Here is a 57,671-nt window from a genome sequence, read left to right on the forward strand (position 1 = left end):
GTCCGGTCGGCGGGCTGGCGGATAAAGGCAAAGCGCATCTGACCACCACCTGGGGTCTGGTGTTGCTGCTGCTTTCCTGGGTCGCTATCTGGTACGGACATACGTCCGCTATCGCGCTGATAATCGGGATTCTGGTGCTCGACCTGATGGTGCAAGGCGTACATATCACCAACCAGACGGTGATATACCGCGTACAGCCGGATGCTCGTAACCGCCTTACCGCAGGCTATATGACCAGCTACTTTATCGGCGGTGCGGCGGGATCGCTGCTGTCGGCCTCTGCCTGGCAGCACGCCGGCTGGCTGGGCGTGTGCCTCGCGGGCAGCCTGATGGCTGTCGCTAACCTGTTAGTCTGGTGGTGGGGTTATCATCGTCAGGAAGCGGAATAGCGGCGCCGCTGCCGGGTATACGTATCCGGCAGCGTTATGTCATAGACTAACCACATAAATTACGGACAATAATTCATTTACTTTATTTGTCACTATCGTTACTATATCGACTGTAACTAATGAGGTAATGCCCTGATGGATAGTTCGTTTACGCCCATTGAACAAATGCTGAAATTCCGCGCCAGCCGCAGCGAAGAGTTCCCTTTCCAGGAGATCCTTCTCACTCGCCTTTGCATGCACATGCAGGGCAAGCTGCTGGACAACCGTAATAAAATGCTGAAAGCTCAGGGGATCAACGAGACGTTGTTTATGGCGCTAATCACGCTGGAGTCTCAAGAAAATCACAGTATTCAGCCTTCTGAACTCAGCTGCGCGCTGGGTTCATCGCGCACCAACGCCACGCGTATCGCCGATGAACTGGAAAAACGCGGCTGGATTGAACGTCGTGAAAGCGACAATGACCGCCGTTGTCTGCACCTGCAGTTGACCGAAAAAGGTCATGAGTTCCTGCGCGAGGTGCTGCCTCCTCAGCATCACTGTCTGCATCAGCTTTGGTCTTCATTGAGCCTGGCTGAAAAAGACCAGCTCGAACATATCACCCGCAAGCTTCTCACCCGTCTGGATCAGATGGAAGAAGACGGTTCCGTACTGGATGCCCTGCGCTGATATCACCGCGTTAAAAAAGTAGATGAAAGGCCAGCAGATAACTTCTGCTGGCCTTTCTGGTAGGAAAAACAGGTCGGCTAAGCCGAAACAAATAATAAGAATGTGGAGAATCACATGAGCGCAAATGCGGAGACTCAAGCCCCGCAGCAACCCGCCAACAAGAAAGGCAAACGTAAACGCGCCCTCATCTTGTTGACCTTGCTCTTTGTTATTATTGCCGTGGCCTATGGGTGCTACTGGTTTTTGGTGTTGCGTCATTTTGAAGAAACCGATGACGCTTACGTGGCAGGTAACCAGGTTCAAATCATGGCGCAGGTATCTGGCAGCGTGACCAAAGTCTGGGCTGATAACACCGACTATATTAAGCAGGGCGACGTGCTGGTCACCCTCGATCAGACCGATGCTCAGCAGGCCTTTGAGAAAGCGCAGACTCAGCTTGCCTCAAGCGTCCGCCAGATGCGTCAGCTGATGATCAACAACAAGCAGCTGCAGGCGAATATTGATATTCGCAAAACCACGCTGGCTCAGGCGCAAACCGACCTTAACCGTCGTATTCCGCTGGGCAACGCCAACCTGATTGGCCGCGAAGAGCTGCAGCATGCCAAAGATGCCGTCACCAGCGCGCAGGCCGCTCTGGACGTGGCAGTGCAACAGTACAACGCGAACCAGGCGATGATCCTCGGCACTAAGCTTGAAGATCAGCCTACGGTTCGTCAGGCGGCGACCGAAGTGCGTAACGCATGGCTTGCCCTGCAGCGTACCAAAATCGTCAGCCCGATGAGCGGCTACGTTTCTCGTCGTTCCGTGCAGCCGGGTGCGCAAATTAGCCCAACCACGCCGCTGATGGCCGTTGTGCCAGCCAGCAACCTGTGGGTTGACGCGAACTTCAAAGAGACCCAGCTTGCGCATATGCGTATTGGCCAGCCGGTCACCGTCGTCAGCGATATTTACGGCGATGATGTGAAATACACCGGTAAAGTGGTGGGTCTGGATATGGGTACCGGTAGCGCCTTCTCCCTGCTGCCGGCGCAGAACGCCACCGGTAACTGGATCAAAGTGGTACAGCGTCTGCCGGTGCGTATCGAGCTGGATGAAAAACAGCTGGAACAGCACCCGCTGCGTATTGGTCTGTCTACGCTGGTGAAAGTCGACACCTCCAATCGCGACGGTCAGATGCTGGCTAACCAGATCCGCAACAGCCCGGTTTACGAGAGTAACGCGCGTGAAATCAGCCTCGACCCGGTTAATAAGCTGATCAACGACATCGTCCAGGCCAACGCCAACTAATGCTGGGGTGCGCGTAATGCAACAGCAAAAACCGCTGGAAGGCGCGCAGCTGGTCATTATGACCATTGCGCTGTCGCTGGCCACCTTCATGCAGGTGCTGGACTCCACCATCGCCAACGTAGCGATTCCGACCATCGCCGGTAACCTTGGCTCATCGCTGAGCCAGGGGACCTGGGTCATCACCTCGTTTGGGGTGGCGAACGCCATCTCCATTCCGATTACCGGCTGGCTGGCAAAACGCGTCGGTGAGGTGAAGCTGTTCCTGTGGTCAACCATTGCCTTTGTCATCGCGTCATGGGCGTGTGGGGTATCCAACAGCCTGGGCATGCTGATCTTCTTCCGCGTGATTCAGGGGGTTGTTGCCGGGCCGCTTATCCCGCTGTCGCAAAGCCTGTTGCTCAACAACTACCCGCCGGCCAAGCGCGCCGTCGCGCTGGCGCTGTGGTCAATGACGGTGATTGTGGCGCCAATCTGCGGGCCAATTCTGGGCGGCTATATCAGCGATAACTATCACTGGGGCTGGATCTTCTTCATCAACGTGCCCATCGGTGCCCTGGTGGTGCTGTTAAGCCTCCAGAGCCTGCGTGGCCGTGAAACGAAGACTGAGCAACGGCGTATCGATGGTATTGGTCTGGCGCTGCTGGTGCTGGGTATTGGTAGCCTGCAGATTATGCTCGACCAGGGGAAAGAGCTCGACTGGTTCAACTCAACCGAAATCATCGTGCTGACGGTAGTGGCGGTGGTATCGCTGAGCTTCCTGATTGTCTGGGAGCTGACCGACGATAACCCGATAGTCGATCTGTCGTTGTTTAAGTCGCGAAACTTTACCATCGGCTGTCTGTGTATCAGCCTTGCCTACATGCTCTACTTCGGCGCCATTGTTCTGTTGCCGCAGCTATTGCAGGAGGTCTACGGGTACACCGCAACCTGGGCAGGTCTGGCGTCCGCGCCGGTCGGGGTGATTCCGGTACTGCTGTCACCGATCATCGGTCGCTTTGCTCACAAGCTGGATATGCGCCGTCTGGTCACCTTCAGCTTTATTATGTATGCCGTCTGTTTCTACTGGCGCGCTTATACCTTCGAACCGGGGATGGACTTCGGCGCATCGGCCTGGCCGCAGTTTATTCAGGGCTTCGCCGTGGCGTGCTTCTTCATGCCGTTGACCACCATCACGCTCTCCGGGCTACCGCCTGAGCGTCTGGCGGCCGCCTCGAGCTTGTCGAACTTTACCCGTACGCTGGCAGGTTCTATTGGCACCTCAATCACTACCACGCTGTGGACCAACCGCGAGGCGTTGCACCATGCGCAGCTCACAGAGTCTGTGACGCCGTTTAACCCGAACGCCCAGCAGATGTACGATCAGCTGCAGGGTATGGGCATGACGCAACAACAGGCTTCCGGCTGGATAGCCCAGCAGATCACCAACCAGGGGCTGATTGTCTCCGCCAACGAAATCTTCTGGATTTCGGCCGGGATATTCCTCGTCCTGTTGGGATTAGTATGGTTCGCCAGACCGCCGTTTGGCGCGGGAGGCGGAGGCGGAGGCGCCCACTGATGAAAAAAGCCAGCTCGGTTGAGCTGGTTTTTTTTTGGCCTGAGTGACCTGCTCTGGAAAATCGCCGGATGGCGGCGTTGCCTTATCCGGCCTACATGGAGGCCATCGCCGCACGATCGGTAGGCCTGATAAGCGTAGCGCCACCAGGCAAGTCCGGCGCAAATTGCCGGACGAGATATTTAGGACGACGCCGGGTAAGCGACGCAGCGAAACTCCAGCCAGTCGATCGCCAGCCCCGGTTTAATCACCTCGCTCTGCACCTGGTAATACCCCGGCATCAACTGGATGCGGCACAGCTTCTGAGACACCGTCTGCCCCATCGTGCCGCGGGTCTGTACGGTGGCGACAAACTTACCGTTGAACAACAGATTGGCCGCCGTCTGCGCCAGCGGCATTGCCGGAGAGTTAACGCTTACTAACAGGTCATAAACCCCTTCACGCTCGATATGGATAGCCAACCTATCGCTATAGCGCAGCCGTGATTCCGGCGCGATATTGATGACATCCTCGATGTACAGCGACGCGTCGGCCGCCATCGTTGGCACATTCGCCTTCGGCACCTCACCGCGCTTTACCACCTGGGTATGCAGCATAAATGACAGAATATTGCGCGCGCAGCGCTGCAGTTCGCCCAATGTTAGCGATCCCTCAGCCAGCGCGGACAGCGTGTTGTCGTTCCCGGCATTAATTTCCGCGCCGTTGTTGTTGATAACCATATAGAGATCGTTCTGCGCGCGGATCATCGCCGCGGTATTATTGACCGTCGCTTCACCACCGCCGATTGCATCGTTCATTTTGGCCCACCAGTCGGTCATCACGATGCCGTTAAAGCCCCAGTCATCGCGCAGTATCGTGGTGTTCAGACAGTAGTTTGATGCCGACCAGTGGCCGTTAACCGGGTTATAGGCCGTCATCACCGCCATCGCGCCGCCCTGCTTCACCGCGTACTCAAATCCCTTGAGATAGATTTCACGCAGCGCTCGTGCGGAGACCACCGCATCGGCCTGAGCCCGCGCATGCTCCTGGCTATTGCAGGCAAAATGCTTCAGCGTGGCTATCCCGCCGCCGCTGCGTATTCCTCTGACCATCGCCGCGGCCATCATGCCGGTCACCAGTGGGTCTTCGGAAAAGTATTCAAAGTTACGCCCGTTGAGCGGGTGACGATGAATATTCATCCCCGGCCCCAGCAGCAGATCTATCTGGTTTTGCTGTAGCTCCTTACCTTCCATCACGTACAGACGCTCCACCAGCACTGGGTCCCAGGTGCAGGCTAGCAGCGTACCGCTGGGCATCAGCGTGGCGTGGGCGCCGTTGTCCATGCGGATACCCGACGGGCCATCCGCCGTGGCCGCCAGCGGGATCCCCTTTTCCAGCAGGCTATCGCCAGTGCCACCAAACGCGGAGGCGACGCCCGGCGTCACCTTATGGCTGCACATCCCCTCGCCGCGCACCAGGCACGCCAGCTCCTCTTCGCTTAGCTGAGCAATAAACGCCTCTATGCTGGCACGGCCGTCAACCACATCAACCAGCTTAAGGCCTTTATCGCCGGTGATGGCGAGCGCTGGCGGAAGGCGGTCATGAATGCGCTCACGCAGAGAGATTTTGCGCCGGGGCACCTCTTCCCACTCCGCCTGCCAGACACCGGGCTGCGTACGTTTCCCCGGGCGCAGTCGTGAAAAAGAGACCGTCGGCGCCAGCGCCTGTTCGTGACAGGAGAGCACTCGCAGCAGCGGCTGGGTATAGCCCTCTTCACCCTGCACGCGAACCGGCTGCAGCTGATTCACACAGTTGCCTCCCCAGAAGCGATACAAGCCCGGCTCCAGCACCCAACAGTGAGGATTGCCGGTCGCGCCGCTGTCGTCCCAGGACGCCAGCCGCTCCAGCGGCACGGTCAGGGTCAGCGTTTCGCACTCTCCCGGCTGCAACAGTCGGGTTTTGGTAAAAGCTACCAGCGCGCGCGTCGGTTTGCCCAGCGTTCCCTGCGGCGCTTCAAGATAGATTTGCACCACTTCGCTGCCCGCAAAACGTTCTCCAACGTTATCGACCTTCACCGTTATCTGGAAAAACAGTGGGTTATCTGCCATACGCTCGGCGTGCAGCGAATGAATAGCAAATCGGGTATAGGAAAGCCCAAAACCAAAAGGATAAAGCACTTGCTGCGGGCAGAAGGTTTCAAAGTAGCGGTAGCCGACGTAGATATCTTCCTGATAGATATTCTGCTCGCTATTGCCCCAGCAGGCAGAAGAAGGATAGTCATCCAGCGAATGGGCGATGGTATCCGTCAGCTTACCGGAGGGGGTCACCTCGCCGCAGAGCAGAGCGGCAACGGCCCTACCGCCGTCCGGGCCTCCGTGCCAGGCGTACAGAATAGCCCCAAGATGCGGGCGTAGTAACGGGTCTTCCGCCCACGACATATCCATGATGGAGGAGACGTTCAGCACCACAATAACGTTGCTGAAGTAGCGGCATACCGTGCGCAGCATGGCATACTCCAGCTCGGTTAAGCGGTAGCCTCCCGGCACGTCGGCGTTATCTTTATCTTCACCGGCGGTACGCCCAATCACCACCACCGCTTTATTCGAGACCCGTTTCGCCTGGGCCACGACATCATCATCAAGCGGCATCTCCTGTTGATGCCAGGGCTCCTGCGCCCACCCGCCGCCGCCGTTATCGAACGGGTGCGTCATCACCCACTGCTCATAGCGCTGTGCCAGCAGGCCGTTGACCCGAGCGCCGCAGCGCTCGCGCATCGCCTCCAGCAGGTTGCAGGTGGCGACCACGTTGACCGCGCCACCTGACCCGGTACCGCTGCGGTAGTAGTTGATTTGCGTGCGGCCAAAAATGGCGACGCGGTCCAGGCTATCCAGAGGCAACGTCTCTGGCCTGTTTTTGAGCAGCACGGCACCCTGTGCCGCCACGTTCATTGAGAATTCGGCAAACCCCTCCAGGGGCTTGCCTGGCAGACGCTGATGCATACGGATGGATTCCTTGATTGCCATTACGCTTCTGAATGCGCAAAGGTGCCGTTTTTCAGATCATCAACAACGTGGTTCATCCGGTTTTCATTCAGGCGATAGAACTTAATGGAGAACGCCGTCAGCACATAAAAGAGTGCGGGAACCAGCGTGAATAACAGCATTACACCCTGTGCCGCAGAATCCGATTGTGAAGTGACGCCAGATTCATAATGGAAATAAGCCAATACCCAACCCAGAATGGCCCCACCGACGGCAACCCCCAGCTTAATAACAAATATATTGGCCGCCACATTCATACCGGTAATTCTACGGCGCGTTTTCCATTCGCCGTAATTATTAGAATCGGTGATCATTGACCATTGCAGCGCCCCATTTCCGCCCTGAATAATAGAAATGATGATATGAATAACGAATATGACGATCCACATTTGCGGTGGTACGAAGAAACAGATAACGCCAAATCCAGCGGTGATTAAATTCACCCAGAATGAGAGTTTCACTTTACAAAAACGGGTGCCAAACGGTTTAGCCAGCACCGAACCCGCCATCGAGGCAAACATCCCGCCCAGCATAAACAGCGTGATGATATCCGCCCCTTTATTGAGCACGGTATTGATGTAGTAGACCACCGCGCCGCCGCGCAGTACCACCGCAACCAGCATCATAAAGTTGTACACCGAGAGGATCAGCCACTGATCGTTTTTGAACAGGATCTTCAGGTCACGGGCTATATTGAGGTTCTCTTCTTTAATCGGCTGCACGCGCTCTTTGGTGGTAAAGAAGCAGACGATAAACATCAGGCAGCCAATCACGCCAAACAACGCCATCGACACCTGAATACCGGTGGCGCGGTCGCCAGGATAGAGGAAATCCGCCAGCGGCAGGATAAACGCCGTGCCCAGCGCGCCGCCGATAGGGGTAATGGCAAAACGCCAGGACTGCAGCGACAGGCTTTCGCGCGGGTCGGAGGTTAGCGCCGCCCCTAATGAGCAATACGGGATGTTAATGGCGGTATACATCAACGTCATAAATATATAGGCCGCCACCGCGTAGGCCACCTTGCCGGTGTCAGAAAACGAAGGGATGGAGTAGACCAGCACGCAGCTCACGGCGAACGGAACGCAAATCGCCAGTAGCCACGGACGAAAACGCCCCCAGCGCGTCGCGGTGGCGTCAGCAATCGCCCCCATAATCGGGTCAGTGATGGCATCTAACAGTCGCACCAGCAGGAACATGGTCCCCATTACCGCCGGCGGCAGACCATAAATATCAGTATAAAAATAAGCAAGAATGGCGACCGAAGAGTCGAACACAATATGGCTGGCTGCATCCCCAAGGCTATAGCCAATCTTCTCTTTGATAGAAATTCTATCCCCTCTAGACATATAAACTCCCGTTTTTGGTTTTATGTTATGAAACCGGTTTCTGCGGGAGTTATTTTTTACAGTTATCAGGTCGGGATCTATTATGTTTTTCAGCTATCCCGTTATGTTTTTCGCTTTATGTGATCGCGAAACGGATCGAATAAATGGGGAAAAGGTTTTTTGTTTTGTGGCTCACAAATTAAAAAACGTCACACTTATTTTAAATATGAATTATTTTGTTGCAGAGAAATCACAAATATAACAATGACAGATAATAAAAAACCCGGAGCGTTCCGGGTTTTATCAGCCTGCTGAATGCACAAACTAGATGTGCAATTCTTTCAGCGTCTCTTTTGGCAGCGCCAGCTCATCATTGCTGTTAATGCGTACACCACGATCGATAATGTGGCGCGCAATCTCCTGCGCTTCGCTGAGAGAGTGCATCTCATAAGTTCCGCACTGGTAAACGTTCAGCTCAGGGATCTGATTTTGATCCTGCACTTTCAGTACGTCTGCCATTGCCGCTTTCCAGGCATCGGCTACGCGCTGCTCGTCCGGCGTACCAATCAGGCTCATGTAGAAACCGGTGCGGCAACCCATTGGCGAGATATCGATAATCTCAACGCCGTTACCGTTCAGATGGTCACGCATAAAGCCAGCAAACAGGTGCTCCAGAGTGTGGATCCCTCTTTCTGGCATCACTTCCTTGTTCGGAATGCAAAAACGCAGGTCAAAAACCGTGATCGCGTCGCCGTGCGGGGTGTTCATTTTCTTCGCCACGCGAACGGCAGGGGCTTCCATACGGGTATGATCGACTGTGAAGCTATCTAACAACGGCATTTCGTAACCTCCGATATCACCTTTATGCTCACGCGTGTTGCACTTTTTTCTATCCACAACTTCATATAACCACATGAATAGATTCAACTTTATGCAATTCACCGCGCTCCGCTTCAGGATAATGTGATTTTTTTAAAAATAAACTGAACTCTTTGTTCCTATGCCAGTCTTAGTATATGAAAGACGCGCATTTGTTATCATCATCCCTGATTCAGAGATGTATATTTTGGCCACAGTGATGTGGCCTTTTTCTTTTGTATCAGGCGTGTCTCGCCAGCAGAGCTTCAAACGGTTCGTTATCCGCCTCTTCAATCTGCTGCTGACGTGCTCGGGAAGCATCACGCTCCTTCGCAAAATCCTCTTCGCTCAGAATCTCCAGCGGCTCCTCGCGCAGCATCGTACGATACTGTTCGGCCAGCGCCTTGCCCGTACCGCCAATACCTTCATCAAGCATAGAACGCAGAATACGCGCCGAGAAGGTTAAATCTGGATTATCAAAACCGGCGACCAGCTCATCGCATACCTTCTGGTATGCCGTTCCGCCGTTGATACCGTCCAGCGTCTGCGCCACGCGCTTAAGATCGTGGAACAGATCTTTACCCACTTTCGCCAGCGGGAACTGCGCTGTTTCGCAGCCAATGCCCAGCGTCAGGCCCGGCTTACGCCCTTCCAGGATCACGCGGTTCCAGTTGGTGCGCGTACACAGCAACTCGTCGCTGCTCATCTCTGGCGCATCCGCCAGCACGCACCAGACCATAAACAGGTCAAGGAAGCGAATCTGCTGCTCGTCGACGCCAATTGGCGAGAACGGGTTAATATCGAGCGAACGTACTTCAATGTACTCGATACCACCGCGCAGCAGCGCATCAGAAGGCGTTTCGCCGTCGCGCGTGACGCGCTTAGGACGAATTGGCGCGTACAGCTCGTTTTCAATCTGCAGAATGTTGCTGTTGATCTGCAGGTGCTTACCGTCCTTCTCAAGGCCGATACGGGCATACTCTTCCGACGGAGTTTTAATCGCGCGCTTCAATCCTGCCACATACTCGTGCAGTTCGTTAAACGTAATTCCGAGATTGCTTTGCGATTTATTGGTATAGCCAAGGTCGCTAAGGCGCAGAGAGGTGGCGTACGGCAGGTAGTACATGCCGCATTCCGTTTTCTCAAACGGCAGCGTGGTCGGTTTGCCCTGCAGGAAGGAAGAGCAGATTGCCGGCGACGCCCCGAACAGATACGGAATCACCCAGCCAAAACGGTAGTAGTTGCGAATCAGACGGAAATAACCGGCTGAAATCGCTTCTTTATCGTCTGTACCGCACTTCGCCTGCCAGAATGCCATTGGCAGCGAGAAGTTGTAGTGTACGCCAGAGATGGTCTGCATCAGCGCGCCGTAGCGGTTCTTCAGACCTTCTCGGTACAGCGTTTTCAGGCGGCCGATATTTGACGTGCCGTACTGCGCCAGCTCAATCTCCTGGCCCGGCGCAATGTAGCAAGGCATGCTCAGCGGCCACATGCGTTCGTCGCCCAGTTGACGTGCGGTGTAGCGATGCACATCACGCAGGAGCGTCAGCATATGGTCAATGTCGCCGTCAACCGGAGTAATAAACTCCAGCAGGGCTTCGGCAAAGTCCGTGGTGATCCATTTGTGGGTCAGGGTTGCGCCAAGCGCTTCCGGGTGACCGGTTGTTGCCAGAGAACCATCTGCATTAACACGCAGCGTTTCGCGCTCAAGTCCGCGGTGGATCCCCTGAAGAGCCTGAGGATGTTTTTCCAGCCAGGACAGCGCCTGTGATACGTCCGGGATCAAATTGACCTCCCGCCTGTCGAATTCATTTTATTAAGCATAATTGTCATCGTGGAGATGCGATATTCCACCTGCCATCCAATTAGTGCCACCACGTCATGCCCTGAAGCGTCAGCGCCGCGACTGCGACGTAACGTAACGCTTTCCCCAGGCATAAAAAAAAGAGTACTGGTCCCCAGGAAATACGCATCCACCCTGCCAACAGGCACAGCAAATCGCCGATAACCGGCATCCAGCTCAGCAGCAGCGTCGCCGCGCCGTAGCGTCGGAGCCAGCCCACTGCCTTTTCCTGCCACCGCGATGTTTTGCGTAATGGAAAAAAACGACCAAGAATAACGTTAGTAGCCCCGCCAAGGCTATTACCCATTGTTGCTATTACTACCAGAAGCCAGGGCTTACTCGAGCCAGAAAGCAGCAGCGCGACCAGCACGGCTTCGGAGTTACCTGGCAGCAGCGTTGCACTAAGGAAGCTGCTTGCAAACAGCGACCCCAGCGCCAGAAATTCACTCACAGCAGACGTACGTCAACGGCGTCCATTCCCGCCGCAGCAGCGGCCTGAAGCCCAAAATCGGCATCTTCAAACACCACGCAGCGTTCAGGCGGCGCGCCGATCAATTCGGCGCACAGTAAGAACGTATCTGGCGCAGGCTTATGCTGTTTAACATGATCGGCGGCGACAACGGCCGCAAAATAGTGACGCAGTCCCAGATGCGCAAGCAGCGCTTCAGCTACGGCGCTTTCGCTACCGGTGCCGACTGCCATCGGACGACGACCGTGCCACTCCTTCACCACCTCAATAAGCGGCAATGGTGTGACCGAGTCCAGCAGCATTGATTTTACCGCAGCTGTTTTTTCACGAGCGAGAAGATGGGGATCTAAATCGGCCTGATGGCTTTCAATTATCGCCTGGGCAATACGCCAGGTCGGTGAGCCATTGAGGGCAACCATCGCCTGTTCGTCGAACTGCATTCCATATCGTCCCAGCACATCACGCCACGCTTTGCGATGCGTAGGTTCCGTATCAAGGATGGTGCCATCCATATCAAAAAACAATCCAGCATAGCGTTCGTACATTGTCTTCTCACCCTTCGCCAACGTGACGTTACTTTATCGTAAAAGGGGCAGATTGTCGCTGCTAGCCGCAGAGACGGCAAAGGCACCGATAAGGTGCCTTTTTGAAGGTTGCTGACTGAGGGGTTATTTAATCTGCATGTCGTTTTCAACAACCCGCACGCCCTGTACCTGGCGCGTCACTTCTACCGCACGTTTCGCATCGGCCGCCGATGACACAAAACCACTCAGCTGCACGCGACCTTTAAAGGTCTGTACGTTAATTTCGCTGGATTTAATCTGCTTGTCGCTAAACAGCGCGGTTTTGACTTTAGTCGTCACGACCGTATCGTCAATATAACCACCGGTACTTTCCTTGGTTGAAGAACCCGCACAGCCAGACAGCGAGATAGCTACCAAAAGCGCTGCACAAGACGCAGCCATTGCTTTGAACCATTTCATGGATTTCTCTCCTTGCACTCAGGTCACCAGAATAAGGGTGTAACAGAGATAAATTATAGTGGAAAGAATGGGTTGCCAATCAGAAAAGTGTGAAGAAGATTTTTTGAGTAAAAGAGAAAGATTAACTGGGGGAAAAATTTGAGAGAATGGATACTTCGAGATAATGGTGCATCCGGGAGGATTACTCGGCTGCGCCTCGCCCTTCGGGTCGTTGCTAAAGCAACGCTATCCTCCCTGGTGCTTGCGATTAACGCGCAGACCTTGAAACAACAGTTTGGCTGTTATCTCGGAGAATATGGTGCATCCGGGAGGATTCGAACCTCCGACCGCTCGGTTCGTAGCCGAGTACTCTATCCAGCTGAGCTACGGATGCATCGGAAAAGCTAATTATCGTGCAAAACAAAGAATGGTGCATCCGGGAGGATTCGAACCTCCGACCGCTCGGTTCGTAGCCGAGTACTCTATCCAGCTGAGCTACGGATGCATCGGAAAAATTGCTTTACTGCCGATATTGATACCGCTATAAAGCGACATCAAGTAAGAGATGGTGCATCCGGGAGGATTCGAACCTCCGACCGCTCGGTTCGTAGCCGAGTACTCTATCCAGCTGAGCTACGGATGCATCGGGAAACTTACTTTACTGCAGATTGATATCGCTGCTAAGGCGTTATCGATTTTCTGTAACAGCGCTAATGCGTTATCTCAGAGAAGATGGTGCATCCGGGAGGATTCGAACCTCCGACCGCTCGGTTCGTAGCCGAGTACTCTATCCAGCTGAGCTACGGATGCAAATGGCGGTGAGGCGGGGATTCGAACCCCGGATGCAGCTTTTGACCGCATACTCCCTTAGCAGGGGAGCGCCTTCAGCCTCTCGGCCACCTCACCAACAACACCTCTTGCGAGTGCTTCGAAGAACTTGTTTCTGCTCATCGTCGCTGTGTGGCGCACATATTACTTTCTGGGACTTATAAGTCAAACAATTTTCCGCAGATTTTTTTCGTTTGCACATTTCACACGCAATAAGCTGTTAAAAAAGACAGAATGCACGTTTTATCAACAGATAAATTGCGTTTTTGCCGGTATAGCAGCAAAAAAGAAAATGGGCGCAGAGGGGCTGGGTCGAGGAAAAAAGGGGGAAAAACGAGAGCTAAACGAAGAAAACTGCGGGAGGTGCGTCTCACCCGCGGGGTGAGACGCGAGAACTTAGTAACTGGACTGCTGGGATTTTTCAGCCTGGATACGCTGGTAGATCTCTTCACGGTGAACAGAGACTTCTTTAGGGGCATTTACGCCGATGCGCACCTGGTTACCCTTCACCCCTAAAACTGTCACAGTGACCTCATCTCCAATCATGAGGGTCTCACCAACTCGACGAGTCAGAATCAGCATTCTTTGCTCCTTGAAAGATTAAAAGAGTCGGGTCTCTCTGTATCCCGGCATTCTCCATCATATAACGCCAAAAGGTCAGCAATGACAAACACCTTCGTGTAAGCGGTCACGGCATCACACTCTGTTAAATGTAAGTTTAGCCGATCTACATGACTTCAACCTGACTTTATCGTTATCAGTACCGCATATGCAAGGTGCCTTAACATTTAACGTTAAGGCACCCGCATGCGTTTATTGTTATTACAGTTTAGCGCTGACCCAGCCTTTCACACTGGACAGTGCAGCAGGGAGCGCAGCCGCGTCGGTACCACCAGCTTGCGCCATATCCGGACGACCGCCCCCTTTGCCGCCCACCTGCTGAGCGACCATGCCAACCAGCTCCCCTGCTTTCACACGGTCGGTCACATCCTTAGACACGCCTGCAATCAGAGAAACCTTACCTTCTGCTACTGTCGCCAGTACGATAACCGCAGAACCCAGCTGGTTCTTCAGATCGTCGACCATAGTACGCAGCATCTTCGGCTCAACGCCGGCGAGCTCGCTCACCAGCAGGTTAACGCCGTTAATAGTCTCAGCTTTGCTGGAAAGGTTTGCGCTTTCCTGTGCTGCGGCCTGCTCTTTCAGCTGCTGCAGCTCTTTTTCCAGCTGACGCGTACGTTCAATAACGGTACGCACTTTTTCGGTGACGTTGTGGCTATCACCTTTCAGCAGCTGCGCAATATCGCTCAGGCGATCGCTTTCAGCGTGCAGCGTGGCAATTGCACCTTCACCCGTTACGGCTTCGATACGACGAACACCTGCCGCGGTGCCGGATTCAGACACAATGCGGAACAGACCGATATCGCCGGTACGAGAAGCGTGGGTACCGCCGCACAGCTCGGTAGAGAAGTCGCCCATGCTCAGAACGCGAACGTGGTCGTCATATTTCTCACCGAACAGCGCCATCGCGCCCTTCGCTTTCGCCGCTTCGAGATCCATGATGTTGGTTTCGATTGGCAGGTTGCGACGAATCTGGGCGTTGACCAGATCTTCAACCGCACGAATCTCTTCCGGCTTCATGGCTTCGAAATGAGAGAAGTCGAAACGCAGAACCTTGTCATTCACCAGCGAGCCTTTCTGCGCAACGTGCGTGCCCAGAACCTGGCGCAGCGCGGCGTGCATCAGGTGCGTTGCAGAGTGGTTCAGACGGATGCGTGCACGGCGTGCCACATCTACGTCAGCCTGCACGCCATCGCCCACTTTCAGCGCGCCGGTAGCCAGCTTGCCAAGGTGACCAATTGCCTGGCCGTATTTCTGGGTGTCGCTGACCGCAAAGCTAAAGCCTGCGCCTTTCAGTTCGCCCTTATCGCCAACCTGACCGCCGGATTCTGCATAGAACGGAGTCTGGTCAAGCACCACAACCGCTTCCTGACCGGCAGCAATAGCGTCTACCGCTTTGCCGTCAACGAATAGCGCAGTCACTTTGCCGTTCAGTTCCAGGTGGTCATAGCCTTTAAATTCTGAAGCTCCATCAACGCGAATCATCGCGTTGTAGTCCGCGCCAAAACCGCTGGACTCACGCGCACGGCGGCGCTGCTCTTCCATCGCGGCTTCGAAGCCAGCTTCGTCAACCTTGATGTTGCGCTCACGGCAAACGTCCGCCGTCAGGTCAACCGGGAAGCCGTAGGTGTCGTACAGACGGAAAGCGGTTTCGCCGTCCAGCGTGTCGCCAGTCAGTTTTGCCAGCTCTTCGTCGAGCAGCGCCAGACCGCGCTCCAGGGTACGAGCAAACTGCTCTTCTTCGGTTTTCAGTACCTGCTCGACCTGCGCCTGCTGACGTTTCAGCTCTTCGCCTGCGGAACCCATCACGTCTACCAGCGGGCCAACCAGCTTGTAGAAGAAGGTGTCTTTCGCACCCAGCATGTTGCCATGACGCACTGCGCGACGAATGATGCGACGCAGCACGTAGCCGCGGCTTTCGTTAGACGGCATCACGCCATCGGCAATCAGGAACGCACAAGAACGAATGTGGTCCGCGATAACGCGCAGAGACTTGTTGCTCAGATCGGTAGCACCGGTCGCTTTCGCCACCGCGTCGATCAGTTTACGGAACAGGTCGATGTCATAGTTGGAGTTCACGTGCTGCAGAACAGCGGTGATACGCTCCAGACCCATACCGGTGTCCACGGACGGCTTCGGCAGCGGTTCCATGGTGCCGTCAGCCTGACGGTTGAACTGCATGAAGACGATGTTCCAGATCTCAATGTAACGGTCGCCGTCTTCTTCTGCGGAACCAGGAGGGCCACCCCAGATGTGGTCGCCGTGGTCATAGAAGATTTCGGTGCACGGGCCGCAAGGACCGGTGTCGCCCATCTGCCAGAAGTTATCCGATGCGTACGGCGCACCTTTGTTGTCGCCGATACGGATGATGCGCTCACGCGGGATACCCACTTCTTTTTCCCAGATTTCGTAAGCTTCGTCATCGGTTTCATAGACGGTGACCCACAGACGCTCTTTCGGCAGGGCGAACCAGTTTTCACCGGTCAGCAGTTCCCACGCGTATTGAATAGCGTCGTGCTTGAAGTAGTCGCCGAAGCTGAAGTTACCCAGCATTTCGAAGAAGGTGTGGTGACGTGCGGTGTAACCGACGTTTTCCAGGTCATTGTGTTTACCGCCCGCACGCACGCAACGCTGCGCGGTGGTCGCGCGAGAATAATTACGCTTGTCGAGACCGAGGAACACATCTTTGAACTGGTTCATCCCGGCATTGGTAAACAGCAAAGTAGGGTCGTTATTCGGCACCAGAGAGCTGCTGGCAACTATCTGGTGGCCTTTACTATGGAAAAAGTCGAGAAACGCCTGACGGATCTCAGCGGTGCTCTTGCTCATAATTATCCTGACATCAAGCTACACTTCATCCTTCAAACCGCCGAGGCAACGGCTGTTTTCGCTCCCAATCACGCACTGAAGTACGAGTCTGAGGCCTTTCTTGCCCATCGCTCTGATGCGGCTTGAATGATTTTGTGTATTAAGGAATATTCGTCACCGACGCGGATTGCTTTAAAAACAACCCGCCTCCGGACGGAAAAAGTGGGAATAAGATAAGTTTTCTTTACTGGGAAGTAAAATCCCCAGTGCGGTCAATCAGCAAAATTTCGCCATATTTCCTGGATATCTTCCATCAGGTAGCCGCGATAGAGCAAAAATCGCTGGATTTTGACCTTTTCGGCAAAGGCGGTCGGCAGCGGTTCACCGTATTTTCTCACCGCCTGGTCGCGCGCGAGTTCTGCCCAGTCAATGTCGCATTCGCGCATAGCCTGCTCGATGGCTTCACGCGCAATCCCCTTCTGCCCTAGCTCCTGACGAATGCGCGCCGGGCCATATCCTTTGCGGCTACGCCCGGCCATAAACTGCTGTACGAAACGACTATCGTCGAGGTAGCGGTTTTCAAAACACCAGGCCACCACCTTTTCGACCTCTTCCGGCGGGGCGTCGATAGGTTCTGGGCCATTTTTCCCCATCACCGGGGCGGTGAGCTTACGCCGCAGCTCCTGTTCACTGTGGTCGCGCATCGCCAGAATGCGAATGGCGCGATCCAGCAGACGGGCATAGGCGGAACGGCGTGGTGAGTTTTCGGTCATGATTTTTTACCGTCGTGATAAATGCAAAAAGGGCTGCATAAGCAGCCCTTCAAATGTGCACATTCAAGTAGCCCGGACAAGGCGCGATAGCACCGACTCCGGAGGACTCTGAGCGCATTCCCGGCGTCGTTTCACTCGGCCGGGCTACATAATTAGAAGTCTTCGTTGGTTTCTTCAACGCTGTTGTTGTCAACGGCGAAGTCCGGCGTAGAGTCCTGGTTGTTGAGCAGCAGTTCACGCACCTTCTTCTCAATTTCTTTCGCTGCAGCCGGGTTTTCTTTCAGCCAGGAGATAGCGTTCGCTTTACCCTGACCAATTTTGTCGCCGTTGTAGCTGTACCAGGCACCCGCTTTTTCAATCAGCTTCTCTTTCACGCCGAGGTCGACCAATTCGCCGAAGAAGTTGATGCCTTCGCCGTAGAGGATCTGGAATTCAGCCTGTTTAAACGGTGCAGCAATTTTGTTCTTCACAACCTTCACGCGGGTTTCGCTGCCCACCACGTTGTCACCCTCTTTCACCGCGCCGATACGACGGATATCAAGACGTACGGAAGCGTAGAACTTCAGCGCGTTACCACCGGTAGTGGTTTCTGGGTTACCAAACATCACGCCGATTTTCATACGGATCTGGTTGATGAAGATCAGCAGCGTGTTGGACTGCTTCAGGTTACCGGCCAGCTTACGCATCGCCTGGCTCATCATACGTGCCGCGAGGCCCATGTGAGAGTCGCCGATTTCGCCTTCGATTTCCGCTTTCGGCGTCAGTGCCGCGACGGAGTCGACAACGATAACGTCTACAGCACCGGAACGCGCCAGCGCGTCACAGATTTCCAAAGCCTGTTCACCGGTGTCCGGCTGAGAACACAGCAGGTTGTCGATATCAACGCCCAGCTTGCGAGCATAAACCGGGTCCAGCGCGTGTTCAGCATCGATAAACGCACAGGTTTTGCCTTCACGCTGCGCTGCGGCGATAACCTGCAGCGTCAGGGTTGTTTTACCGGAGGATTCTGGCCCGTAGATTTCGACGATACGACCCATTGGCAGGCCGCCTGCGCCCAGCGCGATATCCAGTGAAAGCGAACCGGTAGAGATAGTTTCCACGTCCATGGAGCGGTCTTCACCCAGACGCATGATGGAGCCTTTACCGAATTGCTTTTCGATCTGGCCCAGCGCTGCAGCCAACGCTTTCTGTTTGTTTTCGTCGATAGCCATTATTACTCCTGTCATACCGGGTGTTACCGGATAGTGAATTCTGTTCTGTTGAGGCAATTATACTGTATGGTCATACAGTATCAAGTATTTTGTAGAAATTGTTGCCAGAGGAGATTGAGCGCATAAGCGGTCGCCTGTCGACGCACCGATTCACGGTCGCCGTCGAAGCATTCACGCTGGGTAACGCCTTGCCCGGTGGCACTTGCTACACCGAACCAGACCGTGCCAACCGGCTTTTCCGCGCTGCCACCGTCCGGCCCGGCAATGCCGCTGACCGAGACCGCAAAGTCGGCCCGTGCCGCGCGCAGTGCGCCAATCGCCATCTCAACCACCACTGGTTCGCTCACCGCGCCATGCTGCTCAAGCGTCACTTCGCGCACGCCGATCATCTGCGATTTTGCCTCGTTGCTGTAGGTCACAAACCCACGCTCAAACCAGGCAGAGCTGCCGGCAATATCGGTAATCGTCTTGGCTATCCAGCCGCCGGTGCAGGACTCTGCGGTGGTCATCGTCGCCCCACGCGCTTTCAGCGCCAGGCCAACCTTTTCACTCAGCTGCATTAATTCTGAATCTGTCATCATCGCTCCGCTTCAGCCCGATAAAGAGGCCATCAAAGATAGCACTTTCAGAACAGATGTGGGGACGGGATGGCGATTTTACGAGGGGGATTCCGAAATTGAACGCCCCGGCAGACCCGGGGCGAGGAAGTGCCAGATTTAGCGCATGCTGGCCGCGATAAGCTCCACGTTATGACGCAGCATTTTAACGTAGCTGTCCGCCACGCCGCCCGGTTTCGACAGCGCTTCCGGATACAGTTCGCCGCCCGGTTGCGAGCCGGTAGCCGCAGCAATCTGCTTCACCAGGCGCGGGTCGAGCTGGTTTTCCATAAACCAGGTGTGTACACCGTCAGCCTTAATTTGCTTAATCAACGCCGCCACCTGCGCCGCGCTGGCCTCGCTCTCAGAAGAGAGCCCCTGCGGAGCCAGGAAGGTGACGCCGTAGGCACGAGAGAAGTAGCCGAACGCATCGTGGCTGGTCAGCACTTTACGCTTCGCCTGCGGAATGGCGCTGAACTGCTGCTTCGTCCAGCTATGAATATCGTTAAGCTCGCCAATGTAGCGTTTACCGGAAGCATTGAGCGCCGCGCTATCTTCCGGGTCAGCCTTCACCAGGCCGGTCAGGATATTCTGCGCGTACAGTGCGCCGTTCGCCGCGCTGTTCCAGGCGTGCGGGTCGGTCACCGTTTTGCCCTCTTCATCCAGCGTGTGGGTTTTTACCCCCGTTGAAGCGACCACTAATTCACCTTTAAAGCCTGAGGCTTTAATCAGACGATCCATCCACCCTTCCAGCCCCAGGCCGTTAACCACCACCACGTCCGCTTTGCTGAGCAGCGCGCTATCTTTCGGCGATGGCTCGAAGGTATGCGGGTCGCCGTCCGGGCCGACCAGCGTCTCGACGTGAACGTGCTCGCCGCCCACCTGCTTCACCATGTCGCCCAGCACCGAAAAGCTGCTGACCACGTTGAGCGTTTTTGCCATCGCCCCTTGCGCCGCCAGCCCTAACGCCAGCGCCATAATCACCCCAATACGTTTCATTATGTCCCCTTTCCTCTTCATTTTAACCAGCTCACGGTCAGCCGGCTTCGCTTGCCAAACAACACAGAAATCAAAAAGATGCCGCTCGCGGTCAGTACAATCGACGGCCCGGCGGGCAGATTCGCGGCCCACGACAGGCTAAGCCCCATCCAGGCGCATACGCCGCCTATCAGCGCCGCCAGCAGCAGAATTGACGGTAAGGTTTTCGCCCAGCAGCGCGCCGCCACGGCAGGCAGCATCATGACCCCCACCGCCATCAGCGTGCCCAGCACCTGAAAACCAGCCACCAGGTTGAGCACCAACAGCGCCAGAAACAGCCCGTGCAGCAACACGGGCAGCCAGCGCGCATTCACCTGCAGCCAACTGCTATCAAAGGCTTCGATCACCAGCCCCCGGTAGAAGAGCGCAATGCAGAGCAGCGTCAGGCTGGCAACGCCCGCCACAAACAGCGCGGCATCGTTATCTACCGCCAGAATTGAGCCAAAAAGCAGGTGCAAGAGGTCAACGTTGGAGCCGCGCAGCGAGACCAGCGTGACCCCGAGCGCCAGCGAGCCTAAGTAGAATCCCGCGAAGCTAGCGTCCTCTTTCAGCGGCGTGCGTCGGCTAACCCAACCGGCTACCAGCGCCACCGTAATACCGGCAATAAAGCCGCCTACGGTCATCGCCAGCAGCGACATGCCGTTGACCAGATAGCCCACCGCCACGCCGGGAAGAATGGCGTGCGACAGCGCATCGCCCATCAAGCTCATCCGTCGCAGCAGTAAAAAGACGCCGAGGATCGTGGTGCTAAGCGACAGCGCAAGGCACACCACCAGCGCCCGGCGCATAAAGCCAAACTCAATGAAGGGTTGGAAGAAGGTATGCCAGATCATGCGAGCCTCGCGGATTTAAACGCCGGAAGCACGTCTCGGGTATGTCCCCAGCAGGCGTTCTGTGGTGCCAGCAACAGCGTTTCCGGGAAGTACTCCGCCACACGTTGATTGTCATGCAGCACCGCCAGCACGGTCTGCCCCTGCTGATGCATCTCCTGAATCACCCCCATCAGGTCATGACTGGTGGCTTCATCAATGCCGGTAAAAGGTTCATCGAGCATCACCAGCGGCGCACGCTGTACCAACACGCGGGCAAAGAGCATGCGCTGGAACTGTCCGCCGGACAGCGCGTCAATCGGCGTTTTCGCCATGCTTTCCAGGCCCACACGCGCCAGCGAGGCGTTGATGCGCTGGCGCATATCGCTACGCAGGCCACGCAGCAACGAAATTCGCGGCCACGCCCCCTGACTCACCACGTCCAGCACGGTTAGTGGAAACTGCGACTCCAGCGCATGGCGCTGGGCCAGCCAGCCGATCACCGGGCGTGAAGGCGCCCAGCGAATAACACCGCTTACCGGGGGAATAAATCCCGCCAGCGTTTTCAGTAAAGTGGATTTTCCGCAGCCGTTCAGGCCGACAATCGCCGTCATGCTGCCTTTGTGAATTACGCCGCTCAGCGATGGCGTAATCGCCACGCCTTCATAGCCTGCCACCAGGTTGTCCAGTTCAATCATGGCAGCGACACCGCCCACCAGACCATCAGCCACAGCACGCTCAATAGCGCGCAGGCCAGCAAAACCCGCGTAACGCTGCTGGCCATAAAAACAGGAGTAAACATCTTTGCCTCATCATTAAATGTTATAACGTAACAATATTGGATTGGCAGTAAGATGTAAACGGCATGAAATGATGCGAAATGTAACAAGCCCCCCTCTGAACCGAGGGGAGCCAGAAGAAAGGATTACTGACCGCGCGCCTGAGAGACCGCCAGACCCAGCTGCCAGACGGCCATCGCATAATGGGTACTGTGGTTATAGCGGGTGATGGTGTAGAAGTTCGGCAGACCGTACCAGTACTGATAGCCTGTGCCGATATCCAACCGCAGCAGGCTGGCCTGCTGATGATTACCCAGCGGCTGCATCGGCGTTAAGCCTGCTGCCGCCAGCTGCGAAACGCTGTATTTGGTTTTGAAGCCATTCTCCAGCCCCGGAGCCTGCCCCATCGCCTGCACCGCCACCGCGTCACCGCTCACCCAGCCGTGCTGTTTGAAGTAGTTCGCCACGCTGCCGATAGCATCGTCCGGGTCCCACAGGTTGATATGACCATCACCATTGAAATCAACCGCATACTCTTTGTAGGAAGACGGCATAAACTGCCCATAGCCCATCGCCCCGGCAAATGAACCTTTCAGATCCAGCGGATCATCCTGCTCATCGCGCGCCATCAGCAGGAAGGTTTCCAGCTCGCCTGAGAAGTACGCCGCACGGCGCGGATAGTTAAACGAGAGCGTCGCCAGCGCATCGAGAATACGTGTTTTCCCCATCACGCGGCCCCAGCGAGTTTCCACGCCAATAATCCCGACGATAATTTCCGGTGGTACGCCGTACACCTGCGAAGCACGCTGCAGCGCGTCCTGATGCTGGTTCCAGAACACCACGCCGTTCTGGACGTTATCCGGCGTAATGAACTGATTGCGATAGCGCAGCCACGCCCCGTTCGGGCCGGTTGGCGGCAGGCCGGTTGGCGCCTGCCTGTCCATCAGGCGCAGCACGTAATCCAGGCGCTTGGCCTGAGAGAGAATCTCATGCAGCTGCTGTCGGTCAAAACCGTGCTTGCTCACCATCTTGTCAATGAACTGCTCTGCCGCCGGGTTGTTAGCAAAATCACCGGTCGGAATTAGCGCATTGTGCTGAGGTTCAAGGAGAAAACCGCCGGAAGTGGTTGCCGGAGATTCAGCCGTTTTAGGTTTGCTACTACAGGCAGCGAGCAGGACACACAGGGGGAGTAAAGCCAGAACACGACGCTTCAACATGGGACATCCGTTTAACAATATCAGCAAGAGTTAAATATGGTAAAGCATCCGCCACGCTGCAAGGAAGCGGTTGTCGCGCTCGCTCGCAGAATTTCTCATTCCCGCACTTCGTTTTCTCTTTTTCCTGCGGCCACGCTCGCAATAACTTTCACAATAAAATATTTATCTTTCAATTTGCGATCAAAATAACACTTTAAAACCTTTCAACATGATTAAAATCGCCCACCTTTTGGTCATATACCCTAAATAATTCGAGTTGCAGGAAGGCGGCAAGGGAGTGAATCCCCAGGAGCTTACTCTAGTAAGTGACTGGGGTGAGCGAACGCAGCCAACGCACCTGCAACTTGAAGTATGACGGGTATAAAACGATAAATCCCTACAGGAGATAACTATGGTCGACACCATTACCCTGGGTGCTGAATGGTTCATCGGGCTGTTTCAGAAAGGCGGCGAGGTTTTCACCGGCATGGTGACCGGTATTCTTCCACTGCTGATTAGCCTGTTGGTTATCATGAATGCGCTCATTAACTTCATCGGTCAGCATCGCATTGAGCGGTTTGCTCAGCGCTGTGCCGGCAACCCCGTCTCTCGCTACCTGCTGCTGCCCTGCATTGGCACCTTTGTGTTTTGTAACCCCATGACGCTAAGCCTCGGGCGCTTTATGCCAGAGAAGTACAAGCCCAGCTACTATGCCGCTGCTTCCTATAGCTGCCACTCGATGAACGGACTTTTCCCCCACATCAACCCCGGCGAACTGTTTGTCTATCTGGGCATCGCCAACGGCCTGACCACGCTCGGTCTACCGCTCGGGCCGCTGGCGGTGAGCTACCTGCTGCTCGGTCTGGTGACTAACTTCTTCCGCGGCTGGATTACAGATTTCACCACCGCCGTCTTTGAGAAAAAAATGGGCATTCAACTGGAACAGAACGTTCAACTGTCGGGAGCGGCATCATGATGCGTATTCGTATTGAAAGAGGAACCGGCGGCTGGGGCGGCCCGCTTGAACTGGACGTCGTACCCGGTAAGAAAATCGTCTACATCACGGCCGGAACCCGCCCGGCCATCGTCGACAAACTCGCCGAGCTCACCGGCTGGCAGGCCGTCGATGGATTTAAAGAGGGTGAACCGCCTGAGCAGGAGATTGGCGTGGCGATCATCGACTGCGGCGGTACGCTGCGCTGCGGTATCTATCCGAAACGGCGGATTCCCACCATCAATATCCATGCCACCGGCAAATCTGGCCCGCTGGCGCAGTTTATCCTGGAGGACATTTACGTCTCCGGCGTCAGGGAAGAGAACATCCGCCTTGCCGATGAAACCAACGAAGCAGCCAACGCGGCTCCACCAGCAAAACCAACGGCCGCCAGCGGACGCGATTACGACACCACGAAAAAGATCACCGAACAGAGCGACGGCCTGCTGGCCAAAGTCGGCATGGGAATGGGCTCGGCGGTGGCGGTGCTGTTTCAGGCGGGTCGCGACACCATCGATACGGTGCTCAAGACCATTCTGCCGTTTATGGCGTTCGTTTCGGCGCTTATCGGCATCATCATGGCGTCAGGCCTGGGCGACTGGATAGCCCACGGCCTGGCACCGCTTGCCAGCCACCCGCTCGGGCTGGTCACGCTGGCGCTGATCTGCTCCTTCCCGCTGCTGTCACCCTTCCTGGGGCCAGGGGCCGTTATCGCCCAGGTCATTGGCGTGCTGATCGGCGTGCAGATTGGGCTTGGCAATATCCCGCCGCACCTGGCGCTGCCCGCCCTGTTTGCAATTAACGCTCAGGCCGCCTGCGATTTTATTCCGGTGGGATTATCGCTGGCCGAGGCCCGGCAGAACACCGTACGCGTTGGTGTGCCTTCCGTGCTGGTAAGCCGTTTTTTGACCGGAGCCCCAACCGTGCTGATTGCCTGGTTCGTATCCGGCTTTATCTATCAATAGGGAGCCCGCGATGGCCGTGATTTATCAGACCACCATTACCCGTATCGGCCAGAGCGCCGCAGAAGCGTTGGGCGAACAGATGCTGATCACCTTCCGGGAAGGCGCTCCGGCAGATATTGAAGAGTTTTGCTACATCCACCGCCCTGGCGCACTGAACGGCCCGCTTCTAAGCGGCATGCAGTTTGAGATAGGCACCCAGCGCTATCAGGTCACCGCGGTGGGCAGCGTCGCCGAACAGAACTTACGTGAACTGGGGCATATCACCCTGTGCTTCGATGGGCAAAACGACGCGAAGTTTCCCGGCACGGTGCACCTCGCAGGGCCCACGCCGGACGATATTGCACCGGGTACTATTTTGCAGTTTATCGATTGAGATTTAAGGAGAAAATCATGAAACAGGTTGCCATTGTCATCGGCGGAGGCCAGACCTTAGGGGCCTTCCTCTGTCGCGGGCTTGCCGCAGAAGGATACCGCATCGCCGTAGTCGATATTCAAAGCGATAAAGCCGCCAGCGTCGCGCAGGAGATTAACGCCGAATTTGGCGAGGGGATGGCCTGTGGCTTTGGGGCCGATGCCACCAGCGAACAGAGCGTACTGGCGCTATCGCGCGGCGTGGATGAAATTTTTGGCCGCGCGGATCTGCTGGTCTACAGCGCGGGCATCGCCAAAGCGGCGTTTATCAGCGACTTTGCGCTTGGAGATTTCGACCGCTCGCTCCAGGTCAACCTGGTGGGCTATTTCCTCTGCGCCCGCGAATTTTCCCGGCTGATGATCCGTGACGGCATTGCCGGGCGAATCATTCAAATTAACTCAAAATCCGGCAAGGTGGGCAGCAAGCACAACTCCGGCTACAGCGCGGCCAAGTTTGGCGGCGTAGGCTTAACGCAGTCGCTGGCGTTGGATTTGGCCGAGTACGGTATCACCGTGCACTCACTGATGCTTGGCAACCTGCTGAAATCACCGATGTTTCAGTCGCTGCTGCCGCAGTACGCCACCAAGCTGGGTATCGAACCGGGCGAGGTGGAGCAGTACTACATTGATAAAGTGCCGCTAAAACGCGGCTGCGACTACCAGGATGTGCTGAACATGCTGCTGTTCTATGCCAGCCAGAAAGCCTCTTACTGTACCGGCCAGTCAATCAACGTCACCGGCGGCCAGGTGATGTTCTAAACGTTTTGCCCGGTGGCGCTACGATTACCGGGCCTACAGGTTCGATGTAGGCCGGATAAGGCGAAGCCGCCATCCGGCAACCCAGGAGCACACTATGGTCTCAGCCCTGATCACCGTTGCCGTTATCGCCTGGTGCGCTCAGCTCGCGCTGGGCGGCTGGCAAATCCACTGCTTCAACCGGGCGTTCGATAAACTCTGCCAGCAGGGTCGAGTTGGCGTAGGGCGCTCCGGCGGGCGCTTTAAGCCGCGCGTGGTGGTCGCTGTCGCGCTGGATGAACGTCTCCACGTTGTCGATTCGCTGTTTATGAAAGGGGTCACCGTATTCGCCAGGCCGGGGAAAATTGCCGGGTTGAAAGGAAAACATCGTGATGAATTACAACCTGATGTGATCTTTCCCCATGATCCCCTATCGCAGAATGCACTATCATTGGCGCTTAAACTGAAACATGGGTAATTTCGTTGTGAATGCTAATAGCTTGCGAAATTATCATTTCGCAAATTTATGCCAGGGTAATCACGCCTATGAAACCTCGTCAGCGTCAGGCCGCTATTCTTGAGCACCTGCAAAAACAGGGAAAATGCTCGGTTGAAGAGTTGGCCCAGTACTTTGACACCACGGGAACCACTATTCGCAAGGATCTGGTCATTCTGGAAAACGCGGGAACCGTCATTCGAACTTACGGCGGCGTGGTGTTAAACAAAGACGAATCCGACCCGCCTATCGATCACAAAACGCTCATCAACACCCACCAAAAAGAGCGCATCGCAGAGGCCGCTGTTGCCTTTATCCACGACGGTGACTCCATCATTCTGGATGCGGGAAGCACCGTGTTACAGATGGTTCCCATGCTCGCCCGCTTTCGCAACATCACCGTCATGACCAACAGTCTGCACATCGTTAACGCGCTGTCGGAGCTGGACAACGAGCAGACCATCCTGATGCCTGGCGGCACCTTCCGCAAAAAATCCGCCTCGTTCCACGGGCAACTGGCGGAAAATGCCTTTGAGCATTTCAGCTTTGATAAACTCTTTATGGGCACCGACGGCATCGATCTGAACGCCGGGGTGACTACCTTTAACGAGGTCTATACCGTCAGTAAAGCGATGTGCAACGCCGCGCGCGAAGTGATTCTGATGGCGGACTCGTCAAAATTCGGACGAAAAAGTCCTAACGTGGTGTGCAGTCTGGAGAGCGTCGACAAGCTGATTACCGACGCGGGAATCGACCCGGCGTTTCGTCAAGCGCTGGAAGACAAAGGGATTGAAGTGATCATAACCGGAGAGAGCAATGAGTGATTTTTTGTTAGAGGCCGGGCGTAAGGCCCTGTTACTGGAACTGCAGGAAGCAAGCCGCCTACCCGACCGTCTTGACGAGACCTTTGTTCAGGCCGCCAACGCCATTCTGAACTGCAAAGGAAAATTGATTGTTTCCGGGATGGGCAAATCCGGCCATATCGGCAAAAAGCTGGCAGCCACCTTTGCCAGCACCGGCACTCCAGCGTTCTTCGTCCACCCAGCGGAAGCGCTGCACGGCGACCTGGGCATGGTGGAAAGCCGCGACGTGATGCTATTTATCTCCTACTCCGGCAGCGCCAAAGAGCTCGACTACATTATTCCGCGCCTGAAAGAAAAATCCGTGGTGCTGCTGGCAATGACCGGCAAAGCCAACTCTGCGCTGGCGCAGGCGGCCGATGCCGTGCTCGATATTTCCGTTGAACGTGAAGCCTGCCCGATGCATCTTGCGCCAACCTCCAGCACCGTCAACACGCTGATGATGGGCGATGCGCTGGCGATTGCCGTGATGCAGGCGCGCGGCTTTAACGAAGAAGATTTTGCCCGCTCCCACCCGGCTGGCGCGCTGGGCGCTCGCCTGCTCAACCGCGTTCACCACCTGATGCGTCAAGAGAGCGATGTCCCTCAGGTCACCGTTCACACAAGCGTAATGGATGCGATGCTGGAACTCAGCCGCACCGGTATGGGAATGGTGGCGGTCTGCAACGAACAAAAGCAGGTTCAGGGCGTGTTCACCGATGGCGATCTGCGTCGCTGGCTGGTGAGCGGCGGTTCGCTGGCTGATTGCGTTAACGACGCGATGACCAAGGGCGGCGTGACCCTGCACGCTCAGGCCCGCGCCGTCGACGCCAAAGAACAGCTGATGAAGCAGAAAATCAGCGCCGCCCCGGTTGTCGATGACAACCACCGACTGGTCGGCGCAATTAACCTACAAAACTTCTACCAGGCCGGGATCCTTTAATCCTTCAGCCCCAGACGCTTCGCCAACCGGTGCAGGTTGGCGACGTCTGTCTCCAGCGCCCGGGCGCTTGCCGCCCAGTTGTGATGATGCGTTTCCAGTGCCTGACGAATCATCTGCCGCTGAAAATGCTCGGTGGCGTCGCGCAGATTGTTAACTGCCGCCACAGGGGTCGCCGCCGTCTCCACCACCGCCGCTGTCGGCGTACCTTCCTGAAACGCAAAGTGCTTCGCCTCCAGCACCACCTCGCCGTTACTGCGCGTGGTTGCCCGTGCCAGCACTACCGCACGGTGTACCGCATGTTCCAGCTCGCGCACGTTACCCGGCCAGCCGTAGCTTTGAAGATGCGCCCGCGCGCCGCTGCTTAATATGACTCGCGACAATCCAAGCCGCAGCCGACACTGCTCGCAGAAGTAGCCTGCCAGCAGCACCACGTCGTCCCCACGTTCGCGCAGCGGCGGCACGGAAAGCGGGAACACGCTCAGGCGATGGAACAGGTCGGCGCGGAAGTTACCCGCCAGCACCTCTTCGCGCAGGTCGCGGTTGGTGGCGGCCAGCACCCGCACATCGACGCGCAGGCTGCGGTCATCCCCCACGCGCTGGATATCGCCATACTGCAACACGCGCAGCAGCTTGGCCTGCAGCGCCAGCGACAGCTCACCAATTTCATCTAAGAACAGCGTGCCGTTGTCGGCCATTTCAAACTTGCCGCTGCGGTTGCTGATAGCGCCGGTAAACGCCCCTTTGACGTGCCCAAACAGCTCACTCTCGGCCACGCTCTCCGGCAGCGCAGCGCAGTTCAGGTACACCAGAGGGCTGACCGCGCGCGGCGAGCCCTCATGAATCGCTTTTGCCACCAGCTCTTTCCCGGTGCCGGTTTCACCGCTTATCAGCACGTTCAGGTCGGAAGCGGCAACGATCTCAATCTCTTTTTTCAGCTGCGCCATGCCCGGCGACAGGCCAATCATCTGCGTCTCTTTCACCTGCTCGAAGTCGGTCGGCGCGCCCGGCAGCATATTCTGGCTTTCAAGCTGCTCAATCAGCAGCGCGTTGCTAAGCGCCCCCGCCGCCAGCGCGGCAATCAGCCGCAGCTCTTCATCGCTGAACACATCGAACTGGTCCGGCGACATGCCGTCGAGGGTCAATGCGCCAATCAGGTTCTGCCCAGCAAACAGCGGCAGCCCGATACAGGCGTGGACCTTCAGGCTCTCCTGGCCGGGGATCAGACCATCGTACGGATCGGGCAAATCGCTATCCGCCGGGAAACGCACCACGTCACCCGCGCGGGCAATGGCTTCAAGGCGCGGGTGCCCTTCGAGGGTAAAACGCCTGCCGAGCACGTCTTTCGCCAGCCCATCAATCGCCAGCGGAATAAATTGCCGCGCGTCGTAGCGCAGCAGCGCCGAGGCATCGCACTCCAGCACCTGGCGAAGCGTGGTGATCAGACGCTGGAATCGGTCCTGATGGCCGACGCCGCGCTGGAGTTCAATGGCGATGCCCGCCAGCACATCAACGGAAAAGCTCATGGCGTACCTCTTACAGTCATTTTGACAATGCATGATGTCATATTGACAATATTAAGCATAGTCATTTTGACTAACGATAAAGGAGTATAAATTAATTAAATCAATAAAATCAATTAATTAAAAAGTTGGCACGCAACCTGCAATTAGTAATACATCTTTTTTGAAAAAACGCTGAATTAATTGAGGTTGCTATGTCTATTCTGGTTAAAAATAACATTCATTGGGTTGGTCAACGCGATTGGGAAGTGCGTGATTTCCACGGTACCGAATACAAAACGCTGCGCGGCAGCAGCTACAACAGCTACCTTATCCGTGAAGAGAAAAACGTCCTGATTGATACCGTCGACCATAAATTCAGCCGTGAATTCGTGCAGAACCTGCGCGGCGAAATCGACCTGGCCGATATCGACTACATCATCATTAACCACGCTGAAGAAGACCACGCCGGTGCGCTGACCGAGCTGATGTCGCAGATTCCGGATACCCCAATCTACTGCACCGCCAACGCCATTGACTCCATCAACGGCCACCACCATCACCCAGAGTGGAACTTCCACGTGGTGAAAACCGGTGATAGCCTGGACATCGGTAACGGCAAACAGCTGATCTTCGTTGAAACCCCGATGCTGCACTGGCCTGACAGCATGATGACCTACATGACCGGCGACGCGGTGCTGTTCAGTAACGATGCCTTCGGCCAGCACTACTGTGACGAACGCCTGTTCAACGACGAAGTTGACCAGACCGAACTGTTCGAACAGTGCCAGCGCTACTACGCCAACATCCTGACCCCGTTCAGCCGTCTGGTGACGCCAAAAATCACCGAGATCCTCGGCTTTAACCTGCCGGTTGATATGATTGCCACCTCCCACGGTGTGGTATGGCGTGAAAACCCAACCCAGATCGTCGAACTGTATCTGAAATGGGCGGCGGACTATCAGGAAGACCGTATCACTATCTTCTACGACACCATGTCCAATAACACCCGCATGATGGCGGATGCCATTGCCCAGGGGATCAACGAAGTTGACCCGAACGTAGCGGTGAAAATCTTCAACGTCGCCCGCAGCGATAAAAACGAAATTCTGACCAATGTCTTCCGTTCTAAAGGCGTGCTGGTTGGAACTTCAACCATGAACAACGTGATGATGCCGAAAATTGCCGGTCTGGTGGAAGAGATGACCGGCCTGCGCTTCCGCAACAAACGCGCCAGCGCCTTTGGTTCTCACGGCTGGAGCGGCGGCGCGGTTGACCGTCTGTCTACCCGTTTGCAGGATGCCGGCTTTGAAATGTCTCTGAGCCTGAAAGCCAAATGGCGCCCGGATATCGACGCGCTGGAAGTCTGCCGCCAGCACGGCCGTGAAATTGCCCGTCAGTGGGCGCTGGCTCCGCTGCCAGAAGCCACGGCTAAAGCAGACGCGGTGAAAGAAGCCTGCGCCTGTGCCGCCGCTGCCGCCGCCGACCTTGGCCCAAGCATGCAGTGCAGCGTGTGCCAGTGGGTTTACGACCCGGCAAAAGGCGAACCAAATCAGGACGTCCAGCCAGGTACCCCGTGGAGCGAAGTCCCGGACAACTTCCTGTGCCCGGAATGTTCATTAGGGAAAGATGTCTTTGACGTGATGGCGACGGAGGCAAAATGAATCATGGCATCGTGATCATCGGCTCGGGCTTTGCGGCTCGCCAGCTGGTGAAGAATATTCGTAAGCTCGACGCGGGCGTCAAACTGACGCTCATCGCCGCCGACAGCATCGACGAGTACAACAAACCGGACTTAAGCCATGTGGTGAGCCGGGGGCAAACCGCCGCCGACCTCACCCTGCAAACCGCAGGCGAGTTCGCCGAGCAGTACAACCTGAATCTGTTCCCGCAGACCTGGGTGACAGGCATCGACGCCAACGCGCATGTGGTGAAAAGCCAGAATCATGAGTGGCAGTACGACAAGCTGGTGCTGGCAACGGGCGCGTCAACCATCGTGCCGCCGGTACCGGGCAAAGAACTGATGCTGACCCTCAACAGCCAGCAGGAGTTCGGGGCCGCGCAGAGTACGCTGCGCGACGCCCGACGCGTACTGATTATCGGCGGCGGCCTGATTGGCAGCGAGCTGGCGATGGACTTTAGTCGCGCCGGAAAAGCCGTCACCGTGGTGGATAACTCCGCCAGCGTGCTGGCCTCGCTGATGCCGCCGGAAGTGAGCAGCCGGTTGCAGCATCGCCTGACCGACATGGGCATTCATCTGCTGCTGAAATCTCAACTGCAGTCGCTGGAGCAGACCGCCACCGGCATTCGCGCCACCTTTGACCGCGACCGCCACGTCGAGGTTGATGCGGTGGTGGCCGCCACCGGCCTGCGCCCGGAAACGGCGCTGGCGCGGATGGCGGGCCTTGAAATTAACCGCGGCGTGAAGGTCGACAGCACCCTGCGCACCAGCCACCCGGATATCTATGCGCTGGGCGACTGCGCGGAGATCAACGGTACCGTGCTGCCGTTCCTGCAGCCGATTCTGATGAGCGCGATGTGCCTGGCGAAAAACATTCTCGGCCAGTCCGGTGAGCTGAAGCTGCCGAACATGCTGGTGAAGGTGAAAACGCCGGATCTGCCGCTGCATCTGGCCGGGGAAACCCGTCGTCAGGATTTGAACTGGAAAATTGAAACCCGCGCCGACGGTATGCTGGCGCAAGGCTATGACGAAGGCCAGCAGCTGCGGGCGTTCGTGGTTAGCGAGGAGCGAATGAAAGAGGCCTTTGGTCTGTTGAAGTCGCTCGCCAGTTAAGCCGTAAACTCTCTGTCCACTGTATGACTTAACCTCAAGCGCAAGGAAGCGCTCATGTCTGATTTTAGCCCCGCTGCCCCGGGGCTTTTTTTGTTTTTGCGCTCAGAGCTTCCCCGGCGGCGCTGCGCTTGGCCGGGCTACAGGCTGAATGTAGGCCGGATAAGGCAACGCCGCCATCCGGCAACCAGCTCCATTCAGCCTGATGGCGCTACGCTTATCAGGCCTACCGCACCACCAGCGCGTCATAGTTGCGCCAGCGGTAGTTCACCATCGACACCAGCCAGCACAGCGCGAACAGGCCAATCACCACAAAGCCCGCGTTGCCGAGGTTATCGCTCAGCATCGACACACCGCTCCAGATGCCGCCGGTCAGGTCGAACTTATCAATAATCAGCCCCAGCGCTTCCAGCCCGCCGATAAACAGCGCCACCACCACGGAAGCACCGGTAATGGTCATGTTGTAGTAAAGCTTACGCTGCGGCTTGTTGAAGGCCCAACCGTACGCGCCCACCATCAGAATATTATCCAGGGTGTCGACCAGCGCCATGCCGCTCGCGAACAGCGCCGGGAAGACCATAATCGACCACATCGACATCCCGCTCGATGCGCTGGCGGCAGAGATGCCCAGCACGCCAATTTCGGTGGCGGTATCAAAACCGAGGCCAAACAGGAAGCCGACCAGGTACATGTGCCAGCTCTTGCCAATCAGGCGGAAAGTGCGGCTGAACAGCGCGCTCATCATGCCGCCCGCCACCGGCAGGTCAGCCGCGACCGACTCGCCCTTTTTCAGCGCCTGGAAGCTGCGCCATACGCCGCGCAGAATAATCAGGTTCACCAGCGCCATCGCCAGCAGGAACACCGCCGACACGGTGGTGCCGATGATGCTGCCGGTGTCGTGGAACCAGCTCATCTTATGCTGGAACGCGGTTGCCGTGGCGGCAATCGCCACCGATGCCAGCACCACGATGGAGGAGTGGCCGAGTGAGAACCAGGCACCGACGCCGAACGGGCGCTTGCCCTGCTGCATCATTTTACGGGTGACGTTATCAATCGCCGCAATGTGGTCAGCGTCCACCGCATGACGCAGGCCGTAGCCCCACGCCAGCAGACTGGCGGCCATCAGCGCGCCGTTATGACCAAATGACTGCCATGCCCAACCCCAGGCCAGTAAATTCGCCAACACAAGAACCATAACCAGCAGCGTTGCGCGCGGCTGTTGACGAAGAACATTCCACAACATGAGTAACTCCTTAAACCAGATGGCGAGCTGCAGCAATCACAGACTGCCCGTATGAAATCGCCCCATCCCCCGCGGGTAAACGCTTCGGAAAGAGCAAAGTGAAATCGTGTAAATAGTGGGTAAGACGGCTGCGCAGCAGGGCGTTGTGCAGCACGCCGCCGCCAAAAGCCAGCGTTGAAAGCGACAAACGCTCTGCATGCTGACGCATTAAGGCGGCAATGCCCTGCGCCAGCGCATCGTGAAACGCCCACGCTTTTTGCGCCGGGGTCGCCTGCCAGCCGAGCCACGCCTGCCAGAAAGCGGCGAGATCCAGTTGATTATCAACCACCGGCATCGTCACCGGGTGAACTACGCCCGCGCAGCCTGTCGCCAGCGCCTCAAGCCGACAGGCGGCCTCGCCTTCGTAGCTCAGCGCCAGCGGCGCGCAGCCCACTGCACAGGCCACTGCATCAAACAGGCGGCCGCAGGAGGAGGCCACCGGGCTGTTGAGCCCGCGCTGAATCGCCTGCGCCAGCAGCGGCCAGTTTTGCTGCTGCACGGTCTGCGTTTGCTCAAACGTTTCCCAGCCAGGCACGAACGCCAGACAGTGCGCCAGCAGGTTACGCCACGGCTGACGCGCCGCCAGGTCGCCGCCCGGCAGCGCCACGGCGGGCAGGCCGCCGAGATGTTCGCACTCGCGGTAGCTCACGCGCAGACACTCGCCGCCCCACAGCGCGCCGTGTTCGCCCATACCAATACCGTCGAGCGCCATCGCAATCACCTCGCCGCCGTCAAGCGGCCAGTCGTGTTCGGCAAGGCAGGCGGCAATGTGAGCGTGATGATGCAGCACCTGATGCTGCGGCAGCGCCAGTTCCGTCGCCCACTGGGACGAGCGATAGGCCGCGTGGTGATCCGCCACTACCGCCTGCGGCGTAAAGTCATAAATGGACTGCATCAGCGCCAGCGCCTGTCGCCACTGGGCTTCCACACCGTCATCAGTCAGGTCGCCAAAGTGCTGGCTGAGTACCGCCCGGTCGCCGCGCACCAGGCAAAAAGTATTTTTCATATCCGCGCCGAGGCAGAGCATCGGCGGCACATCGCGAAAGCCCGGCGGCAGGGTTAGCGCATCCGGCACGTAGCCGCGCGAACGGCGCAGCATTTCGCCGCTCTGGCGCACCACCGAATCGTCCATGCGCTGCACGATATCGCGGTTGTGCAGCAGGAAACCGTCAGCAATATCGGCCAGATCGCTCAGCGCATCATCGTTGGTCAGCGCCGGCGGTTTACCGCTCAGATTGCCGGAGGTCATCACCAACGGGCGCGCTAGCGCCTGCATCAGCAGATGCTGGAGCGGGTTAGCGGGCAGCATCACGCCAACCTCAGCCAGTTCCGGCGCAATCTCCAGGCAGACCCCGGAAATCAGATGTTTATCCACCAGCACAATCGGTGCGGCGGGGGTTTTCAGCAGCGAGCGCGCGTCAATCGACAGCGCGTCAGCGTTCGCCACCATCACCGCCAGCGGTTTTGCCGGGCGATGTTTGCGCGCACGAAGCATCGCCACCGCCGCAGAATTTCCGGCATCACAGGCCAGATGGAAGCCGCCAATGCCCTTCACCGCCACAATGCCACCGGCGTCAATCATGGCGATAGCGGCGGCCAGCGCCGCCTCTTTTTCCGCGCGTTGATCGTGGCTTTGCCACGTCAGCCACGGCCCGCATTCCACGCAGGCCACCGGCTGAGCGTGGAAACGGCGATCATAAGGATTACGGTACTCCGCCTCGCACGACGAGCAGAGCGGGAACGCCGCCATCACCGTCAGCGGGCGGTCATAGGGCATGGCGTGAATGATGGTAAAGCGCGGCCCGCAGTGGGTGCAGTTGATAAACGGGTAGCGATAGCGCCGCTCCTGCGGGTCGTTCATTTCCGCCAGGCAGGCCGGGCAGGTTGCCGCATCCGGGACAATCTGGGTGCTCATCGCCCCGGCACCGCTCTGGCGAATAGTAAAATCGGTCGGCAGCGTCGGCCACTCAAATGGCTCGACGTGGGTACTATCAATGCGCGCAAGCGACGGGCAGTACTGGTACAGCGCGGCGATAAAGTCCGCTTCGTCACCGTACAGACGCAGCAGTACCCCGGCGCTGTCGTTACAGACATCACCGAGGCAGCCGCGCTGTTTGGCGAGCTGCCAGACGAAGGGGCGGAAGCCCACCCCTTGTACTTTTCCGCAGATGCGGATCTGCACGCCGTTTGCGTTCATCTGATTACCCGTTGAGCGCCGCGTTGAGGCGCGTTTTCATCGACTGATAGCTGTCCAGCGCATAGATCTCGGCCCAGTTCTGATCCTCAATCGCCTCGATTTTCACCGCGCAGTACTTGGTTTCCGGCGTTTTCGAGATAGGGTCGAGGTTATCCTGGGTCAGTTCGTTACAGGCGCCAATCCACCATTGGTAGGTCATATAAACGCTGCCATGGTTGATGCGTTCGCTGACGCTGGCGCGGCTAATCACCTTGCCGCGACGTGAGGAGACCCACACTAACTGCTTATCATGCACGCCAAGCAGGTTGGCATCCTGCGGGTTCATCTGCACAAAGCCAGGCTCATCGGCGAGCGATTGCAGCACCGCACAGTTGCCGGTCATTGAACGACAGGAGTAGTGCCCGACCTCGCGTACGGTGCAGAGCACCAGCGGGAAGTCAGCGTCCGGCGTTTCGGCTGGCGCACGCCACGGTGCCGCGAACAGGTGGCCTTTGCCATCCGGCGTGGCGAACTGATTGCCTCCGTACAGATACGGGGTCCCCGGGTGATCGAGCGTCGGGCAGGGCCACTGCACGTGCCCCATCTCGCCCATTTTTTCGTAGGTCACGCCGTAGAACAGCGGGCACAGCTCGCGCATTTCGTCCCAGATTTGCTGGTTATCGTCGTAGTGCATCGGGTAGCCCATTTCGTTTGCCAGCAGGCTGATAATTTCCCAGTCGCGCTTCACGTTATAGGTCGGTTCGATGGCTTTTTCGAAGCGCTGGAAGCCGCGGTCGGCGCAGGTGAAGACGCCGCCGTGTTCGCCCCATGAGGTGGCGGGCAGCAGCACGTCCGCCTGCTCGGCGGTCTTGGTCATAAAGATGTCCTGCACCACCACAAAGTCGAGCGCTTCAAACCCTTTGCGCACCAGGCCTAAGTCCGCCTCGGTTTGCAGCGGATCTTCGCCCATGATGTAGTAGGCTTTCACCTTCCCTTCGATAGCCAGATGCGGCACCTCGGTAATGCGCACGCCGACTTTGTCGTCCATCAGGCTGGCGTCAATGCCCCAGGCGTTGGCGAACTTCTCGCGCACGGCGGCATCGACCACGTCCTGATAGCCCGGGAACTGGTTGGGCAGCACACCCATGTCGCACGCGCCCTGCACGTTGTTCTGCCCACGCACCGGGCCGACGCCAACGGCTTCGCGCCCGAGATTACCGGTCAGCAGCGCCAGGCTTGCCAGCCCTTTCACCACGTCAACCGCCTGGCCGAACTGGGTCACGCCCATGCCCCACATAATGGTCGCCGACGGCGCGGCCGCGTAGGTGCGCATTGCCTGACGAACCTGCATGGCCGGGATGCCGGTCAGGGATTCCACCGCTTCCGGCGCGTAGTCTTTGACGATTTCACGCAGCTCATCAAGCCCGGTGGTGTAGCGCGAAACGTATTCGTGGTCGTAGAGATCTTCTTCCAGCAGCACGTGGGCGAAGGCATTCACCAGCGCCATATTGCTGCCGTTACGCATTTGCAGATGCTGGTCGGCGATGCGCGCGGTTTCAATACGACGCGGATCGCAGACGATAATTTTGGCCCCTTTGTCTTTCGCTTTAATCACGCGGCGCGCCACGATCGGGTGCGAGTCCGCGCAGTTGTAGCCAAAGACCAGCAGGCAGCGGGAGTTTTCAATATCGCCGATGCTGTTGCTCATCGCGCCGTTACCCAGCACGTCCTGAAGCCCGGCCACCGATGGGCCGTGACAGACGCGCGCGCAGCAGTCGACGTTATTGGTGTGCAGCACGCCACGGGCGAATTTCTGCATCACATAGTTGGTTTCATTGCCGGTGCCGCGCGATGACCCGGTGGTCATAATGGCGCGCGGCCCGAATTTGGCTTTGATATCGCCAAGACGCTTCGCGGTGTAGCGAATCGCCTCATCCCAGCTCACGGGGGTGAACTTGCCGCCTTTTTCATAGCGGATCATCGGCTGCGTTAATCGCGGCGTCAGCAGCTTGGTATCGTTGAGGAAGTCCCAGCCGTAATAGCCCTTCAGGCACAGCTCATTCTGGTTGGTTTTGCCGTCGGCGGCCTCGGCGCGGATAATTTTACCGTTGTCGACAACCAGCTTCAGTTTGCAACCAGCGCCACAGTAAGGGCACACACTCGTGATTTTTTTCATCAGTAACAGACCTGTTAAAAGAGAAATAAGGATGATTAAAGAGAGATAGACGCGGCGCTATCGAGCGCGGCGCGACGACGTTTTTCCGCACTCAGCTGTTCAAGCTTGCTGCGGTCAACGCAAAACAGTGCGTGAGTCGGGCAGGCTTCCATACAGGCCGGGCCGGCTTCGCGGTGGTAGCAGAGGTCACATTTGTTGGCTTCCGCTTTTTCCGCGCGCACTTTAAGGCCCGCGCCGCTGTTACGAACCACCGGGCGCACCACCACTTCCATCGCACCGTAAGGACAGGCCACCACGCAGGTTTTGCAACCAATGCAGCGTTCCTGCATCACGTGGATAAAGCCTTTATCGCGGCTGATAGCACCGTTCGGGCAGACGTTGGCGCACGGCGCATCTTCGCACTGGCGGCAGGCGGTGGCGGTAGAGACATCTACGCCTTTAATAACGTGAATACGGGGCAGGAAAGATTGCGGCGTCAGCGCGGCGCAGTCCTGATCTTCCTGGTGGGAAACCACGCATGCGACTTCGCATGTCCGGCAGCCAATACATTTACTCGCATCAGCAATGATGAAACGGTTCATCAACTTCTCCAGCAATGACAGTGAATTCGCGGGAGAATGCATTATTCGAGCCAACTTTTAGTTAGCTGTTTTTTAAGGGGATTTTATGACGAGTGATGAGAGATAAGCTGTCATCGTCACTAATGACGATGACAGATGACGACGCTAAGCGTGCGGCCCCGGAACGATGGACTCACGCTCAATCAGTTCACCGGGGAAGGTTTGCTGATATTTAAAATCCCCGCCGTCGAGCATGAATATAAGGCGGTGGATAGTCTCTTTAATCATTTCCGTGACCGGTATGCGCACGCTGGAGAGCGACGGAATCATATAAGGTGCCAGCGTAATATCATCAAAACCCAGCACCGAAACCTGCTGCGGCACGTTTATTCCACGTGCATGCAGACGTTTAATCGCCCCGACTGCCATATCGTCATTACTGGCGACCAGCGCGCTAAAATTAGCCTTGCTGTCTAGCAGTGCATCCACCCCGGCGGCACCGGTCGCGGGCGTCCACTTCCCTTGCACAATCAGCTCATTGCGCACAGCAATGCCGTGCTTCGTCAGCGCGTCTTTATAGCCGGACAGGCGTTCAATACCGGTAGGGGAATCCAGCGAGCCGGTAATAAAGGCGATATCGCGATGCCCAAGGCTAATTAACCGCTCCACCGCATTCTGGCTGGCGGATTTTTGATCGCAATAGACACAATGGCTGCTATTTCGCCGCAGCCGACGGTTGATGACTAATATCGGCTGCTGTTGCTGCTGAATAATCTCGTCAATATCGTCGACGCTCAGAAAACGGGGATAAATAATAATGCCGTCACAGCGCAGGTCGAGCAGGTACTGAATGGCATCTCGCTCCTCCTCGGCGCTGTGCTTACCGTCCGCCAGAAGCAGGCGTCGCCCGTGATCTTCGGTCATGCTCGCCGCGTGGAACAGCAGTTCGCTGAAATAGACCCCGTGATAGAGGGTGTTGGTGACCACCAGGCCCAGCGTCTGGGTTTTGTTGGTTGCCAGGTTACGCGCCAGAAGATTAGGCCGATAGCCACTCTCTTCAATGGCCAGAAACACCCGATCTTTCGTCTCCTGACTGACATAACCGTTGCCCGAGAGCACCCGGGATACGGTGGCTTTCGACACGCCTGCCCGTCGCGCCACCTCCAGCATTGTCGTCATAGTCATACCTTTGAGAAATCATTTGCCAGCAGTGTACTTCACCGTTTCGCTATTTTCAGCAACCACCGATCTGCGCGCTTTTTGTCCAGCGCCAGTTCCTGTGATCGGTTTCACGAATTAACCAAAAACAAAAATTAGATCTTGATGTAACAAAATTAACACATGAATATTATGTGGAACCGGTTTCCTATGCAACGTTTCATCACCCCGCCACACCGGGCGATGAGCGATAAGTACCCTACTGATAAAACAGGATTTTCCGATGTCTAAAAACTATGCGGCTCTGGCGCAATCCGTGGTGGGCGCGCTTGGCGGCGTGGAGAACATCTCCGCCGTCACGCACTGCATGACCCGCCTGCGCTTTGTACTGAAAGATGAAACGCAGGTCGACAGCGCCAGCCTTAAAGGCATCAGCGGCGTGCTGGGCGTGGTGCGTAACGACAACCAGTGCCAGGTGATTATCGGCAACACCGTCTCCCAGGCCTATCGTGAGGTGGTAAACCTGCTACCAGGCAACCTGCAGCCTGCCGCCCCGGTAGGAAAACCGAAGCTCACCTTACGCCGCATCGGCGCCGGGGTCCTCGACGCGCTGATCGGCACCATGTCGCCGCTGATCCCAGCGATTATCGGCGGATCGATGGTCAAGCTGCTGGCGATGATCCTCGAAATGACCGGCGTGCTGCCTAAAGGCGCGCCGACGCTCACTATTCTGACAGTAATCGGCGACGGCGCGTTCTTCTTCCTGCCGCTGATGGTCGCCGCCTCCGCAGCGGTGAAGTTCAAAACCAATATGTCGCTGGCAATTGCTATTGCCGGGGTGCTGGTGCACCCGAGCTTTATTGAGCTGATGGCGAAAGCGGCCCAGGGCGAGCACGTCGAATTTGCCTATATTCCAGTAACGGCGGTGAAGTACACCTACACGGTGATCCCGGCGCTGGTGATGACCTGGTGCCTCTCCTACATTGAACGCTGGGTCGATAAGATCACCCCGGCGGTCACCAAAAACTTCCTCAAGCCGATGCTGATCGTGCTGATTGCCGCGCCGCTGGCGATCCTGCTGATCGGCCCGATTGGCATCTGGATCGGTAGCGCCATCTCCGCGCTGGTGTACACCATACACGGCTACCTCGGCTGGCTGTCGGTCGCCATTATGGGCGCGCTGTGGCCGCTGCTGGTGATGACCGGGATGCACCGCGTCTTTACGCCAACCATTATTCAGACCATCGCTGAAACCGGCAAAGAGGGCATGGTGATGCCGTCGGAAATTGGCGCCAACCTGTCGCTCGGCGGTTCGTCGCTGGCGGTGGCATGGAAAACCAAAAACCCGGAGCTGCGTCAGACCGCGCTGGCGGCCGCCGCTTCCGCGATTCTGGCCGGGATTTCTGAACCGGCGCTGTACGGCGTGGCCATTCGTCTGAAACGCCCGCTGATTGCCAGCCTGATAAGCGGCTTTATCTGCGGCGGCATTGCCGGTGCCGTCGGGCTTGCCAGCCACTCCATGGCGGCACCGGGGCTGTTCACCAGCGTGCAGTTCTTCGACCCGGCTAACCCGATGACCATCGTCTGGGTGTTTGGGGTGATGGCGCTGGCGGTGGTGCTCTCCTTTGTGCTGACGCTGATTCTTGGTTTTGAAGATATTCCCGTCGAAGAGGCTGCCGCCGAGGCGCGTAAACGTCAGGCCACTGCGCCTGCCGGTACGGCGGCGGCACGAATTTCATAAATTTTTAGCGAGGTAACGCATGTCGACATTTCCGCAAGGCTTTCTCTGGGGCGGCGCTATTGCCGCCAACCAGGCCGAAGGGGCTTATCTTGAGGGCGGCAAAGGGCTGACCACCGTGGATATGATTCCGCACGGCGTAAACCGACTGCCGGTGAAGCTGGGGCAAGAGAAGCGCTTTACCCTGCGCGACGACGAGTTCTACCCTAGCCATCAGGCGATCGATTTCTATCATCGCTACAAAGAAGATATCGCGCTGATGGCGGAGATGGGTTTTACCGTGTTCCGCACCTCGATTGCCTGGAGCCGTCTCTACCCGAACGGCGATGAACTGACGCCAAACGAAGCTGGCATCGCCTTCTACCGCGACCTGTTCCGCGAGTGCCAGAAGTACGGCATTGAGCCGCTGGTCACCCTGTGCCACTTCGACGTGCCGATGCACCTGGTCACCGAATACGGTTCATGGCGCAACCGTAAAATGGTCGACTTTTTCGCCCGCTACGCCCGCACCTGCTTTGAAGCGTTCGACGGGCTGGTGAAGTACTGGCTGACTTTCAACGAAATCAACATCATGCTGCACAGCCCGTTCTCCGGCGCGGGGCTGGTGTTTGAAGAGGGTGAAAACCAGGATCAGGTGAAGTACCAGGCCGCGCACCACGAACTGGTAGCCAGCGCCCTGGCGACCAAAATCGCCCATGAGGTGAACCCGCAGAACCAGGTCGGCTGCATGCTGGCGGGCGGTAATTTCTACCCTTACTCCTGTAAGCCAGAAGACGTGTGGGCGGCGCTGGAGAAAGACCGCGAGAACCTGTTCTTTATCGACGTGCAGGCGCGCGGCCGCTATCCAGCCTACTCGGCGCGGGTGTTCCGTGAGAAAGGCGTGACGATTGCGAAAGAAGCGGGCGATGACGAGATCCTCAAGCATACCGTCGATTTTGTGTCGTTCAGCTACTACGCCTCGCGCTGCGCGTCGGCGGAGATGAATGCCAACAACACCAACGCGGCGAATATCGTCAAATCGCTGAAAAACCCGTATATCGAGGCCAGCGAATGGGGCTGGGGCATCGACCCGCTCGGCCTGCGCATCACCATGAACATGATGTACGACCGTTATCAGAAGCCGCTGTTTCTGGTGGAAAACGGCCTCGGCGCGAAAGACGTGGTCAACGCCGACGGGCAGATTGACGACGATTACCGCATCAGCTATCTGCGTGAACATATTCGGGCGATGGGGGAAGCGATTGAGGACGGGATTCCGGTTATCGGCTACACCACCTGGGGCTGTATTGATCTGGTGGCGGCATCCACCGGTGAGATGAGCAAGCGCTACGGGTTTGTCTACGTTGACCGTGATGATGCCGGGAATGGCACGCTGACGCGGACGCGTAAGAAGTCGTTCTGGTGGTATAAGAAGGTGATTGCCAGCAACGGGGAAGATTTGGCGTAAAAGTCACTCTCTGGCTCAATGCATGAGATTGCACCACCTCCTATTTTTATGGGAGGTGTGGCATCATAGCGTGCAGAACACATTGAATTCAGGGGTAATGCGTGTGAAACCGGTAACGCTGTACGATGTTGCAGATCATGCGGGGGTCTCTTATCAGACTGTCTCTCGCGTAGTGAATCAGGCTCGCCACGTTTCCGCCAAAACCCGTGAAAAAGTCGAAGCCGCCATGGCTGAGCTGAATTACATCCCCAACCGCGTCGCGCAGCAATTGGCGGGGAAACAGACGCCGCTCATCGGCGTTGCGACCGCTAACCTCGCGCTGCACGCACCTTCGCAGATTGTCGCGGCGATTAAGTCCCGCGCCGACAGTTCGGGCGCGAGCGTAGTCATCTCGATGGTGGAGCGTAACGGTGTGGAAGCCTGTAAAGCGGCGGTTCATAATCTGCTGACGCAGCGGGTAACCGGTTTAATCATTAACTATCCGCTCGATGAAAATGACGCTATTGAGGTCGCGGCAAGCTGTGGCAGCGTACCGGTACTTTTTCTTGACGTCTCTGACACCTCCCCCATTAACAGCGTGATTTTTTCTCACGATGATGGCGCACGTTTGGGGGTTGAGCATCTGGTGGAGCATGGGCATCAGCGCATTGCGCTTCTGGCCGGGCCGCACTCATCGGTTTCCGCGCGATTAAGGCTCGCAGGCTGGCATAAATATCTGGCGCACTACCAGCTACGGCCGGTTGCTGAAACAGAAGGAGACTGGAGCGCCATGTCCGGTTTTCAGCAAACGCTACAGATGCTTAATAACGGCACCATACCAACCGCGATGCTGGTCGCCAACGATCAGATGGCGCTGGGCGCAATGCGAGCCATCAGCGAGTTCGGTCTGCGCGTAGCGAGCGACATCTCCATTATTGGCTATGACGATACCGAGGATAGCGCCTGCTATATTCCGCCTCTCACCACCATCAGACAGGATTTTTCGCTGCTTGGAAAAACGAGCGTAGACAAACTGCTACAGCTATCTGCCACTGAACCCGCCGCGAACAATCAACTACTGCCGGTATCATTGATTCAACGTAAGACCGTTTGTCCTCCCAATGCCCATGCGGCTTCCCCTGAAGCTTTGGCCAATTCACTCATCCAGCTAGCACGGCAGATCTCCCAGCTCCCACCCAAAATGTGAGCGCGTGAAATTGTGTGAGTTAGCTCACTCATTGGTCATCTCATCCTTTACAGAAAGAACGCTGCGCCCCTATTTTAACAAAAATTTGTGAGCGGATAACAATTTCCATAAGGATACAGATATGTCCCTGAACACCGATTCACTCGCCGCCGTCTTACACCGTCGCGACTGGGAAAACCCTGGCGTAACGCAGCTCAACCGTCTGGAAGCGCATCCTCCTTTTTACAGCTGGCGAAATGCCGATGATGCTCACGCCGGACGAGGTTCTTCACAAAAGCGCAGCCTGAACGGGCAATGGAAATTTAGCTGGTTTGCCTCTCCTGAAGCGGTTCCGGAGAGGTGGCTGACAGGCGATCTGCCTCAGGCAGATACCATCAGCGTCCCCTCCAACTGGCAGATGGACGGCTATGATGCGCCAATTTACACCAACGTGACCTATCCTATTCCGGTTAACCCGCCGTTTGTACCCGCAGACAACCCTACAGGATGTTACTCGCTCACATTTGATATTGACGATGCCTGGCTTCAGGAAGGCCAGACGAGGATCATCTTTGACGGCGTGAACTCAGCGTTCCATCTGTGGTGTAACGGGCGCTGGGTGGGCTACGGGCAGGACAGCCGTCTACCGTCTGAATTCGATCTCCGCGATTATCTGCGTCGCGGTGAAAACCGTCTGGCGGTACTGGTACTTCGCTGGAGCGACGGCAGCTATCTGGAAGACCAGGACATGTGGCGGATGAGCGGGATTTTCCGCGATGTATCTCTACTCCATAAGCCCGCCACGCAAATCAGCGACCTGCAAATTAATACCCGTTTTAACGACGACTTCAGCCGTGCCGTTCTGGAAACGCAGGTCCGGGTCGCAGGTGAGCTGCACGATAATTTACGCGTGACGGTGCAGCTGTGGGATAACGAAAGGTTAATCGGTGAAAACACCGCCCCGTTAGGCAGTGAAATTATTGACGAGCGCGGGGCCTACCATGACCGAGTTACCCTGCGTCTGAATGTCAAAGAACCGGCGCTGTGGAGCGCGGAGACGCCAAATCTGTATCGTGCCGTGGTGCTGTTGCACACCGTCGACGGCACGCTGACGGAAGCTGAAGCCTGTGATGTCGGCTTCCGTCAGGTCAGCATTGAAAATGGTCTGCTGCTGTTGAACGGCAAACCGCTGCTGATTCGCGGCACAAACCGCCATGAGCATCACCCGGTCAACGGTCAGGTGATGGACGAGGCAACGATGGTGCAGGACATCGTGCTGATGAAGCAAAATAACTTTAACGCCGTGCGCTGCTCTCACTATCCGAACCATCCGCTGTGGTACACGCTGTGTGACCGCTACGGCCTATATGTGGTGGATGAAGCCAATATTGAGACGCACGGAATGGTACCGATGAATCGCCTGACCAACGATCCCAACTGGCTGCCTGCCATGAGCCAACGCGTGACGCGGATGGTGCAGCGCGATCGCAACCATCCAAGCATTATTATCTGGTCGTTGGGCAATGAGTCCGGTCATGGTACCAACCACGATACGCTGTACCGCTGGCTGAAGTCAGAAGACCCATCGCGCCCGGTGCAGTATGAAGGCGGCGGTGCAGACTCTGCCGCCACCGACATCATCTGCCCGATGTACGCTCGCGTCGATCAAGATCAGCCCTTCCCCGCAGTGCCAAAATGGTCAATCAAGCAATGGTTGTCGATGCCCGGCGAGCAGCGTCCGCTGATCCTCTGCGAATATGCCCACGCCATGGGGAACAGTTTCGGCGGTTTTGCCAAATACTGGCAGGCGTTCCGTCAATATCCGCGCCTGCAGGGCGGCTTTGTCTGGGACTGGGTGGATCAATCGTTGATTAAATACGATGAGAACGGTAACGCCTGGTCTGCCTACGGTGGTGATTTTGGTGATACGCCAAACGATCGTCAGTTTTGCATGAACGGGCTGGTGTTCGCCGATCGTACACCACACCCGGCGCTGTATGAAGCCAAACACGAGCAGCAGTTTTTCCAGTTTGCGCTGTTGCCGGGGGACAAATGTCAGATTGAAGTTGTCAGCGAATACCTGTTCCGCCACAGCGATAACGAAGTGCTGCACTGGTCGCTGGCGCTGGACGGCAAACCGCTGACTTCAGGCGTGACGACGCTGGATATCCCACCGCAGGGTCGGCAGGTCATTACCCTACCAGAACGCCCGCAACAGGCGCATCAGGGTGAACTGTGGCTGACGGTTCGCATCGAACAACCGCAGGCAACCGCATGGTCAGAGGCGGGGCATATTTGCGCCTGGCAACAGTGGAAAGTGGGCGAGAAGCTCGGCATGCCGTTGCCACAATCCGCCAGCCGCGCGCCTGAGCTTACCGCCAGCGAGAGCGAATACCGTATCACCGTCGACAATAAACGCTGGGAGTTCAGCCGCCAACTTGGCCTGCTCACGCAGTATTCGATTGACGAAGAAGCGCAGCTGTTGACGCCGCTCATCGATCAATTTACCCGCGCGCCCTTGGACAACGATATCGGCGTGAGCGAGTCAACCCGCATTGATCCTAACGCCTGGGTAGAACGCTGGAAGGCCGCCGGTCACTATCAGCTTGAGGCGACCTTACTGCAATGCGAGGCGGACGCACTGGCAACTGCGGTGCTGATAACCACCGCGCACGCGTGGCAGTTCCGCGGAGAGACGCTGTTTGTCAGCCGCAAAACGTACCGCATCGACGGCCAGGGCGCGATGCACATCAGCGTGGACGTTGAGGTTGCCAGCGGGACCCCGCATCCGGCACGCATCGGTCTGAGCTGTCAGCTTGCGCAGGTGGCGGAGCGGGTCAACTGGTTGGGATTAGGCCCACATGAAAACTACCCGGACCGACTTTCTTCTGCCTGCGTCGATCGTTGGGATCTGCCACTGGATGCCATGTACACCCCTTATGTTTTCCCGAGTGAAAACGGCCTACGCTGCCACACCCGCGAGCTGAGCTATGGCGCGCACTGCTGGCGCGGTGATTTCCAGTTCAACATCAGCCGCTACGGTCAGGAACAGCTAATGGCGACCAGCCACCGCCACCTGCTGGAAGCGGAAGCGGGGACCTGGCTCAATATTGATGGCTTCCATATGGGCGTGGGCGGAGACGACTCCTGGAGTCCTTCCGTTTCGCCGGAATATCTGCTGAGCGCCGGGCGCTTCCACTACCAGCTGAGCTGGATTTAAAAATAATAGGCCGGCAGGTTAGCCCCTGCCGACCTTCTTCGAAAGGAAGTCCTTCATGTATTATTTAAAAAATACTAATTTCTGGATGTTTGGTTTTTTCTTCTTCTTTTATTTTTTCATTATGGGTGCCTACTTCCCCTTCTTCCCAATCTGGCTACACGATATAAACCATATCAGTAAAGGGGATACCGGTATTATCTTCGCCTGTATTTCACTGTTCTCGCTGCTATTCCAGCCTATTTTCGGTTTGCTTTCTGATAAGCTCGGCCTGCGTAAACATCTGCTGTGGGTGATTACCGGAATGCTGGTGATGTTTGCCCCATTCTTTATTTACGTCTTTGGCCCATTATTACAGGCCAATATTCTGCTGGGTTCGATTGTCGGCGGGATTTACCTCGGCTTTATTTACAATGCCGGTGCTCCTGCGATTGAAGCCTATATTGAAAAAGCGAGTCGCCGAAGCAACTTCGAATTTGGCCGCGCGCGCATGTTCGGCTGCGTGGGCTGGGCGCTGTGCGCCTCGATTGCCGGCATTATGTTCAACATCAATAACCAGTTTGTCTTCTGGCTGGGCTCCGGCTGCGCGGTCATTCTGGCCCTGCTGCTGTTCTTTTCAAAAACAGAGGTTCCGTCTTCCGCACAGGTTGCGGACGCGGTAGGCGCTAACCACTCGGCCTTCAGCCTTAAGCTGGCTCTGGAGCTGTTCAAGCAGCCAAAGCTCTGGTTCCTTTCACTGTACGTGGTCGGCGTCTCCTGTACCTATGACGTATTTGACCAACAGTTTGCCAACTTCTTCACCTCGTTCTTTGCTACCGGCGAACAGGGGACTCGGGTGTTTGGCTACGTCACGACCATGGGGGAGTTGCTCAACGCCTGCATCATGTTCTTTGCGCCGCTGATTGTGAATCGCATCGGGGGTAAGAACGCCCTGTTACTGGCGGGGACAATTATGTCGGTGCGGATTATCGGCTCCTCATTCGCCACCTCCGCGCTGGAAGTCGTTATCCTCAAAACGCTGCATATGTTTGAGATACCGTTCCTGATCGTCGGCTGCTTCAAATACATCACCAGTCAGTTTGAGGTGCGATTCTCCGCAACGATTTATCTGGTGTGCTTCTGTTTCTTCAAACAGCTGGCGATGATTTTTATGTCAGTACTGGCAGGCAACATGTACGAGAGCATTGGTTTCCAGGGGGCTTATCTGGTTCTGGGAATGATTGCGCTGAGCTTCACAGCCATCTCGGTATTTACCCTTAGCGGGGCAAAGCCGTTCTCCCATAAGCTCGCAAAAAATAGCCAATAAAATCAGGATGAAATAACGCTAATGAACATTCCGATGAGAGATAGAATAAAAACAGGCATGCTGTTCACGGATATGTGTGAAGGATTACCAGAAGAGAGACTGCGCGGCAAAGAATTAATGTATGACTTTAATAACACCCGCCCGTCCGAAGATAAAAAGAGAATTGAGCTCATTTATAAAATGTTCGGTAAAGTGGGAAAAACTCCGTGGATTGAACCACCAATACGCTTCGCCTACGGCAGTAATATTTTTATTGGTGACTGTTTTTATGCCAATTTCAACTTCACCATTGTTGACGATCACACGGTGACGATTGGTGATAATGTCCTGATCGCCCCTAACGTTACGATTTCGGTAACCGGACACCCGGTCCACCATGAATTGAGGGAAAAAGGCGAGATGTTTTCTTTCCCGGTAACGATAGAAAACAATGTGTGGATCGGCAGCAATGTGGTTATCAATCCGGGAGTCACTATTGGAGAAAACAGCGTTATCGGTGCGGGCAGCGTTGTCACGAAAGATATTCCCGCAAATGTCGTTGCGGCGGGCGTACCATGCAAAGTTATCCGAGAAATAACCGACCGGGATAAAGCGTATTACTATAAAGATTTTAAAGTCGAAGCGGCAGGTTAAATGCGTCTGCGCCTAAGCTATCTTTAGGTATCAATAAACGCTTACACGGTCTCTTGAGACGGCGTTCGCCTCAAGAGACCTTTTTCTGGAGAAGATAAACTTACTCTTCATCCTCCACCGCTAACGCTTCGAACCCGCCGTTCCCCTGCCACCCTTCAAGACGCTGATAAACCACCTCAACCGCGTCTTTAATCGCCTGGGTCATCGGGTAATAAAAGCCCACGATATCCGGCTGAATGCCGAGGAAAATCACCTCACCCACGTCTTCTTTCAGCTGATCCACCAGGTAGTTCAGCGGCATGTTGTGGGTGGTCATCATAAACATCTCGGCGATGTCGTCCGGGTCGATAATGCGAATCTCGCCCGGGTTCAGCCCCATATCGGTGGCATCGACAATCAGCAGGCGAGTCGGGTTCAGCTCGCGGATTGCCACAATATCGTTTTCCGGCGCGCTGCCGCCGTCAATCACGACCCACGCCCCTTTCGGCTGGGCTGCACACATTTCTGCCAACAGAGGGCCAGCGCCATCGTCGCCCATCATGCTATTGCCGACACAGAGTAAAACGTCAGTCATGGTATTTCCTCACTCTAAAAAATCAGTCGCGCAGGCGGCGCACCATCAGATAGATGGCGCTCTCCTGATGAATGGCGTGCAGCATATTGAGCATCGCCTGGCTCCACTCTTTTTGCTGCGACGTTTGTGACGCCCGCGCTTTATCAAACGCGTTCGCCAGCATCGACACGTGATTGCTGTCGATGACTATTTCGCCGTACTTCGGCACGCCTTCCATCTTGCGCCGCGCCGTACTGCCCGCTTCAAGCGTAGCAATCCACGCCAGATACTCATCCCACGGGCAGGTCAGCGCGGCTTCGAGGCAGTCGATGACCCCGAGGTGGTGGCCAATCGCCAGGCTGTAATAGACAACCTGCTGCGCCTCGGAAGGCGTGGCATCGTTCTCATCAATAAATTTACGGCTCAGTTGACTGAACACCACCTGTTCGCTCATCGAATACGTGCCTCTTCTACTACGTGGTTAAGCTGCGTGACGATTTCCGTCAGACGCGGATCGTTTTCTGTGGCCAGCCACTGCTGAACCTGAGTGTCACCCTGGCCCAGATGCAGCATATAGTCGTCGGCAATCTGACGACCATAGCGGTAGCCCGCCAGGCGGCGCGCGGCGCGGTCAACCTGCACGCGCAGCGGCTGGACCATGTCCGGATGCAGAATTTCAGCCGGCTGCGCATCCAGTTCACTTGGCGCACGAGCGTGGATTTTCTGCTCCAGCAGACCCAGCGCCATGGCAAAGCCGTACAGCGTTGCCGCAGGCGTCGGCGGGCAGCCAGGAATGTACACGTCCACCGGTACGATTTTATCGGTGCCGCCCCAGACGCAGTACAGGTCGTGGAAGATACCGCCGCTGTTGCCGCAGGCGCCGTAAGAGATACAGATTTTCGGGTCCGGCGCGGACTGCCAGGCACGCAGCGCTGGCGAACGCATGGCGCGGGTCACCGCACCGGTAAACAGCAGAATGTCGGCATGACGCGGTGACGGCACCACTTTAATACCAAAACGTTCGGCGTCGAACAGCGGTGAAAGCGTGGCAAAGATTTCGATTTCGCAGCCGTTACAGCCGCCGCAGTCCACGCGGTAGACGTAGGCGGAACGCTTGATGTTTTTCAAAAGCGACGCTTTCATGCTGGCGATAGATTCTTCTACCGTCATCGGCACCGGCATGCCGTTGTCGTCGCGTGGCCCTATTAAGTTGCTCATCAGATGGCCTCTTTCATGTGGCGAGTCAGGTCAATACGGTCGGAAGGCACCAAACATTTCTGACGCTTACATTCCGGGCAGGTCTCAAAGCTTTCGCGGTGGTTTTCCGCGCGGCTGTCGCCGTTGTGCTTGAGCAGCGCAATGGCGTAATCAATCTCTTTTTGCACCGCAAACGGACGGTTGCAAACGCGGCAGTTGCAGATATCAAAACGGGACTGCTGCAAGAAATCTTCTTTCTTCCACACCGCCAGTTCGTACTCCTGCGACAGCTTGATCGCCGCCGTCGGGCACACTTCTTCGCAGCGGCCGCAGAAGATGCAGCGGCCGAGGTTGAACTGCCACGCCAGCTGATTGCTGACGCGGTCGGTTTCCACCGTCAGGGCGTTCGACGGGCAGGCGTTGACGCACGCCGCGCAGCCGATGCACTGCTGCGGGTTGTGTTCCGGCTTGCCGCGGAAGTTTTTATCAACCGGCATCGGTTCCAGCGGGTAGGACGATGTCGTGACGCCGGTTTTAATAGCTTTTTTAATAAAGGTAAACATAGTTGCTCCCAGCTTGCGTGCGGGGTTTTTACCCTCACCCTAGCCCTCTCCCTAAGGGAGAGGGGACAGATCGGCGTTGTCAGTTAATACACTCTCGCTCTGCCCTTCCCCCTCGCCCCTTTAGGGAGAGGGTCGGGGTAAGGGGAATCCCCACGCAATGCCCCAATTATTTCAGCGGCGAGTTCTTACGCTCGATGCTGTAGCGCTCAAGCTCTTTGTACGGCACGACCTTGCTCTTCTTCTTACGCACGTCGACCACGGTCATACGGTCGGTACAGGAGTAGCAAGGGTCGAGGCTACCGATAATCAGCGGCGCATCGGAAACGGTGTTGCCGCGCAGCATGTAGCGCAGGGTTGGCCAGTTGGCGTAGGTCGCCGCACGGCAGCGCCAGCGGTACAGCTTCTGGTTGTCGCCGGTCATGCTCCAGTGAATATCATCACCACGAGGCGCTTCCGAGAAGCCCAGCGCGAAGCGGTTTGGAATGTAGGTGAACCCTTCTACCGCCAGCGGGCCGCCAGGCAGGTTATCCAGACCGTAGTCAATCATGTTCAGCGCGGTGAACACTTCGTTGATACGCACTTTCAGACGGGAGATAACGTCGCAGCCCTGCTCGCTATGCACTTCCATCGGCAGCAGACCGTAGCCCACAAACGGGTGATCGGCGCGGGTGTCGCGGGCGTGGCCGCTGGCGCGAACCATCGGGCCGACGTTGCTGAAGTCGCGGGCGATTTCCGGGTCCAGGCGGCCGATACCGACGGTGCGCTGTTCCATGTTCGGGGTGCTCAGCAGAATATCCACCAGATCCTGCACGTCGCGACGCATCTGCTGCGCCAACTGACGGGTCTGGATCATGTCGTCTTTCAGGAAGTCACGACGGATGCCGCCAATCAGGTTCAGGCCGTAAGTTTTACGCGCGCCGGTGAGGATTTCCGCCATTTTCATGGAGGCTTCACGAACGCGGAAGAACTGCATAAAGCCGGAGTCGAAGCCGGTGAAGTGGCACGCCAGGCCGAGGTTCAGCAGGTGCGAGTGCAGACGCTCAACTTCCAGCAGAATGGCGCGGATCATCTGCGCACGTTCCGGCACCACGATGCCCATCGCGTTCTCGACGGAGGTGGTGTAGGCGGTGCTGTGGGCAAAGCCGCAGATGCCGCACACGCGGTCGGACAGGAAGGTCACTTCGTTGTAACCCATGCGGGTTTCCGCCAGTTTTTCCATGCCGCGGTGGACATAGAACAGACGATAGTCGGCGTCGATAATGTTCTCGCCGTCAACGAACAGGCGGAAGTGGCCCGGTTCATCGGAGGTGACGTGCAGCGGGCCAATTGGCACTACGTTGTTTTTCTTGCTGCCCAGCTCGTTGATGAACTCGTAGGTTTCGGCATCGGTGGTCGGTGCCGGGCGCTGACGGTAGTCCATGCTGTCTTTACGCAGCGGGTACAGCTCGTCCGGCCAATCATCCGGCAGCACCAGACGACGTTCGTCCGGCAGGCCCACCGGGCGCAGGCCGTACATGTCGCGCACTTCGCGCTCGCCCCAGACCGCCGCCGGAACGCGTGGCGTCACGGACGGGTATTCGAGGGTGTTAGGGTCGACTTCGACGCGCACGGTAATCCAGCACTTGGTGCCTTTTTCCATCGACAGCACGTAGTAGACCGCATAGTGTCCGTTCAGTTTACGTTCGTCGTTGCCGAACAGCACCGACAGCCAGCCGCCCTGCTGGTAGTAAAGAAACTCGACGACTTCCGGCAGGTAGTTCACCTTCACGGTAATCGTTAACTGGTCTTTGGTCTGCCAGGCTTCGTCCAGCACCACGCCCGGAAAGGCCTGGTGCAGCGCAGCGAGGTAGTGTTGACCCACTTTTTCTTCAGACATGCTCAAAACTCTCTTATCACGCCACCAGCAAGGAGACGAAGGCTAAAAAGGCTAAACCGAACCCGGTCCAGGTGATGCGACCGGTAATATCCAGACGCAGACGCGCCATGCTGTTTTCGAACAGCGCGATAATCAGCACGCCAACCACCAGCTTGACGATAGCGGCAATCACGGCAATCACCAGGCCACCAACGCTAAAGCTGGTCATCTGTCCCCACGGGATGAAGACGCCAACAAACATCTGCAGCACCACCAGCTGTTTCAGGCTGATGCCCCACTTCAGCACGCCGAAGCCGCTGCCGCTGTATTCAGACAGCGGGCCTTCCTGCAGCTCCTGCTCTGCTTCCGCTAAGTCGAACGGCAGTTTGCCCATTTCGATAAAGGTGGCGAAGGCGCAGGCGCAGAAGGCCAGCGCCAGCGGAATGCTGCGGCTAACCGGCCAGTGGTACAGAGTGTTGGTGATATTGCTGATATGGGTAGAGCCCGCAACCAGCGCGGCGACCCACAGACCCAACAGCAGCATCGGTTCAACCAGCACGCCGAGCATCGCTTCGCGGCTTGCGCCGATGGCGGTGAACGGGCTACCGGTGTCGAGACCGGCAATGGCAAAGAAGAAACGCGCGACGGCAAACAGATAGATAAGGGTAATCAGGTCGCCCAAGCCCGGCATTGGGGACGCTACGGTCACCACCGGCAGCGCGGTAGCAATCGTCAGCATCACGCCGACCATCACAAACGGCGTCAGGCGGAACACCCAGCCGGAAGCGTCCGGGCCAATGCTCTGACGGCCCAGCAGTTTGATGATGTCGCGATACTCCTGCATCACGCCCGGCCCGCGACGGTTATGCAACCGTGCGCGCAGCACGCGGGTGATACCAGACAGCAGCGGCGCCACGGCGAACAGCACCAGCGCCTGCAGTACAGCAAATAGGAACGTCATGTTCAGGCTCCTCGAGAGATGACAATCACGACCAGCACCGCCAGTTCAACCAGCGCCAGACGTTGCAGCAGCAGCGGCGCCGCCGCGTTCTGCCAGCCCGGAACCAGAGAGACCGGGTTGAGCCATTTGCGCAGTTTCAGCACCGGGGCAAAGGCCTGTTTCACCGGCATCGCAAAACCGTGCGCGGTGATCACCATGGATTGTTCGTGGTCGTAACCGCAGACCCACGCCGCGCCGCGAGAACGGCTTGGCAGGCGGTTGCCTTTGAGCAGCGCCAGAATGATGAATGGCAGCAGCGGGCAGGCAATCAGCAGCAGGGTAATCATCGGCTGGGAGACGACAGTGTGCGCGGTAGACATCGGCAGCGGCACGGCAGCGCTCAGCATTGGCAGCAACCACGGTGCGGCAACGCCGCCAACGATACACAACAGCGCCATCACCACGGTGCTAATTGCCATCAGCAGCGGCGCGCAGCAGGCGTTTTCCGCCTCTTTAGTACGCGGTGCGCCAAGGAAGGTGACGCCGTAGACTTTCGCCATACACATCACCGCCAGCGCGCCGGTAATCGCCAGGCCAACGGCCAGCAACGGCCCCAGCAGACGGCCAATAAACGCCCCGCTGGTGCTCAGCTTGAAGAAGGACTGGTAGATAACCCACTCACCGGCAAAGCCGTTCAGCGGCGGCAGCGCAGCCATCGCCATCAGGCCAACCAGCATAGCGAGCGAGATCATCGGCATACGTTTACCGATACCGCCCAGCTTCTCGATGTCGCGGTGGCCGGTACGGAACCAGACCGAGCCCGCGCCGAGGAACAGCGTGGTTTTGAACAAGCTATGGTTGAGCAGATGGTACAGACCGCCGATCAGACCCAGCGCCACCATCGCCGGCTCCTGCAGTGCCAGGCCGGTCACGCCGACGCCTAAACCGAGCAGTATGATGCCGATGTTTTCCAGCGTGTGGTACGCCAGCAGACGCTGAATATTGTGTTCCATCAGCGCATACAGACCGCCGACAAACGCGGTTACCATGCCCAGCACCAGCAGCGCAATGCCCCACCACAGCGGCTGAACGTCACCGAGCAGCGACACGGTGAGAATGCCGAGCAGACCCACTTTCATCACCACGGTAGAGAACAGCGCGGCGGCCGGTGCGCTGGCGCTGGCGTGCGCCTGCGGAACCCAACCGTGCAGCGGGATGATCCCCGCCAGCAGGCCGAAGCCAATGACGCAAAGTACCCAGATATCAGAACCGAGCGGCAGCATCTGCGCACGTTCGTTCAGCAGCACCAGATCCAGCGTGCCGTAGCGCTGCCACAGCAGCAGGCAGGCAATCGCCAGCAGAATAGTGCCCAGACGGCCCAGCGCAAACCACAGCTTGCCGGAAGCGGCGCAGCCGGTGAGGAACGCGCCGCACAGCGCCATGATTTCCGCCATCACCACCAGCGAACCGAAGCTGCTCGCCACCATCGCGCAGACGGCAGCCGCCAGCAGGATGTTGATCAGCAGACCGTTGCTTTTGACGTTCGGGTGACGATGCCAGTCAATGTTATAGAGGCTGACAAACAGGCCGCACAGGCCGAGCGCAATCAGCCAGACCGCGTTCAGCGGGGAGACCAGCACGCTGTAGTGAACCAATGACAGGCTGCCCATCACCGGGAAACCGTGAACCAGCACCTGAACGCCCGCCAGGCCCACGCACAGGCTGCCCAGCGCGCCGCCGATACCGGCCACAAAACCGCTCAGGGATTTATTAAACGACAGCACAAAGGAGAGCACGGCGGCGGCGGCAAACCAGGCCACTGCGCTATTAATCAACGTCATGACGCTCATTTTGCCTCTCCTTGTTGCGCCTGGAACAGCGTCAAATCGCCTAAGTCGGTATGGAAGGTCAGCTCACGTTTGCGTTTGCTAACGCGGGCCATGTCCATATTGTTCACCAGATGCAGCGCTTTGGTCGGGCAGGTGCGCACGCAGGCCGGGCCCTCTTCGTCGAAGTGGCACAGGTCGCATTTCACCGCGATGGCGCGGATACCAGGCACCCAGTCCAGCAGCGTACTGACGCGAGCCGGAGCCGGTGGCGCAGGCAGCGCTTTCGGAGTGTTGGCGTTGGCCGGGATATCCAGCGGACGGCTACCGGAAAACTCAATTGCCCCAAACGGACAGGCAATACCGCACAGTTTGCAGCTGACGCACAGGCTTTCATTGAGCTGTACGGCGCCATCGACGCGGGTAATCGCATTTACCGGGCAAACCGTGGCGCACGGCGCGTCTTCACAGTGGTGACACATCTGTGGCGCGGATTCTTTTTCATTGAGCATTACTCTAAGCCGTGGCATAGATTGCAGGCCGTGGTGGCGATGCGTTTCCGCACAGGCCGCTTCACAGGTACGGCAACCGATACAAAGGGTAGAGTCAGCAATTACAAAACGATTCACCAGGTCTTCCTCAGGTGACAGTCATTTTTGACGAAATCATGCAGAGCAAGTGTCATTTCGACACCCGTCGACACACCGATAATCAAGCGTGAGAAGCCCGTTGAGGCTCTTGTGCCAGCTGGCTGAAACTCACCGGGCTGTCGCTTTCAAGCGCCGCATACAGGGTGTCGTATACCGGCGAAATTTTTTCCAGGTAATGTTCCAGCACCTGCTCGCGGTCGCGGATATTGACGGTGCCGTCAATAAAGCCGTTCATGCTCATCTCGGCGCTGCCCACGCACTGTTTATTCAGGCCGTCGCGGGTTTCAACTACATACTCAACGGTGTGGCTGTTAAAGCCGCTGGCCAGGCTCACGGAAACCACGAAGTGTTCGAACAGCACGAAGCTCAGCTCTTTCTCCGGTGCGCAGTTCATAGCGTGATGCAGACGCGCTTTGGACAACGTAATCCCTTGAACCAAAGAGTTGCAGTAGACACGCCATTGATCCTGATGGCGGCGGTGACGATCGGCGATATAGTCGGCCTTCTCGCTAATTTCCCAAATAGT

Annotated in this window: 50 protein-coding genes and 5 tRNA genes (2 of these 55 running past the window's edge); 19 read left to right on the plus strand and 36 right to left on the minus strand. The window is 56.9% G+C overall.

The window, feature by feature from the left end; translation table 11 throughout:
* The 4 genes from ACLGE8_RS17305 to emrB form a co-directional block, all read left to right on the plus strand.
* Positions 1 to 389: the 3' portion of an MFS transporter gene (locus tag ACLGE8_RS17305; protein WP_220440947.1), read on the plus strand. Its footprint begins 793 nt before the window's first position; only the last 389 of its 1,182 coding nucleotides appear in the window; its start codon lies off the left edge, out of view; it ends in the stop codon at positions 387 to 389.
* Between the two features lie 135 nt (positions 390 to 524).
* On the plus strand, positions 525 to 1,055 hold the full coding sequence (mprA, locus tag ACLGE8_RS17310; RefSeq protein ID WP_185668712.1) for a transcriptional repressor MprA: 531 nt from the start codon (positions 525 to 527) through the stop codon (positions 1,053 to 1,055).
* Positions 1,056 to 1,169: 114 nt separating this feature from the next.
* Positions 1,170 to 2,342 carry a multidrug efflux MFS transporter periplasmic adaptor subunit EmrA gene (emrA, locus tag ACLGE8_RS17315; RefSeq protein ID WP_411000066.1) on the plus strand — a complete coding sequence of 391 codons (1,173 nt, stop codon included), beginning with the start codon at positions 1,170 to 1,172 and terminating at the stop codon, positions 2,340 to 2,342.
* A gap of 16 nt (positions 2,343 to 2,358) precedes the next feature.
* Complete coding sequence (gene emrB / locus ACLGE8_RS17320; RefSeq protein ID WP_411000067.1) at positions 2,359 to 3,897, plus strand: multidrug efflux MFS transporter permease subunit EmrB; 1,539 nt, start codon at positions 2,359 to 2,361, stop codon at positions 3,895 to 3,897.
* A 179-nt stretch (positions 3,898 to 4,076) separates the two neighbouring features.
* On the opposite strand, the gene ACLGE8_RS17325 is transcribed toward emrB, so the two are convergent.
* The 21 genes from ACLGE8_RS17325 to mltB form a co-directional block, all read right to left on the minus strand.
* Positions 4,077 to 6,896 carry a glycoside hydrolase family 3 protein gene (locus ACLGE8_RS17325; RefSeq protein WP_411000068.1) on the minus strand — a complete coding sequence of 940 codons (2,820 nt, stop codon included), beginning with the start codon at positions 6,894 to 6,896 and terminating at the stop codon, positions 4,077 to 4,079.
* Positions 6,896 to 8,260, minus strand: a complete 1,365-nt coding sequence (locus ACLGE8_RS17330; protein ID WP_411000069.1) for a glycoside-pentoside-hexuronide (GPH):cation symporter — start codon at positions 8,258 to 8,260, stop codon at positions 6,896 to 6,898. The genes ACLGE8_RS17325 and ACLGE8_RS17330 overlap by 1 nt, the downstream gene beginning before the upstream one ends.
* 303 nt (positions 8,261 to 8,563) lie before the next feature.
* Positions 8,564 to 9,079, minus strand: a complete 516-nt coding sequence (luxS, locus tag ACLGE8_RS17335; RefSeq protein ID WP_185668708.1) for an S-ribosylhomocysteine lyase — start codon at positions 9,077 to 9,079, stop codon at positions 8,564 to 8,566.
* Positions 9,080 to 9,338: 259 nt separating this feature from the next.
* Positions 9,339 to 10,883, minus strand: coding sequence for a glutamate--cysteine ligase (gene gshA / locus ACLGE8_RS17340; protein ID WP_411000070.1), 1,545 nt, complete (start codon positions 10,881 to 10,883; stop codon positions 9,339 to 9,341).
* A 79-nt stretch (positions 10,884 to 10,962) separates the two neighbouring features.
* Positions 10,963 to 11,391: a YqaA family protein gene (locus ACLGE8_RS17345; RefSeq protein WP_411000071.1), complete on the minus strand. Its 429-nt coding sequence runs from the start codon at positions 11,389 to 11,391 to the stop codon at positions 10,963 to 10,965.
* Complete coding sequence (gene yqaB / locus ACLGE8_RS17350; protein WP_411000072.1) at positions 11,388 to 11,954, minus strand: fructose-1-phosphate/6-phosphogluconate phosphatase; 567 nt, start codon at positions 11,952 to 11,954, stop codon at positions 11,388 to 11,390. The genes ACLGE8_RS17345 and yqaB overlap by 4 nt, the downstream gene beginning before the upstream one ends.
* 123 nt (positions 11,955 to 12,077) lie before the next feature.
* Positions 12,078 to 12,392 carry a BON domain-containing protein gene (locus ACLGE8_RS17355; protein ID WP_035897502.1) on the minus strand — a complete coding sequence of 105 codons (315 nt, stop codon included), beginning with the start codon at positions 12,390 to 12,392 and terminating at the stop codon, positions 12,078 to 12,080.
* Positions 12,393 to 12,688: 296 nt separating this feature from the next.
* Positions 12,689 to 12,765: transfer RNA gene (locus tag ACLGE8_RS17360), tRNA-Arg, on the minus strand.
* A gap of 34 nt (positions 12,766 to 12,799) precedes the next feature.
* Positions 12,800 to 12,876, minus strand: a tRNA-Arg gene (locus ACLGE8_RS17365).
* 61 nt (positions 12,877 to 12,937) lie between these two features.
* Positions 12,938 to 13,014, minus strand: a tRNA-Arg gene (locus ACLGE8_RS17370).
* Positions 13,015 to 13,104: 90 nt separating this feature from the next.
* Positions 13,105 to 13,181 (minus strand) — tRNA-Arg (locus tag ACLGE8_RS17375).
* Positions 13,182 to 13,184: 3 nt separating this feature from the next.
* Positions 13,185 to 13,277 (minus strand) — tRNA-Ser (locus tag ACLGE8_RS17380).
* Positions 13,278 to 13,595: 318 nt separating this feature from the next.
* Positions 13,596 to 13,781 carry a carbon storage regulator CsrA gene (gene csrA, locus ACLGE8_RS17385; protein WP_000906486.1) on the minus strand — a complete coding sequence of 62 codons (186 nt, stop codon included), beginning with the start codon at positions 13,779 to 13,781 and terminating at the stop codon, positions 13,596 to 13,598.
* Positions 13,782 to 14,021: 240 nt separating this feature from the next.
* Positions 14,022 to 16,649, minus strand: a complete 2,628-nt coding sequence (gene alaS / locus ACLGE8_RS17390) for an alanine--tRNA ligase (RefSeq protein WP_411000073.1) — start codon at positions 16,647 to 16,649, stop codon at positions 14,022 to 14,024.
* Between the two features lie 251 nt (positions 16,650 to 16,900).
* Positions 16,901 to 17,401, minus strand: coding sequence for a recombination regulator RecX (recX, locus tag ACLGE8_RS17395; RefSeq protein WP_411000074.1), 501 nt, complete (start codon positions 17,399 to 17,401; stop codon positions 16,901 to 16,903).
* 152 nt (positions 17,402 to 17,553) lie between these two features.
* On the minus strand, positions 17,554 to 18,612 hold the full coding sequence (gene recA, locus ACLGE8_RS17400) for a recombinase RecA (protein ID WP_035892538.1): 1,059 nt from the start codon (positions 18,610 to 18,612) through the stop codon (positions 17,554 to 17,556).
* 80 nt (positions 18,613 to 18,692) lie between these two features.
* Positions 18,693 to 19,190 (minus strand): nicotinamide-nucleotide amidase, encoded by a 498-nt coding sequence (gene pncC, locus ACLGE8_RS17405; RefSeq protein WP_185668079.1) that lies wholly within the window; start codon positions 19,188 to 19,190, stop codon positions 18,693 to 18,695.
* Between the two features lie 138 nt (positions 19,191 to 19,328).
* On the minus strand, positions 19,329 to 20,207 hold the full coding sequence (locus ACLGE8_RS17410) for a metal ABC transporter substrate-binding protein (RefSeq protein ID WP_411000075.1): 879 nt from the start codon (positions 20,205 to 20,207) through the stop codon (positions 19,329 to 19,331).
* A gap of 17 nt (positions 20,208 to 20,224) precedes the next feature.
* Positions 20,225 to 21,079 (minus strand): metal ABC transporter permease, encoded by an 855-nt coding sequence (locus ACLGE8_RS17415; RefSeq protein ID WP_411000076.1) that lies wholly within the window; start codon positions 21,077 to 21,079, stop codon positions 20,225 to 20,227.
* Complete coding sequence (locus tag ACLGE8_RS17420) at positions 21,076 to 21,786, minus strand: metal ABC transporter ATP-binding protein (protein ID WP_411000077.1); 711 nt, start codon at positions 21,784 to 21,786, stop codon at positions 21,076 to 21,078. The genes ACLGE8_RS17415 and ACLGE8_RS17420 overlap by 4 nt, the downstream gene beginning before the upstream one ends.
* A 194-nt stretch (positions 21,787 to 21,980) precedes the next feature.
* Positions 21,981 to 23,051, minus strand: coding sequence for a lytic murein transglycosylase B (gene mltB / locus ACLGE8_RS17425; protein WP_411000078.1), 1,071 nt, complete (start codon positions 23,049 to 23,051; stop codon positions 21,981 to 21,983).
* Positions 23,052 to 23,442: 391 nt separating this feature from the next.
* On the opposite strand from mltB, the gene ACLGE8_RS17430 reads away from it, so the two are divergent.
* The 7 genes from ACLGE8_RS17430 (at position 23,443) to gutQ (ending at position 28,413) form a co-directional block, all read left to right on the plus strand.
* On the plus strand, positions 23,443 to 24,006 hold the full coding sequence (locus ACLGE8_RS17430) for a PTS glucitol/sorbitol transporter subunit IIC (protein ID WP_185668067.1): 564 nt from the start codon (positions 23,443 to 23,445) through the stop codon (positions 24,004 to 24,006).
* Positions 24,003 to 24,989 carry a PTS glucitol/sorbitol transporter subunit IIB gene (locus ACLGE8_RS17435; protein ID WP_411000079.1) on the plus strand — a complete coding sequence of 329 codons (987 nt, stop codon included), beginning with the start codon at positions 24,003 to 24,005 and terminating at the stop codon, positions 24,987 to 24,989. The genes ACLGE8_RS17430 and ACLGE8_RS17435 overlap by 4 nt, the downstream gene beginning before the upstream one ends.
* A 10-nt stretch (positions 24,990 to 24,999) precedes the next feature.
* Positions 25,000 to 25,362 (plus strand): PTS glucitol/sorbitol transporter subunit IIA, encoded by a 363-nt coding sequence (srlB, locus tag ACLGE8_RS17440; RefSeq protein WP_411000080.1) that lies wholly within the window; start codon positions 25,000 to 25,002, stop codon positions 25,360 to 25,362.
* A 17-nt stretch (positions 25,363 to 25,379) separates the two neighbouring features.
* Positions 25,380 to 26,159: a sorbitol-6-phosphate dehydrogenase gene (srlD, locus tag ACLGE8_RS17445; protein WP_333012774.1), complete on the plus strand. Its 780-nt coding sequence runs from the start codon at positions 25,380 to 25,382 to the stop codon at positions 26,157 to 26,159.
* A 94-nt stretch (positions 26,160 to 26,253) separates the two neighbouring features.
* Positions 26,254 to 26,613 carry a transcriptional regulator GutM gene (gutM, locus tag ACLGE8_RS17450; RefSeq protein ID WP_411000081.1) on the plus strand — a complete coding sequence of 120 codons (360 nt, stop codon included), beginning with the start codon at positions 26,254 to 26,256 and terminating at the stop codon, positions 26,611 to 26,613.
* Between the two features lie 68 nt (positions 26,614 to 26,681).
* The gene (srlR, locus tag ACLGE8_RS17455; RefSeq protein WP_185668062.1) at positions 26,682 to 27,455 is read left to right on the plus strand and encodes a glucitol operon DNA-binding transcriptional repressor SrlR; all 774 of its coding nucleotides are present in this window, start codon (positions 26,682 to 26,684) and stop codon (positions 27,453 to 27,455) included.
* A complete protein-coding gene (gene gutQ, locus ACLGE8_RS17460; protein ID WP_411000082.1) occupies positions 27,448 to 28,413 on the plus strand; it encodes an arabinose-5-phosphate isomerase GutQ in 966 nt (321 codons plus the stop codon). Before srlR ends, gutQ begins: the two co-directional genes overlap by 8 nt.
* Here the strand turns inward: gutQ and norR are convergent.
* Positions 28,410 to 29,936, minus strand: coding sequence for a nitric oxide reductase transcriptional regulator NorR (norR, locus tag ACLGE8_RS17465; protein ID WP_411000083.1), 1,527 nt, complete (start codon positions 29,934 to 29,936; stop codon positions 28,410 to 28,412). The two genes, gutQ and norR, sit on opposite strands and share 4 nt — an antisense overlap.
* A gap of 191 nt (positions 29,937 to 30,127) precedes the next feature.
* Between norR and norV the strand changes: the two genes are divergently transcribed.
* Both norV and norW read left to right on the plus strand, forming a co-directional pair.
* Positions 30,128 to 31,576: an anaerobic nitric oxide reductase flavorubredoxin gene (gene norV, locus ACLGE8_RS17470; RefSeq protein WP_411000084.1), complete on the plus strand. Its 1,449-nt coding sequence runs from the start codon at positions 30,128 to 30,130 to the stop codon at positions 31,574 to 31,576.
* Positions 31,573 to 32,706: an NADH:flavorubredoxin reductase NorW gene (norW, locus tag ACLGE8_RS17475; protein WP_411000085.1), complete on the plus strand. Its 1,134-nt coding sequence runs from the start codon at positions 31,573 to 31,575 to the stop codon at positions 32,704 to 32,706. Before norV ends, norW begins: the two co-directional genes overlap by 4 nt.
* 223 nt (positions 32,707 to 32,929) lie before the next feature.
* Here the strand turns inward: norW and ACLGE8_RS17480 are convergent, their stop codons facing one another.
* From ACLGE8_RS17480 to ACLGE8_RS17500, 5 genes are all read right to left on the minus strand, one after another.
* Positions 32,930 to 33,946, minus strand: a complete 1,017-nt coding sequence (locus tag ACLGE8_RS17480) for a HoxN/HupN/NixA family nickel/cobalt transporter (RefSeq protein WP_411000086.1) — start codon at positions 33,944 to 33,946, stop codon at positions 32,930 to 32,932.
* A 10-nt stretch (positions 33,947 to 33,956) separates the two neighbouring features.
* Entirely contained in the window at positions 33,957 to 36,182 is a 2,226-nt protein-coding gene (gene hypF, locus ACLGE8_RS17485; RefSeq protein WP_411000087.1) for a carbamoyltransferase HypF, read from the minus strand.
* A gap of 4 nt (positions 36,183 to 36,186) precedes the next feature.
* Positions 36,187 to 38,337, minus strand: coding sequence for a formate dehydrogenase subunit alpha (fdhF, locus tag ACLGE8_RS17490; RefSeq protein WP_411000088.1), 2,151 nt, complete (start codon positions 38,335 to 38,337; stop codon positions 36,187 to 36,189).
* Between the two features lie 35 nt (positions 38,338 to 38,372).
* Positions 38,373 to 38,918 (minus strand): electron transport protein HydN, encoded by a 546-nt coding sequence (gene hydN / locus ACLGE8_RS17495; protein ID WP_185668054.1) that lies wholly within the window; start codon positions 38,916 to 38,918, stop codon positions 38,373 to 38,375.
* A 144-nt stretch (positions 38,919 to 39,062) separates the two neighbouring features.
* A complete protein-coding gene (locus ACLGE8_RS17500) occupies positions 39,063 to 40,076 on the minus strand; it encodes a LacI family DNA-binding transcriptional regulator (RefSeq protein WP_411000089.1) in 1,014 nt (337 codons plus the stop codon).
* 262 nt (positions 40,077 to 40,338) lie between these two features.
* On the opposite strand from ACLGE8_RS17500, the gene ascF reads away from it, so the two are divergent.
* From ascF to lacA, 6 genes are all read left to right on the plus strand, one after another.
* Positions 40,339 to 41,796, plus strand: coding sequence for a PTS cellobiose/arbutin/salicin transporter subunit IIBC (gene ascF / locus ACLGE8_RS17505; protein ID WP_411000090.1), 1,458 nt, complete (start codon positions 40,339 to 40,341; stop codon positions 41,794 to 41,796).
* A 19-nt stretch (positions 41,797 to 41,815) separates the two neighbouring features.
* A complete protein-coding gene (locus ACLGE8_RS17510) occupies positions 41,816 to 43,240 on the plus strand; it encodes a 6-phospho-beta-glucosidase (protein ID WP_411000091.1) in 1,425 nt (474 codons plus the stop codon).
* A 103-nt stretch (positions 43,241 to 43,343) separates the two neighbouring features.
* The gene (locus ACLGE8_RS17515; protein ID WP_411000092.1) at positions 43,344 to 44,426 is read left to right on the plus strand and encodes a LacI family DNA-binding transcriptional regulator; all 1,083 of its coding nucleotides are present in this window, start codon (positions 43,344 to 43,346) and stop codon (positions 44,424 to 44,426) included.
* Between the two features lie 121 nt (positions 44,427 to 44,547).
* On the plus strand, positions 44,548 to 47,625 hold the full coding sequence (locus tag ACLGE8_RS17520; protein WP_411000093.1) for a beta-galactosidase: 3,078 nt from the start codon (positions 44,548 to 44,550) through the stop codon (positions 47,623 to 47,625).
* Positions 47,626 to 47,680: 55 nt separating this feature from the next.
* Positions 47,681 to 48,928 (plus strand): MFS transporter, encoded by a 1,248-nt coding sequence (locus ACLGE8_RS17525; RefSeq protein WP_411000094.1) that lies wholly within the window; start codon positions 47,681 to 47,683, stop codon positions 48,926 to 48,928.
* 21 nt (positions 48,929 to 48,949) lie between these two features.
* Positions 48,950 to 49,561: a galactoside O-acetyltransferase gene (gene lacA / locus ACLGE8_RS17530; protein WP_411000095.1), complete on the plus strand. Its 612-nt coding sequence runs from the start codon at positions 48,950 to 48,952 to the stop codon at positions 49,559 to 49,561.
* A gap of 100 nt (positions 49,562 to 49,661) precedes the next feature.
* On the opposite strand, the gene hycI is transcribed toward lacA, so the two are convergent.
* The 9 genes from hycI to hycA all read right to left on the minus strand — a co-directional run.
* Positions 49,662 to 50,135 (minus strand): hydrogenase maturation peptidase HycI, encoded by a 474-nt coding sequence (hycI, locus tag ACLGE8_RS17535; RefSeq protein WP_411000097.1) that lies wholly within the window; start codon positions 50,133 to 50,135, stop codon positions 49,662 to 49,664.
* A gap of 22 nt (positions 50,136 to 50,157) precedes the next feature.
* Entirely contained in the window at positions 50,158 to 50,568 is a 411-nt protein-coding gene (locus tag ACLGE8_RS17540) for a formate hydrogenlyase maturation HycH family protein (RefSeq protein ID WP_411000098.1), read from the minus strand.
* A complete protein-coding gene (locus ACLGE8_RS17545; RefSeq protein WP_035892565.1) occupies positions 50,565 to 51,332 on the minus strand; it encodes an NADH-quinone oxidoreductase subunit B family protein in 768 nt (255 codons plus the stop codon). The genes ACLGE8_RS17540 and ACLGE8_RS17545 overlap by 4 nt, the downstream gene beginning before the upstream one ends.
* Positions 51,332 to 51,874, minus strand: coding sequence for a formate hydrogenlyase complex iron-sulfur subunit (locus ACLGE8_RS17550; protein WP_333496692.1), 543 nt, complete (start codon positions 51,872 to 51,874; stop codon positions 51,332 to 51,334). The genes ACLGE8_RS17545 and ACLGE8_RS17550 overlap by 1 nt, the downstream gene beginning before the upstream one ends.
* Before the next feature lie 166 nt (positions 51,875 to 52,040).
* Positions 52,041 to 53,750: a formate hydrogenlyase subunit HycE gene (gene hycE, locus ACLGE8_RS17555; RefSeq protein WP_333496691.1), complete on the minus strand. Its 1,710-nt coding sequence runs from the start codon at positions 53,748 to 53,750 to the stop codon at positions 52,041 to 52,043.
* Between the two features lie 16 nt (positions 53,751 to 53,766).
* Entirely contained in the window at positions 53,767 to 54,690 is a 924-nt protein-coding gene (locus tag ACLGE8_RS17560; protein WP_411000099.1) for a respiratory chain complex I subunit 1 family protein, read from the minus strand.
* Between the two features lie 2 nt (positions 54,691 to 54,692).
* On the minus strand, positions 54,693 to 56,519 hold the full coding sequence (gene hycC / locus ACLGE8_RS17565) for a formate hydrogenlyase subunit 3 (protein ID WP_411000100.1): 1,827 nt from the start codon (positions 56,517 to 56,519) through the stop codon (positions 54,693 to 54,695).
* On the minus strand, positions 56,516 to 57,124 hold the full coding sequence (locus ACLGE8_RS17570; RefSeq protein WP_411000101.1) for a 4Fe-4S dicluster domain-containing protein: 609 nt from the start codon (positions 57,122 to 57,124) through the stop codon (positions 56,516 to 56,518). The genes hycC and ACLGE8_RS17570 overlap by 4 nt, the downstream gene beginning before the upstream one ends.
* Before the next feature lie 82 nt (positions 57,125 to 57,206).
* Positions 57,207 to 57,671, minus strand: the 3' portion of a protein-coding gene (gene hycA / locus ACLGE8_RS17575) for a formate hydrogenlyase regulator HycA (RefSeq protein WP_185668045.1). 3 nt of this gene lie beyond the right edge of the window; 465 of the gene's 468 nt are visible here — the last part of the coding sequence; the start codon falls outside the window, past its right edge; it ends in the stop codon at positions 57,207 to 57,209.

Source organism: Kluyvera sp. 142486 (assembly GCF_046569695.1).
Lineage (GTDB): Bacteria > Pseudomonadota > Gammaproteobacteria > Enterobacterales > Enterobacteriaceae > Kluyvera.

What these genes read in the sequence shown, in the direction of transcription:
- mprA (WP_185668712.1), top strand. Translation starts at nt 525, where the DNA reads ATGGATAGTTCGTTTACGCCCATTGAACAAATGCTGAAATTCCGCGCC.
- emrA (WP_411000066.1), top strand. Translation starts at nt 1,170, where the DNA reads ATGAGCGCAAATGCGGAGACTCAAGCCCCGCAGCAACCCGCCAACAAG.
- emrB (WP_411000067.1), top strand. Translation starts at nt 2,359, where the DNA reads ATGCAACAGCAAAAACCGCTGGAAGGCGCGCAGCTGGTCATTATGACC.
- ACLGE8_RS17325 (WP_411000068.1), bottom strand. Translation starts at nt 6,896, where the DNA reads ATGGCAATCAAGGAATCCATCCGTATGCATCAGCGTCTGCCAGGCAAG.
- ACLGE8_RS17330 (WP_411000069.1), bottom strand. Translation starts at nt 8,260, where the DNA reads ATGTCTAGAGGGGATAGAATTTCTATCAAAGAGAAGATTGGCTATAGC.
- luxS (WP_185668708.1), bottom strand. Translation starts at nt 9,079, where the DNA reads ATGCCGTTGTTAGATAGCTTCACAGTCGATCATACCCGTATGGAAGCC.
- yqaB (WP_411000072.1), bottom strand. Translation starts at nt 11,954, where the DNA reads ATGTACGAACGCTATGCTGGATTGTTTTTTGATATGGATGGCACCATC.
- ACLGE8_RS17355 (WP_035897502.1), bottom strand. Translation starts at nt 12,392, where the DNA reads ATGAAATGGTTCAAAGCAATGGCTGCGTCTTGTGCAGCGCTTTTGGTA.
- csrA (WP_000906486.1), bottom strand. Translation starts at nt 13,781, where the DNA reads ATGCTGATTCTGACTCGTCGAGTTGGTGAGACCCTCATGATTGGAGAT.
- alaS (WP_411000073.1), bottom strand. Translation starts at nt 16,649, where the DNA reads ATGAGCAAGAGCACCGCTGAGATCCGTCAGGCGTTTCTCGACTTTTTC.
- recX (WP_411000074.1), bottom strand. Translation starts at nt 17,401, where the DNA reads ATGACCGAAAACTCACCACGCCGTTCCGCCTATGCCCGTCTGCTGGAT.
- recA (WP_035892538.1), bottom strand. Translation starts at nt 18,612, where the DNA reads ATGGCTATCGACGAAAACAAACAGAAAGCGTTGGCTGCAGCGCTGGGC.
- pncC (WP_185668079.1), bottom strand. Translation starts at nt 19,190, where the DNA reads ATGACAGATTCAGAATTAATGCAGCTGAGTGAAAAGGTTGGCCTGGCG.
- ACLGE8_RS17410 (WP_411000075.1), bottom strand. Translation starts at nt 20,207, where the DNA reads ATGAAACGTATTGGGGTGATTATGGCGCTGGCGTTAGGGCTGGCGGCG.
- ACLGE8_RS17415 (WP_411000076.1), bottom strand. Translation starts at nt 21,079, where the DNA reads ATGATCTGGCATACCTTCTTCCAACCCTTCATTGAGTTTGGCTTTATG.
- mltB (WP_411000078.1), bottom strand. Translation starts at nt 23,051, where the DNA reads ATGTTGAAGCGTCGTGTTCTGGCTTTACTCCCCCTGTGTGTCCTGCTC.
- ACLGE8_RS17430 (WP_185668067.1), top strand. Translation starts at nt 23,443, where the DNA reads ATGGTCGACACCATTACCCTGGGTGCTGAATGGTTCATCGGGCTGTTT.
- ACLGE8_RS17435 (WP_411000079.1), top strand. Translation starts at nt 24,003, where the DNA reads ATGATGCGTATTCGTATTGAAAGAGGAACCGGCGGCTGGGGCGGCCCG.
- srlB (WP_411000080.1), top strand. Translation starts at nt 25,000, where the DNA reads ATGGCCGTGATTTATCAGACCACCATTACCCGTATCGGCCAGAGCGCC.
- srlD (WP_333012774.1), top strand. Translation starts at nt 25,380, where the DNA reads ATGAAACAGGTTGCCATTGTCATCGGCGGAGGCCAGACCTTAGGGGCC.
- gutM (WP_411000081.1), top strand. Translation starts at nt 26,254, where the DNA reads ATGGTCTCAGCCCTGATCACCGTTGCCGTTATCGCCTGGTGCGCTCAG.
- srlR (WP_185668062.1), top strand. Translation starts at nt 26,682, where the DNA reads ATGAAACCTCGTCAGCGTCAGGCCGCTATTCTTGAGCACCTGCAAAAA.
- gutQ (WP_411000082.1), top strand. Translation starts at nt 27,448, where the DNA reads ATGAGTGATTTTTTGTTAGAGGCCGGGCGTAAGGCCCTGTTACTGGAA.
- norR (WP_411000083.1), bottom strand. Translation starts at nt 29,936, where the DNA reads ATGAGCTTTTCCGTTGATGTGCTGGCGGGCATCGCCATTGAACTCCAG.
- norV (WP_411000084.1), top strand. Translation starts at nt 30,128, where the DNA reads ATGTCTATTCTGGTTAAAAATAACATTCATTGGGTTGGTCAACGCGAT.
- norW (WP_411000085.1), top strand. Translation starts at nt 31,573, where the DNA reads ATGAATCATGGCATCGTGATCATCGGCTCGGGCTTTGCGGCTCGCCAG.
- ACLGE8_RS17480 (WP_411000086.1), bottom strand. Translation starts at nt 33,946, where the DNA reads ATGTTGTGGAATGTTCTTCGTCAACAGCCGCGCGCAACGCTGCTGGTT.
- hypF (WP_411000087.1), bottom strand. Translation starts at nt 36,182, where the DNA reads ATGAACGCAAACGGCGTGCAGATCCGCATCTGCGGAAAAGTACAAGGG.
- fdhF (WP_411000088.1), bottom strand. Translation starts at nt 38,337, where the DNA reads ATGAAAAAAATCACGAGTGTGTGCCCTTACTGTGGCGCTGGTTGCAAA.
- hydN (WP_185668054.1), bottom strand. Translation starts at nt 38,918, where the DNA reads ATGAACCGTTTCATCATTGCTGATGCGAGTAAATGTATTGGCTGCCGG.
- ACLGE8_RS17500 (WP_411000089.1), bottom strand. Translation starts at nt 40,076, where the DNA reads ATGACGACAATGCTGGAGGTGGCGCGACGGGCAGGCGTGTCGAAAGCC.
- ascF (WP_411000090.1), top strand. Translation starts at nt 40,339, where the DNA reads ATGTCTAAAAACTATGCGGCTCTGGCGCAATCCGTGGTGGGCGCGCTT.
- ACLGE8_RS17510 (WP_411000091.1), top strand. Translation starts at nt 41,816, where the DNA reads ATGTCGACATTTCCGCAAGGCTTTCTCTGGGGCGGCGCTATTGCCGCC.
- ACLGE8_RS17520 (WP_411000093.1), top strand. Translation starts at nt 44,548, where the DNA reads ATGTCCCTGAACACCGATTCACTCGCCGCCGTCTTACACCGTCGCGAC.
- ACLGE8_RS17525 (WP_411000094.1), top strand. Translation starts at nt 47,681, where the DNA reads ATGTATTATTTAAAAAATACTAATTTCTGGATGTTTGGTTTTTTCTTC.
- lacA (WP_411000095.1), top strand. Translation starts at nt 48,950, where the DNA reads ATGAACATTCCGATGAGAGATAGAATAAAAACAGGCATGCTGTTCACG.
- hycI (WP_411000097.1), bottom strand. Translation starts at nt 50,135, where the DNA reads ATGACTGACGTTTTACTCTGTGTCGGCAATAGCATGATGGGCGACGAT.
- ACLGE8_RS17540 (WP_411000098.1), bottom strand. Translation starts at nt 50,568, where the DNA reads ATGAGCGAACAGGTGGTGTTCAGTCAACTGAGCCGTAAATTTATTGAT.
- ACLGE8_RS17545 (WP_035892565.1), bottom strand. Translation starts at nt 51,332, where the DNA reads ATGAGCAACTTAATAGGGCCACGCGACGACAACGGCATGCCGGTGCCG.
- ACLGE8_RS17550 (WP_333496692.1), bottom strand. Translation starts at nt 51,874, where the DNA reads ATGTTTACCTTTATTAAAAAAGCTATTAAAACCGGCGTCACGACATCG.
- hycE (WP_333496691.1), bottom strand. Translation starts at nt 53,750, where the DNA reads ATGTCTGAAGAAAAAGTGGGTCAACACTACCTCGCTGCGCTGCACCAG.
- ACLGE8_RS17560 (WP_411000099.1), bottom strand. Translation starts at nt 54,690, where the DNA reads ATGACGTTCCTATTTGCTGTACTGCAGGCGCTGGTGCTGTTCGCCGTG.
- hycC (WP_411000100.1), bottom strand. Translation starts at nt 56,519, where the DNA reads ATGAGCGTCATGACGTTGATTAATAGCGCAGTGGCCTGGTTTGCCGCC.